This is a genomic window from Flavobacterium daemonense, assembly GCF_007341385.1.
GTDB lineage: Bacteria > Bacteroidota > Bacteroidia > Flavobacteriales > Flavobacteriaceae > Flavobacterium > Flavobacterium daemonense.
Genome location: NZ_VJYD01000019.1, coordinates 1 through 57,671 on the forward strand (window position 1 = coordinate 1; position 57,671 = coordinate 57,671).

Below are 57,671 nucleotides of genomic sequence, written 5' to 3' on the forward strand. Positions count from 1 at the left end.
ATAAACCTTTTAAACTAAAAAACACTAACTAAAAAATCACGCGAAGTCGCAGAGTCGCAAAGTTTTAAAAATCAAATGCTTTACAAAAAAAACTTAGAACCTTAGCAACTCAGAAACTTAGAACCTTTCCTTACATATTCTGCGTATAAAAGTTGTAGTCTTTTAAAACCACTCTAATAAAATCACTGTTGTTTCCAGATTGATTTTTGATTCCGGTTACACTTTCAATTTTTGCTGTTAATTTTCCGATGATTTCAAAATCATTTTTCTCGGCTGCTTTGATGAAAGTCTCTTTGATAATTCGCATATCATTATCTGATAATTTGATTACAAGCGGATAAGTAGGAACATAAGCAGTTCCAATATCTTCTAAAATAGTATGACTAATATTGATTTTGTTTTTCAGAGTAATCACCGCTGTTCCTGCTGCCATATCGCCAAAACGCTGTGCTTTTTTGCTAGATATTACGGTAATCAAAGCTACAAGTCCGTAAATTACAGGGATGAAAAAATCGATAATCCCAAAAAACCAGCGAATTAAATAATCGCCAAAACCGGCTTGGTAACCGTCAATTTTAACGACTTTTATTTTGACCAAAATTTTTCCGATCGATTGTCCTTCAAAAATACTTTCCAGTGTAAGCGAATAAAATATTAGCGGAATAGCAAAAAACAACATCAACGCTCTACTCGACCAATCGTCTAGACCATCCATTAAAACACCGATTTTGAGCCAATAAAAAAACACAAACCAGACGAATAACATATAAGCGATTTTTACTGAAGCATCAATAAAATAAGCCCCTAGTCGTTCGCCGACAGAAGCTGCTATAAAATTTATTTTAACATTTTGTGTTGTGTTAATAGATAATTCTGACATATTTTATATTTTAGCCTTCAATGAGAGAAGTTGCCTTCATAAAACAAAATAAAGAAAAATGGCTGGAATTTGAGCTAGCTATTTTTGGTAAAGCTAAAAAAAATCCTGACGAATTAGCTAATTTATACATTCAAATGATGAATGATTTGTCGTATGCGCAAACGTATTACCCTAAAAGTAAAACTGTTATTTACTTAAATCACCTCGCATCGCAGATTTATCAGAAGATTTATAAAACTAAAAGAACGGAGAAAAACAAAATAGCCGAATTTTTTATTACCGAAGTTCCTTTGCTGGTTTATCAGTACAGACGTTATTTGATTTATGCCTTTGTTTTATTTTTTGCGACGGTTGCTATTGGCGTCATTTCTGCAAAATACGATCCTAATTTTGTTCGTCTTATTCTTGGTGATAATTATGTCAACGAAACTTTGGAAAACATCAAAAAAGGGAACCCAATGGCGGTTTACGGCTCTGGAAGCAACTGGGGAAGTTTCATTTCTATCACAATGAATAATCTTTTTGTGGGTGCAAAATGTTATTTCTTCGGACTATTTGCCGGAATTGGAACTTTTTATATCTGCTTGAGCAACTGTATTATGCTTGGATCTTTTCAGTATTTCTTTTATGAGCAAGGCGTTTTCTGGAAAAGTGTTAGAGGAATTTGGATTCACGGCGCAATGGAAATTTTCGGAATTGTTATTGAAACTGCTGCAGGATTTATTTTGGGCGCTTCGATTTTATTTCCAAAGACTTTTTCGAGAATGAATTCTTTTAAAATTGGCTTCAAAAACAGTTTCAAAATCTATTTAAGCACATTTCCTTTTACAATTGCGGCGGGATTTCTAGAGGGTTTTATTACCAGATATTCTATTGATATGCCAAACTGGCTCAGCAGTTTTATAATTCTATTTACGTTAGGAATAATTTCATTTTATTATTTGGTTTATCCATTTATCGTCTTCAAAAAAACACAAAATTATCAGCCTAAATTGACTTAATCGGAAACCATAATGAATAAATTTTTCTTCATTTTACTTTTTGTTTTTGGCTGCAGTTTTTCAAATGCGCAGGATTCTCTTGCGACCGAAGAACCGCCAAAAATCGCTTCAATTAAATACACCGAAAAAGATATTAAAGTCGATTCGATTGCAATTCCTGTAAAGACTTTCAAAAAAGATTTCAAAGAAAATTACAAAGGCTCCGATTTTGTTTATGAAACAAAAGCACCAGAAAAAACATTTTGGGATATTTTCATGGAATGGCTGGCGGGAATTTTCAGAAGAATATTTACTTTCAAAAATCCTCAAGCGTCAATAAATTTTGTTGCTGTTCTTTTTAAAACATTGGCAATCATCATTATTATCGTCGTAATATTTTTGATTGTAAAAGCCTTGATCAATAAAGAAGGACAATGGATTTTTGGAAAAAATTCAAAAAAACGAACCATTTATTATTCAGATACAGAGAAAAATATTCACTTGTTGGATTTCGAAAAACTCATTAAAGAAAATATCGAATCGGGACAGAAAAGAAACGCAATTCGATACTATTATTTATGGTTGTTGAAAGTAATGGCGCAAAATCATTATATCGAATGGGATATCGAAAAAACAAACTCCGATTATTTATACGAGATTCAGAGTCCGGTTCTTAAAGAAGAATTCACTTATTTGTCTTATTTGTATAATTACATCTGGTATGGCGAATTTGACATTAATGCTGCCACATTCGCAAAAGCAGAAAACCGATTTAAAAATGCCATAAAAACCTTTAGCCATGAATAAATCCATCAAAATTTACATAGGCGTTTTGGTTTTTCTAATGGCCTTGATTTTATTGATTGACAAAGGTCAGCCAAAACCTGTTGACTGGCGCCCGACTTTTTCTGTGCATGACAAAATTCCGTATGGTTTATATGTTTTTGACCATGAAATTAAAGATCTTTTAAAAGATCAAAAAATAGAAAGAATCTCTACGGTAACGCCTTACGAATATTTAGATTCGAAATATAATCCAGATACATTAGTTGAGGATTACCGAATAAAAGGTACGTTTTTGAATATTGATTTAGCAGCTGATATTGACGAACAATCGGTAAAAGAGCTTTTTTATTTTGTATCGCGAGGAAATAATGCTTTTTTAAGCATGAGAACTTTTCCGAAAATCTTGCTTGACAGCTTGAAACTGGAAACTCAAACCAATTTGAAGCGCTACAGCAATACTTCAATTTGGGCGGCAAACCCAAAAATAAGTGACAAAAAATATAATTTTAAGCAGTCGGTTGAGGATTATTTTTCACAAATTGACACTGCTGAAACTACTGTTTTAGGATATCAAAATACTGAAAAAGACAAAAAGCATGTTAATTTTATAAAAGTTCGCTATAACGGAGGCTATTTTTATCTGCACACGCAACCTGCGGCTTTTACAAATTATCATTTATTAAAAGACAATCATTATCAATATGCTGAGGATGTGTTGTCCTATATTCCAAAAGGTGATGTTTTTTGGTATACAAAAGGACAAAATAATGAGTCGGTTTCAAGTTCGCCGTTGCGCTATATTTTCAGTCAGCCTGCTTTAAAATGGGCATATATGTTTAGTTTATTGGGACTTTTGATTTTCATTTTTTTCAATGCAAAAAGAAAACAACGAATTGTTCCAATTGTAAAACCACTCAGCAATTTGACTGTTGATTTTACAAAAACAATCGGAAATTTATATTATCAGGAAGGTGATCACACGAATATTATCGACAAGAAAATCATTTATTTCCTTGAAAAAATGCGAAACGAATACTTGATTGATACGACAAAACTGGATGATGATTTTATTAAAAAACTGCATCTGAAAGCAGGTAAAAATTTGGCCGATATTCAGGAGCTTGTTTTTTTAATCAATGAACACCGAAAAAGTTATCACGGAAGTCTTGAAGAAGATTTAATCCGAATCAATAATGCAATTGAAAAAGTTATACATTAGATAAATAGTTTTGCCACAGATTAAAGGATTACCACAGATTAATTATAAATAATAAAATCGATTTAAATCCTTTAATCTGTGGCAAAAAGAAAATAATAAGATCAAAGAAAACATACCAAAACATGGAAGAAAATAACGTAACCGAAAACGAAATCACAAACGAAAATGTGAATTTTGAAACCCGAATAAACCTGACACCGCTTTTAGAGCATGTGAATGCTATTAAAAAAGAAATTGAAACCGTTATTGTTGGACAGCATAAAATGATCGATCAACTTTTGGTTGCGATTTTGTCAAACGGTCACGTGTTATTAGAAGGTGTTCCGGGAGTTGCGAAAACAATTACAGCAAAATTGCTGGCAAAAGCTGTGAATATTGATTTTAGCCGAATCCAATTTACGCCTGATTTAATGCCTTCTGACATTTTAGGAACCTCTATTTTTAATTTGAAAAACTCTGAATTTGAGTTTAAAAGAGGACCTATTTTCTCTAATTTAATTTTGATTGACGAGATAAACCGTGCTCCGGCAAAAACGCAAGCGGCACTTTTTGAAGTTATGGAAGAACGCCAAATTACAATTGACGGTTCTGTTTATCAGCTTGACACTCCGTTTTTAGTAATTGCAACGCAAAACCCAATTGAGCAAGAAGGAACGTATCGTTTGCCTGAAGCGCAATTAGACCGTTTTTTATTCAAAATTGCGATTGATTATCCAAAATTGAATGAAGAAATCCTGATTATTCAGCGCGAACATTTATTGCAGAATCATGGCAAATTAGAAGCTATAAAAGCAGTGCTTTCTGCTTCAGAAATTAAAGGATATCAGGCTTTGGTAAAACAAATTAGAGTGGAACCAAATCTATTGGAATACATTGCCCGAATTGTTGTTAATACTAGAGAAAATGCATTTTTATATTTAGGAGCTTCGCCTCGTGCTTCGATTGCAATTTTGAATGCAGCAAAAGGTTTCGCTGCAATTCGAGGACGCGATTTTGTTACTCCTGAAGATATCAAAGACGCGGCGATTCCTGTATTGCAACACCGTGTGATTGTTTCCCCAGAAAGAGAAATGGAAGGAATTACAAGTTCTGAAATTATAAAACAGATTATTGAAACGGTTGAAATTCCGAGGTAATTATTAATTATTAATTGTTAATGATGAATGGTAAATTGAAAAACGAGCCTTCGATTCCGCTCAGGATGACAGCAATTTTTAATAAACCTTTTTATTTTTTGTCATGCTGAGCGTCCCGAGATTTTGGGAGAAGCAAACCTGAAACCTGAAACATAAAACCTGAAACAAACAAAAGTGAAATTCATAAAAAGTCTATATCTCAACAACTTCTTTTTCTATGTGCTTGCGGGCATTGTGGGATTGTTTATCTGTGCTTTTATTTTTCCGAATATTTATAATGCGGTTTGGTTTGGGGTTTTGATTTTGGTAACTTTCTTAGGTCTTGATATTTTGCTTTTATATTTGACAAGAACTGGATTTGAGGCCGAGAGAAGCACTCCAGAAAAGTTGTCAAACGGTGATTTAAACCCTGTAACTATCATTTTAAAAAACCATTATACTTTTACGGTTTCAGTCAAAATAATTGATGAGATTCCGTTTCAGTTTCAAGTTCGTGATTTTAAACTTATAAAAACCGTTAAAGCATCGGAACAAAAAGAAATCGGTTACGATTTGCGTCCAACGGAGCGTGGCGAATATTATTTTGGGAATCTCAACATTTACGTTTCTTCGCCTTTGCGATTGATTTCTAGAAGATTTACATTTAGTAATGACCAAATGGTGCCAACCTATCCGTCGTTTATTCAGCTTAGAAAATACGATTTATTGGCTTTTTCAAATAATTTATATCAATACGGAATCAAGAAAATTCGCCGAATTGGCCATACAATGGAATTTGAACAAATTAAAGAATATGTTCAAGGCGACGATTTGCGAACGATAAACTGGAAGGCAACAGCAAAGAAAAATGCGTTGATGGTCAACCAGTTTCAAGACGAAAAATCACAATCGGTTTATATGGCGATTGATAAAGGACGTGTAATGCAAATGCCTTTTGATGGCTTGAGTTTATTGGATTATGCGATAAATTCGACTTTGGTTTTATCCAATGTTATTCTGAAAAAACAAGATAAAGCGGGTCTTTTTTCTTTTTCCAAAAAAGTAGAAAACCGAGTTTATGCCGAAAAAAGAGGTTCGCAGATGCAGAAAATCCTTGAAACTTTATACAATATTAAAACTGATTTTTTTGAAAGCGATTACAGCCGATTATATGTTGATATTAAGAAAAACATTAACCAAAGAAGCTTGATAATTCTATACACCAATTTCGAAACCATGGACGGCTTAAACAGACAACTGCCTTATTTAAAAGGAATTGCAAAAAGTCATTTATTGGTTGTCGTTTTCTTTCAGAATACAGAATTAAATGCCATCATAAACAAAAAAACAGACACGATTCAGGAAGTTTATGACAAAGTGATCGCAGAAAAATTCATGTTTGAAAAACGCTTGATCGCAAATGAATTAAAGAAATACGGAATTCATTCGGTTTTGACGCAGCCTGAAAATCTTACTTTGGATGCCATTAATAAATATCTGGAAATTAAGGCACGCGGGATTTTGTAAAATATGTGAAATGTTTTTTGTGAGATGTAAAATGGTCTTTGGCGAAAAACAACTTCGCTTTTAGCTACTTTTATCTTCTATTAATTTATAGTTACATTACGTTATTCCGTAAAAATTGCTTACTTAAATTAATTAGTTTTGAAAAAATTTACAACTAATCAATGTAATTTCAAACTAATACAAAATGAAAAAAGCAATTCTATTTCTTTTCGTTTTATTAAGCTGGAGATCTTTCGCGCAAAAAACAGAAAACATCATAATCATTACTACTGACGGATTTAGATGGCAAGAAGTTTTTAAAGGTTTGGATCCGGCGATTGCCAATGATAAAAAATTCAATCAGGGTGATAGTGCTTACATTTATAAAAAATATGGAAGCGCTGATATTAAAGAAGCACGCAAAAAACTAATGCCTTTTTTCTGGTCTGAAATTGCTTCCAAAGGGCAAATTTACGGAAGCAGAGATTTAGGAAATAAAGTTGATGTTGCTAATCCGTACTGGTTCAGTTATCCAGGATACAGTGAAATTATGACCGGAAATGTTGATACTAAAGTCAATTCAAATCATTATAAAGCCAATCCGAATGTCAATGTTTTAGAGTTTTTAAATCAACAATCTAAACTTAAAGGAAAAGTTGCCGCTTTTGGAGCATGGGATGCTTTTGACCGAATCTTAAATGAAGAAAGAAGCGGTTTTCCTGTAGTTTCTGCATTCGATAAAGTAGGCGGAAACAAACCAACTGAAGCTCAAAAACTGCTAAATGAAATGCGTAACAACTCCTATAAGCCTTTTCATGAAGATGAATGTCTGGATGTTTTTACGCATTATGAGGCAATGGACGAACTTAAAACCAAGAAACCAAAAATCCTTTATATTGCTTATGGCGAAACAGATGAGTGGGCGCATCATGCGCAATATCGCTCGTATCTAGACGCTGCAAATCAAGTTGACAAATGGATTCAGGAAATCTGGAATTTTGTCCAGAGTGATCCTCAATACAAAAATAAAACCACACTATTTATAACCGTTGATCATGGCCGAGGCGACAAAGTAAAAGCACAATGGACAGATCATGGTGCCGATGTTGAAGGTGCATCGCAAATTTGGTTCGCAGTTATGGGACCAGAAATTGCTCCAAAAGGCGAAATCAAAACCGAATCTCAAATTTATCAAAAGCAATTTGCCCAGACGATTGCAAAAATTTTAGGTTATAATTTCACAGCCGAACATCCTGTTGAAAAAGAGATTTCAGAATTATTTCAAAACAAATAGAAACCAAATAAAAACCAAAATAATTAACCAATTCAATTAACCCCAAATGAAAAAAACAGTACTTTTTATTTTTTTATGGCTGATTTCCATTTCAAAAATCAATGCACAAGCAGATACACTTACTGCTTTTTATGACAAAATTGAAAAATCTTTTAATTACGAATCAGGAAAAATCAAGCTTTCTGAGGGCGATGGAACTCTAAATGTTCCAAAAGGATTTAAATTCTTAAACGGTGAGCAAACACAAAAAGTTTTGACCAAATTGTGGGGAAATCCAGAAGATAAAGCGATTCTTGGTTCACTTGTTCCAGATGGAAAAGGAGTTACACACGCCGACAGCTGGATGTTTGTGATTAGCTATCAAGGTGATGGTTACGTAAAAGATGACGACGCAGGCGAAATTGATTACGATGATCTTCTAAAGACAATGAAAGAAGATGTAGCAACTGCAAATGAGGAACGCAAAAAAGGCGGATATCCTGAAGTTCAATTGATTGGCTGGGCATCAAAACCGTATTATGACAATAATTTGAAAGTGCTGCATTGGGCAAAAGAATTGCAGTTTGGCCAAGATAAAAACCATACTTTGAATTATGATTTGAGAGTTTTGGGCCGTAAAGGAATGTATAATATTTCTGCCGTAGCAGGAATTAATCAGCTTGCGGAAGTAAAAAGAAGTATTCCGGAAATTATTCAAAGTGTTGAATTTAACGATGGACATAAATACTTAGATTTTGACGCCGATACAGATACAGTTGCTGCATGGACAATTGGCGGTTTAGTGGCCGGGAAAGTGTTGGCAAAAGTTGGATTCTTCGCTATTTTGGCAAAATTTGCAAAAGTAATTGTAGTGGGAATTGTAGCGGCTTTTGCTGCCGTAAAAAAATTCCTTTTTGGAAGCAAAGACCAAGTGGTTACCAAACCTGAAGAAGAAACTGCTCTTTTAGAAGAAACTACTTCTACTGAAGAATAGTTTTTTTTTGCCACGAATTCCACAAATTTTCACGAATTAATTTTTTACACTTTACAAATAAAAATTAGCGAAAATTAGTGTAATTCGTGGCAACCTTTTTTCATAAACCTACAAGGTTTTAAAAACCTTGCAGGAACTCATATACCTTTGTACCTTTGCTTCTTTGCAACTTTGAGCCTTAAAAAAATGAAACAAATCACTTCAGTACAAAATCCGTTTATAAAATCTTTGGTATTACTTCAGGAAAAATCCAAAGCCAGAAAACAAACTGGAACTTTTTTGATTGAAGGACAACGTGAAATTTCATTAGCCATAAAAGGCGGTTACGAAATTGAAACGGTTTTATTTTTACCCGAATTAGTTTCTGAAAACGAAATCAATAAACTGATTCGAAATTCAGTTCAATTAATCGAAATCAACAAAGACGTTTATCAAAAACTGGCTTATCGCGATACTACTGAAGGTATTTTGGCTGTAGCCAAAACCAAATCGCTAAAACTATCCGATTTAAAATTATCTGAAAATCCGTTGATTCTTGTAGTTGAATCTTTGGAAAAACCAGGAAATATTGGTGCTGTTTTACGTACTGCCGATGCTGCAAAATTGGATGCTGTTTTAATCGCTGATCCAAAAAGTGATTTATATAACCCGAACATTGTCCGTTCCAGCGTTGGTTGCCTCTTTACCAATCAAATCGCAGTTGGAACATCTACAGAAATCATTGCTTTTTTAAAAGAAAACAAAATCAATTTCTACAGCGCAACTTTACAAAATTCGACTTCTTATCATACTCAAAACTTTACTGAACCGACGGCTTTGGTTGTCGGAACAGAAGCAACAGGCTTGACCCAGCAATGGCGTGAAGCTGCAACGCAAAATATCATTATCCCAATGCAGGGCGAAATCGACAGCATGAACGTTTCGGTTGCTGCTGCAATTTTAATTTTCGAGGCCAAACGCCAAAGAGGATTCAATTAATTTTAAATTAAAAATCATGAATTTTAAACTATCACTTTTAGCATTACTTTTCGGTTTTTCTGTTTCGGCACAAATTACAAATCAGGAAGTTGATGAATTGGTAAACAGAACAATAAAAACATTTGATGTTCCTGGGATTGCAGTTGCGATTGTAAAAGACGGAAAAGTAGTTCTAGCCAAAGGTTATGGTGTAAAATCAATTAAAACACAAGAAAAAGTTGATGCCAATACCCTTTTCGGAATTGCATCAAACAGTAAAGCGTTTACCACTGCAGCACTTGCAATGCTTGTAGACGAAGGTAAAATCAAATGGGATGACAAAGTCATTAAATATCTTCCGGATTTTAAAATGTCTGATGATTATGTTACTCGTGAATTTACGATTCGTGATTTGCTGACACACAGAAGCGGACTTGGCCTTGGAGCCGGAGATTTGATGATCTGGCCTGACGGAAGCGATTTTAAAGCCCAGGATATCATTCATAATTTACGTTACTTAAAACCTGTTTCGAGCTTTAGAACAAAATACGATTATGACAATTTGATGTACATTATTGCAGGTGAAATTGTTCATGTTGTAAGCGGAAAAACTTGGGCAGATTTTGTCGAAGAACGCATCATGAAACCATTGGAAATGAACAACAGTGTGGCATCAATCAAACGCTTAAAAGATACTTCAAACGTCATTACGCCTCATGTTCCAATTGACGGAAAACTAAAAACAATAAAACGTTACGAAAACCAGCTTTTTGATGGCGCAGCCGGAATTTACTCAAGTGTAAACGATTTGAGCAAATGGGCGATTTTGCAGATCAATAACGGAAAATACAGCGATAACAAACAATTGTTTTCGGAAAAAGAACATGATGAAATGTGGCAATTGCAAACTATTATTCCGGCTAAAACCAGGCCTCCTTACAACACGCATTTTTCAGGCTATGGACTAGGATGGTTTTTAAGCGATGTGAAAGGATACAAACAAGCTTCGCATACAGGAGGTTTAGAAGGAAATGTTACGCAAACAACTTTGATTCCGGAAATTGGTTTAGGAATTATTGTTTTGACGAATCAACAATCTGGAGCAGCCTTTAACGCAATTACAAACACAATAAAAGACAGTTACTTAGGCATTAAATCTGATGATTATGTGACCGTTTACAGCAACAGAATGAAGGCCAACGAAGAAAAAGCCGATAAAGTTACTGACGAAGTTTGGGCCGTTGTTGCCAAAAACAAAAAAGACAAAATAAAAACTGATTTTTCTAAAATTACAGGTACTTACAAGGACAATTGGTTTGGCGAAGTTACAATAACTGAGAAAAAAGGAAAACTGTATTTTGCTTCAAAACGCTCACCACAATTAGTCGGAGAAGTATTTTTCTACAAAGATGGCAACTACGTGGTAAAATGGAACAATGCTTTTTTTCATGCTGATGCTCACCTACTTTTTAAATATGATGAAAGCGGAAAAGCTACTAATCTAAAAATGCTTCCAATCTCGGAACTAACAGATTTTAGTTATGATTTTCAGGATTTGGATTTTTCGAAAATACAATAAAAACATATTTAGTGATTTAATCTTTGTCAAAGTTTTAAACTTTGACAAAGATATCACATAGCTTGTCTAGTCCCTACGGGACATTATATATCATTCATGTGTTTTTTTCTACCAATATTTAACTCCTAAAAGAGCATTTCTTTATCAAACTCTTCAAAAAAAAATCTCGTAGAGATTTCATATTGGTAAACAAGCTTATATAGACTTTTTTTTGTCCCTTAAGGGCTATACAAATTCCAATAACCATTATGGATTTCTAAGATTTTTTTTTCTTCAAAAATCTAAAATCTAAAATCACAAATCAACAATCTAAAACCTTGCGTATATTCAAACTAATGCGTATTTTTAGTACTTGAATATGCCGTTATGATAGAAATAGATATTGAGAAAGAAAACAAAGCGATTGCGCAGGAATACAAGGAATTACTTCGAATAAGTTATCAAACATTAACCCCCGCCGATAAAAAACTGATTCGGAAAGCTTTTGATGTAGCTGTTGATGCTCACAAAGAACAAAGACGCAAATCTGGAGAGGCGTATATATTTCATCCTATTGCAGTTGCAAAAATTGTTGCCTCAGAAATTGGTCTGGGCGCGACCTCTATCGCTGCGGCTTTATTGCACGATGTTGTCGAAGATACTCCCATGACAGTTGAAGAAATTGAGCGCTTATTCAATCCAAAAGTAGCTCAATTAGTTGAAGGTCTGACTAAAATTTCATTGGTTCAAAAAGACTTAAATGCATCAATGCAGGCCGAGAATTTTAGAAAAATGATCTTGACATTGAACGATGATGTACGTGTTATTTTGATAAAACTCGCCGATCGTCTTCATAATATGCAGACCATGGATTCGATGGCAGAATATAAACAAACGAAAATTGCTTCGGAAACACTTTATATTTACGCTCCCCTTGCCCATCGTTTAGGACTTTATAATATCAAAACCAAATTAGAAGATTTAGGCTTAAAATATACTGAACCTACTGTTTACAATGATATTGTGAGCAAAATCAGGGAAACTAAAGAGGAACAAGACGCTTATATCAAGGATATTTCAGATGTTTTGAAAAAATCTCTTGATGCTGAAAACATCGATTATATCATAAAAGGGCGTCCGAAATCTATTTATTCGATTCGCCGAAAAATGCGTGCTCAAAATGTGACTTTCGACGAAGTGTACGACAAATTTGCGCTTAGAATTGTCTATAAGTCTGATCCCCACGATGAGAAATTTATCGCTTGGAAAATATATTCGATCGTAACAGATCATTACAGACCAAGCCCGAGCCGTTTGCGTGACTGGATTTCATCTCCAAAATCAACTGGTTATGAAGCACTTCACATTACCGTTATGGGACCAAAAGGCCGCTGGGTCGAAGTTCAGGTTCGAAGCGAGCGTATGGATGAAATCGCCGAAAAAGGTTACGCTGCACATTATAAATACAAAAATGGCGCAACTGAGGAAAGCGGTCTTGATACTTGGCTGAATCTGCTTCGCGAAGCATTAGAAAGTCCAGAAACAAATGCCGTTGATTTTGTTGAGGATTTCAAAATGAATTTGTATTCAAAAGAAATCTTTGTATTTACGCCAAAGGGAGAAATAAAATCACTGCCTAAAGGTGCGACTTCATTGGATTTTGCTTTTAGCATTCACTCTGAAATTGGGATCAAAACTAGAGGAACACGTGTAAATGGACGCCTTGTTCCGTTAAATCACGAATTAAAAAGCGGTGATCAAGTTGAAGTAATCACTTCTCCAAACCAAAAACCAACGGTAAACTGGTTGGAATATGTAACTACTTCACGTGCAAAGAACAAGATTAAAAACGTTTTAAACGAAAACACCAAAAAAATTGGCGAGGAAGGAAAAGAACTTCTTACCCGAAAACTAAAACATTTAAAAATTACGCTTAACGAACAAGTTACAAACGAGTTGGTTAACTTTTTTAAATTAAAAACGAGTTTAGATTTATTTTACAGAGTCGGAATTGGAGCGATTGAAAATCAGCAGTTAAAGGATTATGCGGCTCAAAAAAGCAATTCGTTTATCAATTTCTTCAAAAATAAAATCAAACGAAATAAAGATACAGCCGACGAGGATATTCATAAACCAGTTATCAGCAGCAATTACGACATGCTGGTTTTTGGAACCGAACATGACAAACTGGATTATAAACTTTCGCAATGCTGTAATCCAATTCCGGGCGACGATGTTTTTGGTTTCGTGACCATCAATGAAGGAATAAAAGTGCATAAAAAAGATTGCCCGAATGCCATTGGAATGCAGTCTAATTATGCATACCGAATTATGAGTGCCAAATGGATTGACTCATCGCAAGAAGAATTCAAAGCGATCATCAATATTACGGGAATGGATGTTTTAGGACTTACAAACCAATTGACAAGGGTAATTTCGAACAATATGAGCGTGAATATTCAAAGTATTTCGCTAAGCACAGATGCTGGAATTTTTCACGGACAAATTGCGGTTATTGTGAAAAATAACACCATTTTGAAAAAGATGATCAATGCAATCAAAAAGATTGATGGTGTTGATAAAGTGACTAGAGAATACCGAACATAAATAAGTCGAAAGTTTAAAGTAATTTAACACATAGAAACATAGATTTCTTTGTCGAAAAAGGCGTTTCACTTATATAAATAAACATAGACTATGTGTTAGAAACTAGTTTCTTTTTGCCTTCTTTTTTTTGAAATAAAAACTATGTTTCTATGTGTTTAAATAATTCTGCACAAAGAAAAAAATAGCTTAAATAATTATTTATGGAAAATGAAAACCTAGAAATTCCTGAAATCAATTTTGATGAAAATGGCGAACTTATCATTGTCGCTTCTGAATCTTCTTCAAAAGATGATTTTGATTTTTTTCAGGGAAAGTCTTTCATTCAAAATAAAAAATTAAAAGAACGTTTTGCAAATTGCACAGAATGGATTGAATTCCCATCGACTCAGGAAATGTATAAAATCCTGAAAGGAATTGGAAATATTGATAACTTTTTGTCCACTTTTGACGGAGAACCTTTTGAAGGAATGACGGTTAGATTATTTAATCCGAAAACGAGATTGTGGAGCATTTATTGGTCAGATTCGAATACTGGAGTTTTAGATAAACCCGTAGTTGGTTCATTCGAAAATAATATTGGGCATTTTTTCTCAAAAGATGTTTTTGAAAGTAAAAATGTCCTTCAAGTTTTTCGTTGGGATGCCAGAGATCAAGACAATCCAATTTGGAGTCAGGCAATGTCTGATGACAACGGAAAAACATGGGAATGGAATTGGTACATGTACATGACAAAAAGCAAATAGAAATTTGTTAATTTTATCGTAATTAAAAATATTTATGTTAATTAAGGTTTTTTAGATTCTCCAAAACATATCACCGCAAAAGCCCATAATTATTGAATTTGTGCTGCTCTAATATGATTTTGAACGTTAAACTTTAAAGCCGAAACTTTTATTGATTAAAAATAAAAAATTATCTTTGCCGGATATGACACTCATTTCAACTGACAACACTAAGAATCAAGAAATTGTAAAAAATGTTTTTACAATGTATCTTGAACAAAAAGGGCATCGCAAAACTCCTGAGCGATATGCTATACTTCAGGAAATTTACGATAGCGAAGAGCATTTTGATATTGAAAACTTATATATCAAAATGAAAAACAAAAACTACCGTGTGAGCAGAGCTACTTTGTACAACACGATCGAGTTATTGTTAGACTGCGCTTTGGTTAGAAAACATCAATTTGGACAAAATCAGGCTTATTACGAAAAATCATATTTTGACAAACAGCATGATCACATCATCATGACTGATTCGGGAGAAGTTATTGAATTTTGCGATCCAAGAATTCAGACCATCAAAAAAACAATCGAAGAAATATTTGATATCGAAATTACGAATCATTCACTTTATTTCTACGGAAACAAAAAGCAAAAACAATAATCCCAAAAAGGAATTATTAAAAAATAAAAAAAAAGAAAATTAACTACATTAATCAGTAGGGCAACTTAAATTGTCTCAACGCAAATTAAAACAGAATGACCGTAGATTTATTACTAGGATTACAATGGGGAGATGAAGGTAAAGGAAAAATTGTTGACGTTCTTACCTCAAATTATGATATTATTGCACGTTTTCAAGGAGGACCAAACGCAGGACATACATTAGAATTTGACGGAATTAAGCACGTACTTAGAACGATTCCTTCTGGAATTTTCCACAAAGATTCAGTAAATATCATTGGTAATGGTGTTGTAATCGATCCTGTAGTTTTTCAAAAAGAAATTGAAGGTTTGCAGAAATTCAACCTTGACATCAAAAAGAAATTAATCATTTCTAGAAAAGCACATTTAATTTTACCAACGCACCGTTTGCTTGACGCAGCTTCTGAAGCATCAAAAGGAAAAGCAAAAATTGGTTCTACTCTTAAAGGAATTGGACCAACTTATATGGACAAAACGGGTAGAAACGGTTTGCGTGTTGGAGATATTGAATTAGAAGATTTTAAAGATCGTTACAGAGCTTTAGCTGACAAACATGAAGCTATGATTGCTTTTTACGATGTAAACATTCAATACAACTTAGCTGAACTTGAAAAAGAATTCTTCGAAGCTATTGAAGAATTGAAAAAATTAGATTTCATTGACAGTGAAGAATACATGAACCAAGCGCAAAAAGCGGGTAAATCTATTCTTTGTGAAGGTGCTCAAGGATCTTTATTAGATGTTGATTTTGGAACGTATCCTTTTGTAACTTCATCAAACACTACTGCAGCAGGAGCTTGTACAGGTTTAGGAATCGCTCCTAACAAAATCAAAGAAGTTTACGGAATTTTCAAAGCTTACGTGACTCGTGTTGGTAGCGGACCTTTCCCAACAGAACTTTTTGACGAAGTTGGTGCTACAATGGCAAGAGTGGGTAACGAATTTGGATCTGTTACAGGAAGACAAAGACGTTGCGGATGGTTAGACTTAGTAGCTTTAAAATATGCTGTTCAAGTTAACGGAGTTACGCAGTTAATGATGATGAAAGGCGACGTTCTTTCTGGTTTTGAAACTTTGAAAGTTTGTACAGAATACAACTATAAAGGACAAAATATTTCTCATTTCCCATACAACATTGAACCAGAAAATGTTACTCCGGTTTACAAAGAATTTAAAGGCTGGAAAGCTGACTTGACTGGATTGACAACTTATGATGAATTGCCAATTGAGCTAAAAGAATACATTGAGTTTATTGAAAAAGAAATCGAAGTGCCAATCAAAATTGTATCGGTTGGACCAGACAGAAAGCAAACAATAACAAAATAATACACTTTAAACGCTCTGATTATCAGAGCGTTTTTTTATACAAATATTCACGCCATGAAAAACCCAGAAATTAAAGTTACAGAAACGAAGTTATTATCAGACAATTGGTATATCCTGAACAAGGTTACTTTCAGTTACCAGAAAGAAAATGAAAAAATTCAGACGCATGTTCGTGAAGTTTATGACCGAGGAAACGGAGCAGGAATTTTACTTTACAATAGCACTAAAAAAACAGTCATTTTAACGAAACAATTTCGTTTGCCAACTTTCCTTAACGGAAATAAAACCGGAATGATGATCGAAGTTTGTGCTGGACTTTTGGACAAAGACAATCCTGAAACCGCAATCATTCGCGAAACCGAAGAAGAAACTGGATATAGAATCAGCAAGGTTCAAAAAGTGACTGAAACTTATATGTCGCCAGGCGCTGTTACTGAGATTTTATATCTTTTTGTTGCCGAATATGATGAAAGCATGAAAGTAAGCGAAGGTGGTGGATTGGCTTCGGAACAAGAAAATATTGAAGTTTTAGAATACACTTTTAATGAAGCGTATGCGATGATTGAATCTGGCGAAATTGTTGACGCTAAGACTATTATCTTGTTGCAACATGCTAAAATAAAAGGACTTATATAATTATTTAGTACCTTTGGATCTATAAAAGTTTCATTTTCAGATTGTTAAACACAATCAAAACTAAAATAGATCAAGATGAAAAAAGCTATACTCTTATATTTAATCCCTATTTTATTTTTTCAAAGTGCAATATCACAAAACAGAAAGATAATTGATGTGCATTTCCATACTCGTTCTGCGGGAGATTACGGAAAGATTCCTCCTCCAAATCCAATAACGGGAAAAGCTCCAAAGGCAGACAATAATGATATGATCTTAAACAGCAACCTTGAATTGCTTAGAAAATATAATGTTGTAAAAGCAATTTGCTCCGGAACGCTAAAAAGAAATGCAGATTTTATTTCAAAAGATCCTTCAAGATTTATAAGTTCTTTAGAGTATCCGGATCATCAAAACAACGCTTTGCCGGATACTTTAGCCTTTAAAAAATTATGCGAAGAGCATAAAATCTCCGCCTTTGGAGAACTTGGCTTACAATATGAAGGAGAACTTTTGAATGATAAAAAATACGAACCTTATTTAGCAATTTGTGAGAAATTTGGAATTCCAGTTGCAATACATACCGGAATCGCAGGTCCAAATACACCATATACTTGTTGTCCTAATTTCAGAATTGAAGCTGGAAAACCATTACTTTTAGAACCAGTTCTTCTAAAACATCCGAAATTAAAAATTCAATTAATGCACATGGGGTTTCCTTTTTTAGAAGACACCAAAGCTTTAATGGTTGTATTTCCGCAAGTTTACGTCGATATATCTGCTGTTGATTGGCTAGTTCCGAAAGAGGAATTCTACAGCTACCTAAAAGCTCTAATTACTGCCGGATTCGAAGACAGAATTATGTATGGTTCTGACCAAATGATATGGGAAGATGGAATTCCTCTAAGCATTAAAAATGTAGAAGAAGCACCTTTTTTAAATGATGCTCAAAAGGATAAAATATTCTATAAAAATGCTTCTGGATTCTTTAATATTCAATAATGAATAGCCAAAGTCAAAACTATTATTGCACTACAATATCATAAAAGCAAAAGAATAAATTTAGATTTAAAACTTCGAATTTGCTTTTTATAAATGCAAAGTAGACCTGACAGGTTTTAAAAACCTGTCAAGTCTAATCATGGATATCAAAATGTAAATCCCGAAACCAATTCAAAAAATTGTGTAACGCCTTTGCCCTATCCTATTTATAACTTTACTTTCATAAAAATACGAGCTATGAAAAAGTTATATTACTCCGCAAATGCCCTATTGATAATGATGTTGGTTTTACTAGGTTCTTGCAAGAAAAGCGAAACCGTACATTTATCTGAAAATAAAAAAGAAAGAAAAGTTGTTGAATATAAAAAACCGGCTTCAGCCATTTCGTACCAAATTCAAAATACAAAAGAATGGTTGAAAATGAACGAAGCTGACAGCACCAAAATGAATATTGTCTATGCTGTAAACAGAACCGATAAAGCCAATTTTAAAAAACTGGATTCTGTTGTGATTCCGGCAGATTTTAGTGGTGATTTGGTTTATTATATGCCATTTCCGCTTCATGTTTCCGCTTTACAGGACGTTTCAAAAATTATCATTTTTTCGTATCCAACGCAGACTTTTGGTGCATACGAAAACGGCGAATTAGTACGTACAGGCCCAACAAACATGGGAAGAAAAAAAGATCCTAGTCCAACCGGATTATTTTTCACCAATTGGAAAGCCGAACAAACAACGAGTACATTTAATGACGAATGGGATTTAAAATGGAATTTCAATATTGAAAATAAACTTGGTGTCGGTTTTCATCAATACGAATTGCCAGGTTATCCAGCATCGCATTCGTGTTTAAGACTTCAAGAAAAAGATGCCAAATACCTTTACACTTTTGCTGACGAGTGGATTTTGAAAGACAAAGAAAATGTAAAAGTCAAAGGAACTCCGGTTGTAGTTTTTGGAAGTTATAATTTTGACGGACCAAAACCTTGGCTGCAATTAACCTCAGATCCAAAAGCTTTAAATATTTCAGAAAGCGAAATTGAAAGTCAGGTACAACCGTTTTTAAGCGAGATTTTAGAAAACCAAAAACTCAGAGAAGCCGAGCCAAGTTCAACTATGTAAAAAAAAAATAGTTTTATCATATAAATCAGCTAAACATTTAAAATAATGCTTAGCTGATTTTTTTTAAAAATTATCGAAAGCATGGAATATTTGGCTAAAGCCTTTCGCTCTATCCTCTTTAAACCTCCAGCTAAAGCTGGAGGCAATTCATACATTACATGATATTAAAATTACTATTTTCACTTAAAATCGTCGAATAGCACCAAACATCAACCAAACATCAACCAAACATCAACCAAACATCAACAATAAGCAAAGAACCACAAACAACAAACCACAAACAACAAACCACAAACAAAAACCAACAAACAAAAACCAACAAACAATAAACAACAAACAATAAACCTAAGAATCTCAGCATCTTAGAACCTTAGAAACTTTAAAAAAAATAAATAAGCGAACATTCACTTATTATTCATATCTTTGTACTCTAATTGAGAAAACAATGAGAACAAGGGATACAAATAAAGAAGAAATTGTAAAGCAAAAAGCCATTGAAATGCTGGTTTCGCAAGGTGTTGAAGGTTTCGGAATGAATCGACTGGCTAAAGAATGTGGTGTTTCTGTAGCGACACTATATATTTATTATTCGGATAAAGAAGATTTGATTAAGAAAATTGGACGCGAAATAGGTCAAAATTTCTTTGATGAAATGTTGGCGGATTTTTCCTCAGAAATGTCTTTTGTTGATGGATTACGAAAACAATGGGAAAACCGTTCGAGATTTGTCATTAACCATATGCTTGAAACTACTTGTTTTGAACTCTTAAAACATTCTACTTATGCAGAGGCCATTCTTTCAGAAATCACATCAGATTTTAGAAACGAAATGGAAAGATTCATTACAAAATCCATTGAAAAAAAAGAACTTCTACCTATGACTTTCGAAGTTTTTTGGAGCATTGCTTATGGTTCTCTTTATTCACTTTTAGAACTTCATAGAGAAGGCAAATCAATGTCGGGAGAACCTTTTGTTTTTACAGAACAAATTAGAAATGAAGCTTTTAATTTGGTTTTAAAAGCACTTATTCCCTAGTAAAAAAATATCAATTACAATATTAATTACAATATCAATTAAAATATAAAATACAATAGAATGAAAACTTCACTTATAGACAATAAAAAAATCGCCATTATTGGTGGCGGACCGGTCGGACTTACAACTGCTAGAATTTTACAAATTAATGGCGCTGATGTAACTGTTTATGAAAGAGATGCCAATGCTCAAGCCAGAACTTCGGGAGGAACTCTTGATATTCATTCTGATTCCGGTCAATATGCGATTCAGAAAGCTGGATTGATGGAAGAATTTTACAAACACGCGCGCCCAACTGGCGAGAAAATGGCTGATATGCATGGAAATATCAATGCTGATGAAATGCCAAACGAAACAAACGCATATTCAAGACCAGAAATTGACCGCAACGATCTTCGAAAAATTATGTTGGAAAATCTTCAAGAAAATACCGTTGTTTGGGACAGTCAATTAACAAATATTGAAAGAGAAGAAAATCAATATATTTTAGAATTCAAAAACGGAACAACAGCAAAAGCCGATTTTGTAATTGTAGCAAATGGCGGAAGATCAAATGCGCGAAAATTTGTAAGCGATCAAGAACCGCAACTTTCTGGAACTTATATTATTCAGGGAGAAATTGTAAATCCAGATCAGGATTATCCAGAATTCAAACCGAAATACGGAAATGGAAATGTCATGGCAATGGGCGAACAAAAAATGTTTTATACACATACCATGAGCGACGGTTCTTTGCATTTTGGAGTTTCTTTTAAAGCCAATGAAGAATGGGTTAAAAATCACGGAATCAATTTTGAAGATGACAAAACTGTAATTGCTTTTTTAAATGAAATGTTTAAAAACTGGAGTGATGATTACAAAAAATTCTTTGCCGTTTCAACTGAATTCTCTGGTTTGCCATTACGATTATTTTCATTGGAAAAACCTTGGAAAAAACATTCAAATATTACACTTGTTGGCGATGCCGCACACTTAATGCCTCCATTTGCAGGCGAAGGCGTAAATATGGGATTGTATGATGCGTTTCATCTAACCGAAAATCTGACGAACGGAAAATTTGAAACAATCGACGAAGCAATTGCTGATTATGAGAAAAAAATGTTTGGCTATGCTTTAGAGGCGCAACGCATGACAAAAAAAATGGAAGATTTGCTACATTCTGATATTTCTGCGGAAGATATTTTGAATAGCCGAATTGATATCTAACATCAAAAAATGAAATAAAAAAAGGCGTAAGAATTAAATCTTACGCCTTTTACTTTTATATAAAAGCTAAAAATTATCTAGAATAATTTGGAGCTTCTTTTGTAATAGTTACGTTGTGTGGATGACTTTCAGTGATTCCACTAGAAGTGATTCTAACAAAACGTCCCGTTTCTTGTAAAGTCGGAATGTCTTTTGAACCACAGTATCCCATTCCGGCACGTAGACCTCCAATAAACTGAAGCATACTTTCGTTTAATTCGCCTTTATAAGGAACACGTCCAACAATTCCTTCTGGAACTAATTTTTTGACATCATCTTCAACATCTTGAAAATAACGGTCTTTTGAACCTGTTTGCATAGCTTCAACAGAACCCATTCCGCGGTATGACTTGAATTTTCTTCCTTCGAAAATAATTGTTTCTCCTGGAGATTCTTTAGTTCCCGCTAATAATGAACCTAACATTACACAATCAGCACCTGCTGCGATTGCTTTCGGAATATCTCCTGTATAGCGAATTCCACCATCAGCAATTACAGGAACTCCAGTTCCTTTGATAGCCGCAGCAACTTCTAAAACTGCTGAAAATTGAGGAAAACCAACACCTGCAACGATACGAGTTGTACAGATAGAACCAGGTCCGATTCCAACTTTTACACCATCGGCACCATTTTCTACTAAATATTTAGCAGCTTCTGGCGTTGCGATGTTTCCAACAATTACATCTATTTGAGGGAATTTAGATTTTACTTCTTTCAATGTGTTTACCACACCTTCTGTATGTCCGTGAGCGGTATCGATAATGATTGCGTCAACACCTGCATTTACCAAAGCTTCAGCTCTTTGAACAGCATCGCCAGTAACTCCAATAGCGGCAGCAACTCTTAAACGTCCAAAAGAATCTTTATTTGCGATTGGTTTTTGAGTCAGTTTTGTAATATCTCTAAAAGTGATCAAACCAACTAATTCGTTTTTATCGTTTACAACAGGAAGTTTTTCAATTTTATGACCTTGCAATACAACTTCTGCTTGCTGTAATGAAGTTCCTTCAGAAACCGTAACTAAGTTTTGGCTTGTCATTACCTCAGCGATTGGTCTTGCTCCGTTTTTCTCGAAACGCAAGTCACGATTGGTTACAATTCCTTTAAGAATTTTGTTTTCATCAACGATTGGAATACCTCCAATACCGAATTCTTTCATTGCATTTTTTGCGTCTGCAATTGTCGAAGTCATTGGCAAAGTTACCGGATCGATAATCATTCCAGCCTCTGCACGTTTTACTTTTCTAACTTTCCCAGCTTGCTGCTCGATAGTCATATTTTTATGTAAAACACCTATTCCGCCTTCTTGCGCCATAGCAATAGCCATTGCACTTTCCGTTACTGTATCCATAGCTGCAGATACAATTGGAACATTTAATGTGATGTTTCTTGAGAATTTTGATTTGATACTCACTTCGCGAGGAAGCACATTCGAGTAGTTAGGTACTAATAATACATCGTCGTAAGTTAAACCTTCGCCGATAATCTTGGAGTTGTGTGCTATCATGGTGCAATTTCTAGTTGAATTGCGTGCAAATATAGTGAATAAATTGCTAACTTGAATACTAACTAATTCATAAAATTGTATTTACATGAATTGCCTTACAAAACCGAGCAAACTAGCCCAGATGGAAATGGAAAGCCACGAAAAGCTAAAAAGCATTTTTTTTCTGGTTTAAAAAAGCGACCAACGGAAGCTCTTTTTAAACCTTGAAAAAAAGTTTTTTAGATTGAGTGCTTGAAATGTAAAGCTGGATTTTGCTTCTAATAATTATTTTAAAAACTACTCTTCTTTGTCTTGAAAAACAAAATTTAAACCAATCTGAAACGCTGCACTGCTGGCTTTTGAGACATCTTTATATTCTAATACATTATTTGCCAATGCATAGATATTAAGTTTCCAGATGGTACCTGAAAGTCCGAGTCCGATGTTTTTGTTGGAAAATGAATCAACTGTATAAGTGGCTTTTACATCTAACTTTTCAAAAATATTTCGTTTGTAAAAAGCTGTTAATGCTACAAGTGGTTCTCTTGGCGCGGTCATTGCAAAAAACTGAATTCCGGCCGCATTTTTGTAGCGTTCTGTGACGTGTCCGTGACAATTACATTCTTCATCTGAGCGGGATTTTCCAAAGGAATATTCGACTGAAGTGTAAATTTTTGTTGGACGCCAAGTTGTATATTTATTATATAAAGTATCTCTCGGAATCGCTTTTTTAAATTCATCAAAAACATTTTCTGGATCGTTTTGATTCGTAAAATCCGGATTTGCACCTTTATATTGATAAGTTCCTTTGTAGGTCAAGGTTTCAATATCTTTTGACTGTCTCACAAAACCGAGATCAATTATACTTCCTGTCACCTGAAGATTTTCTTTTAAATAATATGTTACACCGGCATCCAGACCTAGACCTAAACTTCCGTTGAAAAAAGTATTATGGGCAATATCGCGTACAATATTTCCATCATATTCATCTTTTGTAAAAGAGGAAAGCCCTGAGGTTTTGAGTTCTAAATTTGAAGAAATAATTTGGTTGTACAGATTTGGAGTTCCCGGTTCTTGGCCTGTATAAATATAGCCCGAATTATGAACCGAAACGGCGTTTGCACCGCTTGAATAGATTTTGGCACGACCTCCAAGCACTAATTTGTCATTCATTTTTTTATGAAAACCTACGTGAAAAACCGAAAGCACCTCGGCCTTAACACTGAGATCATCTAGATGAAATGCTTTTCCGATATAATCTTTATTTCCGTCTAAAGCCAATATTGCCAAGTCTTTTGGCATGTACATAAAAAAGTCAAATTCCTGATAAACGCCAAACGAAACATACGAACGGCTTTCTGTCCCTCCTACTCTAAAGCCGCCCGAAAAAACTTCCAGTTGCTCGTTTGTAACCACTTTGTCGTTTCTTGAAGATTTATTGACAACGTCTCTCACTTTTTGATTAAAATCGACACCGTTTTTTGCAAATAAATCGTAAGCCGCAAAACTGCTTGATCCAGCATTTAACGAGACTCCAGACAATAAGGGAAAACCAAAATAAAATTTATAAGAAACATCGGCACCGGGATTTACCAGTGAAGCTTGCAGAATTGTAGTGAAATTGTACAGCACTTCTTTATTTTGAGAAAAACAAGAAAACTGCAAAAGAAGCCCCAAAACTAAATATTTTATCCTCATTGGATCGTAAAATAAGCTGTTGCACTTGATCTAAACTTTAAATTTCCTAAACTGCTTTGATCTAGCGGAGTTCCAGAAGCCATTAGGACAATAAAACCAATTTGCTCGGTTTGTTTTAAAAGTTCTAATCTTTGATTTTCAAAAACTTCAGTAGGATATTTAATAACATTTGAGGTTCCTGTATAGGCGGGAACACTAAATGTTTTGGTTATTAGGACTTGATTTTTAGAATTCAAGAACAGCATGTTTACTACAAAACTGCGCTGAATATTGTTTTCAATTTCGACATCAAATTCAGCTTTTGACAAATAATCACGAAAAAACTGTTTTTTGAAAATGTCAAAATCTCTGGAATCAAATATAATCTGATTGCCTCCGCTATTTGTCAATTTATTGGCAGGAACATCAAAATAGGCCAAATTTGCAACATAAGCAGGTTCCAGTTTCAAATCTTTTGCCTGATTAAAGTCTAAATCACTCGAGCAGGAAAACAGTAGAAAAACTAGTAAAAATAGACTTGAAATTTTATTTGAAAAGCTGTGTTTCATCACAAATTTTATATCAATAATAAATGCAAACTTTTATAGTCGCAACCATGATCTAAAGTAAGTAAAATATAATTACTTATTAATGAAACTTACCAAATAATTTTGAAGCCTCGTTATAAGCGCTTTCGAAACTTAAAGAATTGAGTCCCGTTATTTTTTTATTGGCTGTAAAATATGAAACCAGTTTTTCCGTCGGCATATTTCCCGTCAATTTATCTGTTGCCATCGGGCAGCCACCAAATCCTTGAATTGCACCGTCAAAACGGGTACAGCCTGCTTTTGCCGCCGCATCAATTTTTTCGAACCAGGTTTCTGGAGTGGTATGCAAATGCGCACCAAACTCAATATGAGGGTATTTCGGAATCAAATTAGAGAAAAGATAGGTTATGACTTCTGGCGTTGAACTTCCTACAGTATCTGAAAGCGATAGAATTTTAACGCCCATGCCGGCCAATTTTTCGGTCCACTCGCCTACTATTTCAATATTCCAAGGATCTCCGTAGGGATTTCCAAAACCCATTGAAAGATAGGTCACCACTTCTTTGTTTTTTTTATCGGCAATGTTTAGAATTTCTTCTAAAGTCACTAAAGATTCGGCGATGGTTTTATGCGTATTACGCATCTGAAAATTTTCGGATATCGAAAAAGGAAATCCTAAATATTGAATAGATTCAAATTCTGATGCCAAAGCCGCGCCTTGTGTATTGGCAATAATAGAAAGCAATTTGCTTGAAGTCTGAGAAAGATCAAGTTGTGCCAAAACTTCGGCGGTATCCTGCATTTGCGGAATTGCTTTTGGAGAAACAAAACTTCCAAAATCAATGGTATCAAAACCTACACGAAGCAATGCCTGAATATAAGTAACCTTGTTTTTTGTTGGAATAAAATCCTTGATGCCTTGCATAGCATCTCGCGGACATTCGATAATCTTGATTTCTTTATTCAAAACTTTTTCTTTTGTAAAGGCTAAGTTAGTTTCTTTTTTAAAGAAATAAAAATTATGTTTTTGAAACCATATAAGGAATGTAAGTTCATTTAAAACTAACTTGGCAATATTCGTTAGAAAACGCATTCTTTTTCCAATATAGTAGATTCTCTTTGTATAGACGCACTGCTGTGCGCCTCTACGATACGCTACATGAATGATTACGCAAAACTGCAATAATACAAATAATTACTTAAAAACGTAATAACTAAAAATATTACCTAAAAACGTAATAACTAAAAATATTACCTAAAAACGTAATAATAAATTTTATTCCGTATATTTGTAATAGAAAATTTATTATTTTTTAATTATATTTGGTTATGACTAGTGTAATTACAGGCGACATTATTGGCTCAAGACAGCAAAAATCGAAAGATTGGGTTGAAGGTTTGAAAAAAATCCTAGCTCCGTTTGGCGAAACGCCAAGTCAATGGGAAATTTATAGAGGCGATGAATTTCAAATCGAAATAAAGAATCCTGAAGAAGCTTTACTTGCCGCTATTTTGATCAAAGCACATTTGAAAGCTATAAAATTAGATGCCCGAATGAGTATTGGTTTTGGCGACAAAACACATAATGCCGAAAAAATATCCGAAAGTAACGGATCAGCTTTTATTAATTCAGGGGAGCTTTTTGAAACTTTAAAAAAGCAAAAACTGACTCTTGCTTTGCGAACTGGTAATCTTGATTTTGACGAAAAACTGAATTTAATAATTCGGTTGGCTCTGACTTTTATGGACAGCTGGCTGGTGCAATCGGCGGAATTTGTTGCCGTCGCCATCGAAAACCCAAAGTTGTCTCAGGAAGAAATAGGACAGAAATTAGGCATTAATCAAGCTGCCGTAAGCCGAAGACAAAAACGTGCTCAATTTGACTTAGTCACAAATTTAGACCGATATTTTAGAAAACAAATAAAACAAATTGCCCCATGATTTTATTCGTAAAACTGCTTTTAGCACATTTATTAGGTGATTTTATCTGGCAGCCAAACTCGTGGGTTGCTGATAAAGAAATTAAAAAACATAAAAGTATTTACTTATATGTTCACATAGCGCTTCACGGTGTTTTGTCCGCAGTCTTAGCGGGAGAAATCCGCTTTATCCCTTATGCTGTTTTTATTGCATTTTCGCATGGAATTATTGACTTGATCAAACTGAATTTTCAAAAAAAGAAAACCAAACGCACTTGGTTTGTCGTTGATCAAATTGCACATATTCTAGTTTTAATTGCCGTTGTGCTTGTTTATGAAAATAAAAATATCGTTTATTTTTGGGAGAATAATGAATTTTGGATTCTGTTTACGGGCTTTTTGTTCGTCACAAAACCGGTTTCTATTTTCATCAAAACCATTATTTCAATTTGGAGTCCAGAAAGCCAGAACAGCCAGCAGGATAATTCGCTTGCCAATGCAGGAAATTACATTGGCATATTAGAGCGTCTGCTTATTGTTTGCTTTATTTTGACCAATCACTTTGAAGCAATCGGATTTTTATTGGCTGCAAAATCTATTTTTAGATTTGGAGATCTAAAAGAAGCCAAAGACAGAAAACTTACTGAATATGTAATGATTGGAACTTTAATTAGTTTTGGAATCGCAATCGCAACCGGACTTATTATCCAGGCGCTTCTTTTACAATTGAGCTAAAACCTTTTTGTTGATTGCTTTTATCAAAGCTGGACCTTCATAAATAAAACCTGTGTACAATTGTACTAAACTTGCACCTGCATTTAGTTTTTCGATCGCATCATCGGCAGAATGAATTCCTCCTACTCCAATAATCGGGAAAGCTTTGTTGCTTTTTTCTGAAAGAAAACGAATCACTTCTGTAGAACGTTTCGTCAATGGTTTTCCAGACAAACCACCTATTTCAGATTGGTTTTGAGATTGTAATCCGTCTCTAGAAATCGTAGTATTTGTTGCAATTACGCCCGCAATTTGCGTTGTTTTTACAATATCAATAATATCTAATAATTGCTCGTCTGTCAAGTCTGGGGCAATTTTCAAAAGAATTGGTTTTACTTTTTGAGTGCTTGTTTTTTGCTTTTCAACATTTCTGTCCTGCAATGTCTGCAATAACGCGGTTAAAGGTTCTTTATCTTGAAGCGCTCTTAAATTTGGTGTATTTGGTGAACTTACATTCACTACAAAATAATCAACATGATCAAATAAGGCGTCAAAACAAATGATATAATCATCAACGGCATTTTCGTTTGGCGTCACTTTATTTTTTCCAATATTTCCACCAATCAAAACACCCGAATTCTTTTTCAAACGTTCTACGGCTTCAATCACACCGCCGTTGTTAAAACCCATTCGGTTAATAATCGCTTGATCTTCTTTCAAACGAAATAAACGTTTTTTAGGATTTCCTTCTTGACCAACTGGCGTTACCGTTCCAATTTCGATGAAACCAAAGCCAAAATCTCCAAGTTCTTTATATAGTTTAGCATCTTTATCAAATCCTGCCGCAAGCCCAACTGGATTTTTGAATTTAATTCCGAAAACTTCTCGCTCTAAACGAGCATCTTTTACTTCATAAATTGCTCTTATAATTGATGAAACTCCTGGGATTTTTGAGATGAATTTTACAAATGAAAAAGTAAAGTAATGCACTTCTTCTGGATCAAACCAAAAAAGTATCGGACGAATTATCAATTTATACATAAGAATTTTGTTGTGTTGTTTTTCGGATGCAAATTTAAATATTATAGTTTAAAAAGGTGCTTTTTACACCAAACAAATTACAAGAGTTTTTCTGATCAATTTTAATTTCTACAAAAGAGAAACGCATCTTATAACTAAAAAATTCTGTTTCAAAGTGCTCATTTTAACGTTGCAAATTATAAAATGAAACAACTTCAAGGCTTTTACTAAAACCGCTTCGGATTTTTATTACTTAATTTTGAGCTATTTAAGAAAATTTTTACGCTTAGTAAAGTTTTATCCAAAATTTCAAAAAGTAATATCATACAGAATTTTATAACTAACATTTTAAAATTATGAAAGCCGCCAACATTACATTACTTAAAAAAAGCTTTTTTTTATTGATTCTCTGCTTGTTCTCAAGTATGATTTCGAAATTAGCTGCCCAAGCAGATCCCCAACAGGTAACTAAGGAAACTTTTCATGGAAAAATAGCCTTAGATGTGCGTGATTCAAAAGAAGACTGGGCGCCTTACTCTCCAAAAAAAGCACCCGAAGGATCTCCAAATATTTTATTTATTTTATATGATGATACCGGGCTTGCCGCTTGGTCGCCTTATGGAGGAGCTATCAATATGCCAACCATGCAACGATTAGCCGATAACGGACTTACTTATACGCAATGGCATACGACAGCTTTGTGTTCTCCTACAAGATCAACATTATTGACAGGAAGAAATCACCACCTTAACGGAATGGCCGCCATTACGGAAGCTGCTGCTGGTTTTCCCGGCGGAAGCGGAAGACTGCCAAAACAAGCCGCAACTATTGGTCAAGTACTTCAAGACAATGGATGGAGCACTTTTTGGATAGGAAAAGATCACAACGTTCCTGAGCAAGATGTTGCCGCAGGAGGTGATCGAAGCACATGGCCTTTGCAAATGGGATTTGACCGCTACTACGGATTTCTTGGCGGAGAAACCAATCAGTGGTATCCTGATTTGACAGAAGACAACCATTTTGTTGAACCACCTGCAACGCCAGAAGAAGGTTATCACTTATCCAAAGATTTAGCAGACCATGCCTTAGAGTTTCTTAAAGATCAAAAAGCAACTAATCCATCTAAACCTTGGTACATGTGGTATTGTCCGGGTGCTAACCATGCTCCGCATCATGCTCCAGAAGAATATATTGCAAAATACAAAGGAAAATTTGATGGAGGTTATGATGCTTACCGCAAATGGGTATTGCCTCGTATGATTGCCAAAGGAATAATTCCAAAAGGCACTGAATATGCAAATTTCAATCCGCTTCCTCCGGGTGTTTCAAATCCGGGTGACGAAGTTTTAGATTGGAATAAATTAAGTCCAGACGAAAAGAAATTATTTTCTAGACTAGCAGAAGTTTATGCCGGTTTCTCTGAATATACTGATGCTCAAGTTGGTCGTATAATTGATTACTTACAACAAACTGGCCAATTAGAAAATACGGTTGTAATTTATGCCGCCGATAATGGAGCTTCAGGTGAAGGTTCGCCAACGGGATCTGTAAATGAAAACAAATTCTTTAACGGCTATCCTGATGAATTAAAAGAAAATTTAAAATACATCGATAAATTAGGAAGCCCTGATACTTATGAACATTATCCTACTGGCTGGGCTGCAGCATTTTCTACTCCGTTCAAAATGTTTAAAAGATACAGCGAATATGCCGGAGGAACTTGTGATCCTCTTGTAATTTCATGGCCAAAAGGAATAAAAGCCAAAGGCGAAGTTAGAGATCAGTTCCATCATTCTACTGATATTGTGCCAACAATTCTCGACATCTGCGGACTTGAAATGCCAAAAGTATATCGCGGCGTTCCTCAATATCCTTTATCTGGAGTTTCGATGCGTTATACTTTTGATGCTACTCCAAATACAAAAACACAAAAACACATTCAGTATTTTGCAATGTTAGGAAGCCGCGCTTTATGGAAAGACGGTTGGAAAGCAGTTGCGTTGCACGCGCCATTGACCGGAAAAGGAAATTTTGACAAAGATGAATGGGAACTTTACAATACTGATGTTGACCGTGCAGAAGTAAACAATTTAGCAAAAAAATATCCAGATAAATTAAAAGAACTTATTAAAGACTGGAATGATGAAGCTGCCAAAAACCTTGTACTGCCGTTAGATGACCGTACAGCAGTTGAACAATTAGGTATTGAAAGACCAACCTCTGAAGCGCCTCGTGATCTTTACAAATATTATCCTGGAACGGGAGCAGTACCAGAAGGAGTCGCGGTAAATGTTCGAGGACGCTCTTATAAAATTTTGGCCGATGTTGACATAAAAGATGCCAACGCTTCGGGAGTAATTTTTGCACATGGATCCCGTTTTGGAGGTCATACTTTATTTATTAAAGACAAAAAATTAAACTATGTCTATAATTTCTTAGGAATTTCGCCTGAGCAAAAATTCACTTCAAATGTGCCAATCACTGCCGGAAAACATGTTTTTGGTATGGAATTTACCAGAGAAAAAGCAGGTCCAAACGGCGAATCTCTTGGACAAATGAAACTTTATATTGACGGAAAAGAAGTGGCTTCTGGACCAATGAGAACACAATCTGGTAAATTTACTCTTGCAGGAGACGGACTTTGCGTTGGTTTTGATAGTGGCGATTCTGTTAGTAAAGAATACAAAACTCCAGGTACTTTCAAAGGCGGAGAAATTATTGGTGTCGGAGTCAGTGTTGGAAAAATTGAATATACGGACTTGAACAACGAAGCTAAAAGAGCTATGGGAAGAGATTAAAAATCAATTAATATAAAAAAGAGGTATTTAATGAACAGTAAAACGGACAGAAATACCTCTTTTTATTTGTAAAACAGTAGTATTCAAAAAATGTTAAGCAACACTTTTTATCATAAAAAAGACATTTTGCAAATAGCAGCGTTTTGTTTGATCTGCGTTTTTTCAAACAAAATCAGCGCTCAAGAAAACGAAGAAAAAGCTTTTCATCCGCATCATCAATTAGGTCTTTCCATAAATCACGTTCATGTTTTTGAAGGCAGAGATGATGAAGGAAATCGGGAAGCTTTAAGTCTTCCGGCTTGGGGTTTGGATTATACTTTTCAATTTCACGAAAAATGGGCAATTGGTCTTCATACTGATTTTATTGTCGAAAAATTCAAAGTCGAAAAAAATCTGGAAAGCGGCGGCGACAAAGAAACCGTTGAAAGAAGCTACCCAATTGCGCCCGCTGTAATGGGAATTTATAAACCAAATGAACACTGGAGCTTTCTACTAGGATTTGGTGGAGAATTTGCAAAAGAAGAAGATTATTTTTTAACCAGAGCCGGAGTCGAATACGGTTATGAAATGCCAAAAGGCTGGGAAGTTTTTGGAACTTTTAGCTATGATTTTAAATGGAACGCTTATGACAGCTGGGGAATTGGTTTAGGAATTGCAAAAAACTTTGGACGAAAATAAACACTTAAAAACCAATTATGTATTTATACAAGACAAATAAAACTGTTTCGATTTCAAAACTTCTTTTGACATCTTTATTGCTTTTAATTGGTTTTAATGGAATGGCGCAGCTCGAAGAAAAAGAAAAGCAAAAAGATACCACAAAACTGATCAATGTCAGCTACGGAAAAAAAGGAATCGAACTAAGAACAAGAGACAACAAATTTCTTTTTCAATTGCAAAGCCGTCTTCAATTTCGATTTTCAACACCAAACGATACAGATCCGCTAACGTATGACGATTACAGTCAGGATACAAAAACAACTTTTAAAATCAACCGAGCCAGATTAAAAGTGGGCGGACATGCTTTTCAACCTTGGTTAAAATATTATTGGGAATATGAACTCAGCCAATCTAATTTATTGGATTTTAGAATTATGGTTGAAAAATGGGAATGGCTTAGTTTTAAAGCCGGGCAATGGAAAGTAGAATATACCAGAGAACGTTTTATAAGCAGCGGCGAACAGCAAACTGTTGACCGTTCCTTAATTAACCGTCCTTTTACTGCCGACCGACAAATGGGGGTTGAAGTTTACGGACATCTAAAAGGCGCCGGAATTGCCGATTTTAATTATTGGGCTGCAGCACTTACAGGAACCGGACGAGGAAACTCGGCAAACGACGATGGAAACCTAATGTATTTTGGACGCGCTCAATGGAATTTTCTGGGAAGATTTCTCGATTTTGAAGGAAGTGATTTAGAATTTCACGAAAAACCAACACCAATTATTGCCTTTTCAGCATTAACGAATCGAAGCCCTTATACCCGATTTTCACAATCCGGTGGAGGCTCTTTAGAAGGTTATGAAAACGGATTGCCCGGACAATATCGTGTCAATCAATGGAATCTCGAAAGCGCTTTTATGTATCGCGGGTTTTCATGGCAAAGTGAATGGCACACAAAACAAATCATCGATAAATTAAACAATGATGATACCTCAACATTGAAAGGTTATTACGTTCAGGCTGGGTATTTTTTTCATAATGCTTTTACTTGGTGGCCAAAAGATCTTGAAATGGCCGCAAGACATGCCGCTTACCGTCCTGATAATTCGATTAGAGAAAACCTGCAGGATGAAACAACTATTGCTTTTAACTGGTTTTTTAACGGTCATAAAAACAAACTAACATCTGAAGTCAGTTATTTTAGTTTTCAGGATAAAACTTTGCCCTTAGAGCAAGGTTGGCGCTTTAGAATTCAATGGGACATTTCATTATAATAGAACTGAAAAATCGTTAAATTTTTATAATAAATCTTTTTTTTTAATAACTTTATAAAACTAAAACTCTGAAAATGAAAAATATATCCAAAACATTAAGAAAAACGATTTGTATACTTTTCGTGGGATCACTTTTTATGGTTTCTGTTGACGGTTTTGCGCAACGCGGCCGTGGTGGTTTTCATGGCGCTGGAGGTGGTGGAGCTCGTGGTGGCGGAGGTCTTCATGGCGGAGGCGGAGGCGGACAAATGAGACAATCTAGACCTGCTAGAGAAGCCAGACCAACAATTAATTCAAGACCTGCTGCCCAGTCAAGACCTGCTGTATCGCGTCCGGGAGCAAACAATGGCGGAACGAAAATCAATGGTGGAACTGCTTCAAATCTTCGAAACAACAACGGCAATGGCATAAATAAAAACAACGGAAACAGAATTAATAATTCTGGAAACAGAAATATCAGCGGCAATACCGTTAATAGAAACAGAAATAATGTCAATATTAACGTTAACAACAGCGTTCATGTCCGCAACAATCGAAACACAATCGTTAGACCAGGGGTTAGACCTTATGCTCGCCCTCCTTATCGATATGGCGGTTATAGATATAATTGCTACCATCCTTATTATCCTCGTCCTTACAGACCATTTTATTGGGGGCCAGTTTGGCATCCGTGGGGATTTTTTGTTGCAACCTTAGCAACGACTGCAATTATTGTTAGTGTCGAAAACCAGAAATATCATTATGATCAAGGAGTTTGGTACTCTTCAACAAGCGGAGGCTATACGGCTGTTCCTGCACCAGTTGGAGGTACAGTAAATAATATTCCAAGCGGCGCCGAAACTGTAAACACAGGAACCGTAAATAATTACTATTACGGTGGAACCTATTATGAAAAAGATGGCGGCAAATATACCGTGGTAGCACCAACAGCAGGAACAATCGTGGAAAATTTACCTGAAGGAGGCGAAGAAGTTACCATTGGTGATGTAAAATATGTGAAATTCGGCGAAACCTATTATCAGCCTGTACAAGTTGATGGAAAAGACAAATATGAAGTTGTTTCGGTTGAAAAAGATAGCTAAAATTAACTATCCTATAAATTCTATAAAATAAATAGACTTATGTGATGTTATTTTTATAATTTTATCACGCTATTCACAACCACTACATTTAAAACTATTATAATGAAAAATAAAACCTATTGGATATTTGCACTTCTGACGCTTTTAATTATTTCGATTGCTTCTTTTGGATACACTAAATTAGTGGTTCCAAAAAAAGAAAAACCAGTCGCAATGGATTGTGCCGAAACTCCAAATACATCAGAAGCATCTGCCTTTAAGCCCACTATCGAAAACAAAGACAAACCAGCCGGGAAAGCTCCAAAAGGCATGGTATGGATTCCGGGTGGCGAATTTTCGATGGGATCAAATGTTGAAGATGAAAGTTTGTGCAGCATAAAAGGTGTCACAAAAGATGCTGCTCCTATTCATCGTGTTTATGTTGATGGTTATTATATGGACCAAACCGAAGTTACCAACGAAGAATTTGAAAAATTTGTTAAAGCAACTGGCTACGTAACGGTTGCAGAACAAAAACCAACCAAAGAAGAGTTTCCAACAGCAAGCGAAGAAGATTTGGTTACAGGTTCTGTTGTCTTTACTCCTACGCCTTCGGCAGTTAATTTGAATAATTTCTTGCAATGGTGGCGTTATGAACCAGGCGCAGATTGGAGACATCCAGAAGGTCCGCAGAGTACTATTAAAGGAAAAGAAAAATATCCTGTTGTACATGTTGTTTATGAAGATGCTGCAGCTTACGCAAAATGGGCTGGAAAAAGACTTCCAACTGAAGCAGAATGGGAATTTGCTGCTCGTGGTGGCAAAACAGGCAATTTATACGCTTGGGGAAATTCATTAAAACCTAACGGTAAATTTCAGGCTAACATTTACCAAGGTCACTTTCCTATAAAAGATGGCGATACAGGCGAAGATGGCTTTAAAGGAATTGCTCCTACGGCTCAATTTGCGCCAAACGGTTATGGTTTATATGATATGGCGGGAAATGTTTGGGAATGGGTTAATGACTGGTACAGCGTTGATTATTATAAAACTTTGGCTGAAAGCGGTGAAGTAGCAAAAAATCCGCAGGGGCCAAGTGCGTATTATGACCCTAGTGATCCAAGCGAAGTAAAACGAGTTCACCGTGGCGGTTCGTTTTTATGTACAGACCAATATTGTACTCGTTACATGGTGGGAACAAGAGGGAAAGGCGAAATTAGATCTGCTGCTAACCATGTCGGTTTTAGATGTGTAAAAAGCAAATAACAAACTTAAAATAATCAGAAAGGGATTCGTAATGAATCCCTTTTTTTATTAATTCAGATATTGAAAGCTAAATTTTCTGGCAGAAAAAAATTTCTATATTTGCTAAAAAAACAAAAAAATGCAACATATTATAGATCGTTTTATCAGTTATGTAACTATTGATACTGAATCAGATCCAAATTCACAAACTACTCCAAGTACAGAAAAACAATGGAATCTTGCCAACAAACTAGTCGATGATTTAAAAGCTATTGGCTTGCAAGATGTTACCATAGACGATAAAGCATACATTATGGCAACTTTGCCAAGCAATGTTGATCATGAGGTGCCTACAATTGGATTTGTTTCTCATTTTGATACTTCTCCCGATTTCAGCGGAGCAAACGTAAAACCTCAGATTGTTGAAAATTACGACGGAAAAGATATTGTTCTAAATGCTGAAAAAAACATCATTCTATCTCCAGATTACTTTAAAGATCTACTTTTATACAAAGGTCAAACCATAATTACTACTGACGGAACAACTTTATTAGGTGCCGATGATAAGGCCGGAATTACCGAAATTGTTTCGGCAATGGAATACCTTGTGCAACACCCTGAAATCAAACACGGGAAAATCAGAGTTGGTTTTACTCCTGATGAAGAAATCGGACGCGGTGCACACCATTTTGATGTTGAAAAATTTGGCGCGCAATGGGCTTACACTATGGATGGAAGCCAGATTGGCGAATTAGAATATGAAAATTTCAATGCGGCTGGAGCTAAAATCACTTTCAAAGGAAAAAGCGTTCATCCGGGTTATGCCAAAGGAAAAATGATTAATTCGATGCTTTTGGCAAATGAATTCATCAACGAGCTTCCAAAAGGAGAAACACCACAAGAAACTAAAGGTTACGAAGGTTTTTTTCACGTTCATCATATTAAAGGAAATATTGAAGAAACGGTTTTAGAATTGATTATCCGCGATCACAACAAAAAGAAATTCGAAAAACGAAAAGAACTGATTCATAAAATCACTAAACAATTCAACAAAAAGTTTGCAAAGAAATTTGGTGAAGACATCGTAATTGCTGAAGTAAAAGACCAATATTACAATATGAAAGAAAAGGTTTTGCCTGTAAAATATATTGTTGATATTGCCGAAAAAGCAATGCGTGAATTAAATATAAAACCGATTATTAAACCTATTCGTGGCGGAACTGACGGTTCTCAATTATCATTTATGGGATTGCCTTGTCCGAACATTTTTGCTGGCGGACACAACTTCCACGGAAAATACGAATATGTTCCTGCAGAAAGCATCCAGAAAGCAACCGAAGTTATCGTGAAAATTGCTGAATTAACGGCTACTCCAGGAATTTTTGATACTACTGAAAAACCTAAAAGAAGATAAAGTGGAAACGAATTCTGATAAAAAACATGTTTGGGATAAAGTCAATCAATGGGAAGAAGAACTTCTTTTTCTGAAATCAATTATTGACAAAACAGAACTGGTCGAAACCATAAAATGGGGAGGTCCAATTTATGTTTATAACAACAAAAATGTTATCGGAATTGGCGGTTTTAAAAATTATTTTGCGATTTGGTTTCTAAATGGTGTATTTCTGAAAGATGAAAAAAAACGACTGATCAATGCGCAAGAAGACAAAACAAAATCGATGCGTCAATGGCGTTTTACCTCAAAAGAAGAAGTAAATGAAAAAGAAGTTCTTGAGTATATTTTAGAAGCAATTGAAAACGAAAAACAAGGAAAAGTCATCAAACCTTCGAAAAAAGAAGCGATTGTTTCTGAACTTCTTGAGAAAGAAATGACTCAAAATCCAGCTTTAAAAGAGGCATTCGAAAAATTTTCTCCTTACAAACAATATGAGTTTCTGGAATATATTGAAACTGCAAAACAGGAAAAAACAAAGCTTTCAAGAATCGAGAAAGTGATTCCGATGATTTTGGAGAATAAAGGATTGAATGATAAATACAGGTAATTAAATTTTCAATTTTTTAAATTCCAAACTCCAATAGAGAAGAGACCTTTGTCAAAGTTTAAAACTTTGACAAAGGTTTTTATTTACGCTTTAAAGTCATTGCGAGGAACGAATCAACCACAATAAAATAAGCACTCGTGATAAGCATCGTGAGATTGCTTCGTTCCTCGCAAAGACATACAATTCGTCGATTCGCAAACAAAAAAATCCCAAATTCCATTCGGAATTTGGGATTTTTAAATTGAAAATCTTAAAAAAATTAAGCTTTTTTATTCAAAGTAGCGCTCAATTCTAAAGAAATCGCAGAACGCTCTAATTTTAATTTTCCAGACATTGTTTCGATTACAACTGTAGTTTCTGCAAGCTCAACAATTTTACCGTGAAAACCACTTTTTGTAATTATTTTATCACCTACTTTTAGGTTGCTTTCAAATTCTTTTTCGTTTTTTGCTCTTTTTTGCTGTGGTCTGATCATGAAGAAATAGATTACCACAAACATTAAAAGAAACGGTGCAAATTGAGATAATTGTCCCATAATTTAAATTCTGTTTTTGATTTATATTAATATATTTTTTTATTGAATTTCTTCTAAAATTACATCAACCCTCTTCCTACTTTTACCATTTTTTTATTGGCTTCAAGTTCTTTTACAAGGTTATCTAAAATTCCGTTGATAAAAATACTACTTTTTGGTGTAGAATATTCTTTTGCGATTTCTAAATATTCGTTAAGCGTAACTTTTACTGGAATTGAAGGGAATTTCAAAAATTCGCAGATTGCCATTTTCAAGATAATCGTATCAATTTCTGCAATACGTTCGCTGTCCCAATTTGGCGTTTTATCGTCATATTCTTTTGCAAGAACAGCTTCATTCAAAACAGTACGTCTGAATAAGTCTTTTGCAAAATCCTTATCTTCAACATCTTTGTATAATTTCGGAACTCTAAAAGCATCTGGATCTTCTGTTTTGATTGCTTTCAATTGTTTGATGATATGTGTATTAACAACCGGAATATCATCAACCCAAGTTAGTTTATCATCTTCAAGATATTCGTATAATTTTTCATTCGGAACAATAACATTTTCAAACAAATCAATTATAAATTGTCTGTCTTCTTCAAATGTGTTCACATTGTTGCTCATGTATTTTTTGTAAATATCACTTGCTTTAATATCATTTAAAAGTAAAATGATATAATCGTCGTTTAAAGACCAGTTGTTGATTTTACGAGTTTCTAAAGCAATACTAAGAGAGTTGCTTTCGGCAAGAAGTTGAAAAATTTTGTTTTTAACAAACTTTTCGTTCGGGTTGCGTTCTGCTGCAGTTGCAAGGTGTTTTTTGCTCGAAAGATGCAAATAAACAGATTCTTTTTTGCAAATTTCAATCAATGAAGAAAGCATTATAAGATATAAGTCCTGAATATTATCTATGCTGTAAAAAAGAAATTTCTCTTCTTTTTCCATATTATCAGAACCGCTTTGATGCATTGCATAAATGGATTGCATTACTTTAACGCGTATGTGTCTTCTATTTACCACCTTGTAAGAACTTTTAAAAATTAGTCTGCAAAAATATAACTTTTAAGGCGTATTTTAAAATTAAATCGTAAAAAAGTCATGGTTTTAGTGGTCAGTTTTCAGTATTTAGTGGTCAGATTTTGTTTTTAGTGATCAGTTAATCAGTATTTAGTGATCAGTGACAATATGCCGATAAAAAAAGTCTCAGTTTACAGAACCAACTGCAAACTGAGACTATAAATTGACACTGAACACTTAAAAAAGTGAACACTGAACACTTAATTATTTCGCTGCGTTTTCAATTTTTCTCGCATCAATACGATTTTGAGCAATTGTAAGCGCCGCTTTATGTGTTGTCATTCCGTTCTTCACAGCATAATTGATAATTTCTAAAGTAGTGTTATAGATATTTTCGGTTTTGCTCATGATTTCGGCTTTACCGTAGTTTGCTAATTCAGCATAAACATTGATGATTCCACCAGCGTTGATCAAGAAATCAGGAGCATATAAAATTCCTCTTTCTTGCAATCTTGCACCGTGAACATTTTCATCTGCCAATTGGTTGTTTGCTGCACCAGCAATAACTTTAGCTTTAATTTTATCTACTGTATTATCATTGATGATTGCTCCCATCGCACATGGCGCATAAATATCAACATCAGCACTATACAAATCCTCGCCTGTATAAATTGTCGCGTTGTATTTTTTAGCAACTTCATATAATTTTTCTTCATTGATATCAGAAATTGTAACCTTAGCTCCTTCTTTTGTCAAATATTCAACTAAAGCTTCACCAACGTGACCAATTCCTTGAACCAAAACTTTCTTTCCGTCTAAAACATCAGAACCAAACTGACTTTTAGCAGCTGCTTTCATTCCTAAATAAACTCCGTAAGCAGTTACAGGAGAAGGATTTCCAGACCCGCCTCTTTCTTCAGAGATTCCTGTAACATAAGGCGTTACATCTCTTACCGTATCCATGTCTTTTGTCTCCATTCCAACATCTTCAGCAGTAATATATCTTCCGCTTAAAGAGTGAACAAATTCTCCAAACTTGCGCATCAACTCAGGCGTTTTCTGCGTTTTAGCATCACCAATAATAACAGCTTTTCCACCACCAATATTAAGTCCGGTAATAGCAGATTTATAAGTCATACCTCTAGAAAGACGCAAAACATCGTTTAGTGCCTCCCATTCGGTGTTGTAATTCCACATTCTAGTACCTCCTAAAGCTGGCCCCATAACCGAATTATGAATACCAATAATTGCTTTTAAACCTGTATCTTTGTCATTGCAAAATACAATTTGTTCGTGATCGTCAAAAGATAATTGACCAAAAACAGGATCCATTTTTTGAAGTTCCTTTCCAGTTGCGAAAGTTGCATCCATAGCGCTAGTATTAATTAGTTAAAATTATGAATTTGTCAAAAAGACTTCTCAAACATAATTAAAAAATACACATGTGCTAATTTTTTATCTTTAAAATAACAATTTTACAATATAATTGTTTTGATTAAAATGCATTTTATTATAATTTTAATTAATAATAATTCATAATTTTAAATCAATTCAATGTTACATTTCTTAAAAAAATGAAAGAGTTAAGCTATTTAAATAAATATTTTGTCAAATATAAATTCAGTTTTTCATTCGGAATTTTAATCACAATAATCGCACAAATTTTCTTTTTATTTACGCCAAAATTAGTCAGCCACTCTTTTGACGTTATCGAACGCTTTCTAAAACTCTCAAAAGCAGACCAAAACTCTTCGATAATTAGAGATTTCTACAAACAAGATTTAATTAATAATGTCTTTTTAATCATTGGAAGTGCAATTATTGCAGGTTTTTTAACCTTTTTAATGCGCCAGACTTTAATTGTAATGTCGCGTCATATTGAATTTGATTTAAAAAATGAAGTCTTCAAACAATATGAAACACTTTCGCAGAATTTCTACAAACAAAACCGTACTGGCGATTTAATGAACCGAATCAGCGAGGACGTTTCAAAAGTGCGTATGTATGTTGGCCCGGCGGTTATGTATACGATCAACACTTTTATTCGTTTTGCAATCGTTATTATATATATGTATAATGTTTCGCCGTTGCTGACGTTGTACACGATTCTCCCGTTGCCAATTCTTTCATACTGCATTTTTAAATTAAGTTCTGAAATCAACAAACGAAGCACCACGTTCCAGCAATATCTTTCAAAAGTTTCGAGTTTTACGCAGGAAATATTTTCTGGAATTCGCGTTATAAAAGCCTATTCTTTAGAAAATCAGCATCAAAATAACATGGTTGATCTTTCTGAAGAAAGCAAACGAAAAAGTTTGGATTTAGCAAAAGTGCAGTCTTTATTTGGTCCACTTATGATTGCGCTTATCGGAATAAGTAATTTGGTTGTGATTTATTTTGGAGGTGTTATGTACATCAACGGAACGATTCCGAATATTGGAACCATTGCCGAATTTATTTTGTACGTAAATATGCTGACTTGGCCGGTAGCATCTTTGGGCTGGGTTTCATCGATGGTTCAAGAAGCCGAAGCGTCTCAAAAACGTTTGAACGAATTTTTGAAAATACAGCCAGAAATCAAAAACAACAATCCAAATTCATCAGAAATTCTGGGTTCAATTGCTTTTGAAAATGTAAGCTACACTTATGAAGATACCAATATTGAGGCTTTAAAAAATGTGACATTTTCGGTTAAAAACGGAGAAACATTGGCTATTTTAGGTAAAACTGGTTCGGGGAAATCGACTATTTTATCTTTGATTTCGCGTTTGTATGATGTTACAGAAGGAAGAATCACAATTGACCAAAACGAAATCAGCACTTTGAATTTATATGATCTGAGAAATAACATCGGAATTGTACCTCAAGATGCCTTTTTATTTTCGGATACAATAAAAAACAACATCAAATTCGGTAACCAAAATGCAACTGATGAAGAAGTAATGGAAGCAGCAAAAAATGCTGTAGTTCACGATAATATTATTGCCTTTAATAAACAATATGACACTATTTTAGGAGAACGAGGCATCACACTTTCGGGAGGACAAAAGCAGCGTGTGTCAATTGCGCGTGCGATAATTAAAGATCCAGCTATTTTGCTTTTTGACGATTGTCTTTCTGCAGTTGACACCGAAACAGAAGAAACGATCTTAAATAACTTATTTGAAATTTGTAAGAATAAAACCACTATTATTGTAAGCCACCGAGTTTCGTCAGCAAAGAATGCGGATAAGATTATAATTTTAGAAGATGGCAAAATAATTCAACAAGGTTCTCATAATCAATTAATAAATCAGGAAGGCTATTATTCATCGTTATATTTAAAACAACTTTCGGAAAAAGAATTACTTTAAATGTTGTGTAATAGATAATTTTTTATGATTTTTGAGTACTATTAATTCCAAAAAATGATAGAACGTATTATGAGAGAAAATGACATGTTAGAAAAAGAAGAGATTTTTTCTAAAGTATTACGCGCAGGAAGAAGAACTTATTTCTTTGATGTGAGAGCTACTAAAGCTGACGATTATTACATCACGATTACCGAAAGTAAAAAATTTACTGAAGAAGATGGTTCTTTTCATTTTAAAAAACACAAAATTTACTTGTACAAAGAAGATTTTAGTGCTTTTGCCGAAATACTAGAAGAAATGACTTCATATGTCTTGAACCACAAAGGCGAAGAAGTAATTTCTGAAAGACACCAAAAAGATTTTAAAAAAGAATACGGTTCAGATAAAGCTGAAGGACAAAGATCTAGTTTTACTGATATTGATTTTGACGATATTTAATTCCATATAGCTTTTTAAAAAGTACGAGTCCAATTTGTTCAGCATTTTGGACTTTTTTTATATCTTGGCGTGAAATGTAAATTGATAAAATGTAAGATGCGAAATGTGATACTATGATTACACTCTTCGTTTATGCTTTTCACCTTTAACATTTAACTTCTAACAAACCAAAAATGAAAAAATTAATCCTCTTATTTGCTTTCCTATTCCTTTCTGCTTCTTCGTTTGGTCAAAAAACAGAATATGAAACCAAATCAAATATTCAATATTACAACGCAGCAGCAAACAAATCTGACAGTTATATTAACGAAAGATGCGTTTTAGATATTTATTATCCAAAAAACACTAAAAACTTTGCTACCATAATTTGGTTTCACGGCGGCGGATTGACTGGCGGAAGCAAGGAAATTCCGGAAGCTTTAAAAAATAAAGGTTTTGCTATTATTGGCGTTAATTACAGGCTTTCGCCGAAAGTAAAGGCAGAAAAAGCGATTGAAGATGCTGCAGCTGCAATTGCTTGGACTTTTAACAACATTTCCAATTATGGAGGCGACGCTTCGCAGATTTTTGTTTCTGGGCATTCGGCTGGCGGATATTTGGCGTTAATGACTGGGCTTGATAAAAAATGGCTGCAAAAAGAAGGAATTGATGCCAATAAAATTGCCGGACTTATTCCGTTTAGCGGGCAATGCATCACGCATTTTGAGATTAGAAGAGAAAATGGGATTCCAGAAAAACAACCAACTATAGATACCTATGCGCCTCTATATTACGTTCGTGCCGACGCACCGCCACTTTTATTGATCACTGGCGACAGAGAACTTGAAATGCTGGGACGTTATGAAGAAAACGCTTATATGGCACGCATGATGAAGCTCGTTGGTCATACACAAACCAAACTTTATGAATTAGACGGTTACGGTCACGGCATGACTGAACCGGGTTTTCCGCTTCTAGTCAACGAGGTAAACCGAATTTTAAAGGAGAAACAAACTAAAAAATAAAACAATTAAAATCCACGGCAATGGACACACAATTATTGATTTTACCCGGATTAGGAAATTCTGGAGAGAAACACTGGCAGACCTTTTGGCACGAAAAATTCAAAAATTCAATCCGTTTAGTTCAAGACAATTGGGACGAACCGCTTCGCGAAGACTGGATTTCTCGACTAAATGAAGAAGTTTCTAAATTAGAAGAACCAACGATTCTGGTTGCGCACAGTCTTGCGGTTTCCTTAGTCTTGCATTGGGCAGAAACCCATTCAAACAAAAATATTGTTGGCGCTTTATTAGTCGCACCAGCTGATGTAGATTCTCCTCAGCATACTCCAGACATTGTTCGAAATTTTGCACCAATGCCTATATACAAATTGCCATTTCCGTCAGTCGTTGTAGCAAGCGAAAATGATCCTTACGCTTCTTTCGAAAGAAAACAATATTTTTCGGAAAAATGGGGAAGTGATTTTGTAAACGTGGGTCAGCAAGGACACATCAACTCTGATTCTGATTTAAAATATTGGGAAGAAGGACAAGTGATATTACAACAGTTAATTGAAAAAATCAATTCTTAATTAAATATTTTAACACATAGAAACATAGGTTTAAATCCTAAAAAAGACAACAAAAAAGAAACTCGTTTCTTCACACATAGCTATGTGTATTTAAACAAATGAAATGCCTTTTTTCAAGTTTATTGAACTATGTTTCTATGTGTTTAATAAAAATTTACCCAATCCTAAGTCCATTCGGTATTTTAAAATCCGGCGCTAATAAAATAACATCGCCCTCCTCACCTACAGCACCGAGAACCAGACATTCGCTCATAAATTTTCCGATTTGTTTTTTCGGAAAATTCACAACCGCAACGATTTGCCTGTTTACCAAATCTTCTTTTATATAACGCTTCGTAATTTGCGCCGATGATTTTCTGATTCCTATTTCCGAACCAAAATCTATTGTCAATTGAAATGCTGGTTTTCTTGCTTCGGGAAAATCATTTACCTCAACAATGGTTCCTACTCGCATGTCTGTTCTTTCAAATTCGTTCCAAGTTAAATCCATTTTGTATGCTATCTAGTTTATTTACAAACCTATAATTTTGTAACGAATTGCACTAATTCTATAACTAGTTTTTCTGGCATCACATTTAATTTTACTAGACATTGAATGAACTAACAGTAAAAACATACAATATGGAAAATGGTGTAATAAGTCCGGGAATTTCTCTTCAAGATTTTGATTATGAAGTTAATAAATCAAATAGCGATAAATATATTGAAGTTGCAAAAAATGTAAAACTATATGTAAAAGATTACGGAAAAGGAAAACCAGTAATTTTGATTCATGGTTGGCCGCTTTCAAACGAAATGTGGGAATATCAAACCGAATTTTTGGTTCAAAATAATTACAGGGTAATCGCATACGACCGCCGTGGATTCGGGAAATCATCTCAGCCTTGGGAAGGTTACGATTACGATACTTTAACCGATGATTTAAGCGAAATTATTGAGCAGCTTCAACTGGAAAATGTAACACTTGTTGGTTTTTCTATGGGAGGCGGTGAAGTAGTACGCTATTTCAGCAGACATCATGGAAAAGGTGTTGAAAAAGCCGCTTTGATTTCCTCAATTATTCCATTTTTACTAAAAACAGAAGACAATCCTGATGGTCATCCGAGAGAAAAAAGCGAATCAACCGCAGCAGCAATTAAAGAAGACCGAATTGGTTTTTTAGATAATTTTGGGAAAACATTTTTTGGTGTAAACATCATCAACAAACCTTTAAGTACTGCTTTATTAGAATATTACAGAATGCTTTGTTCTTTTGCTTCTCCGCATGCAACCTTGAAATGCGCAGAATCTTTTTCTTATACTGATTTTAGAAGCGAACTTCAGTCTGTAAATGTTCCAACTTTGATTATTCATGGAAACGACGATAAAATTGTTCCTATCGATTTGACTTCTAAAAAAGCATCACAATCCATTGAAAACAATACTTATATTGTTTATGAAGGCGCTCCACATGGTTTATTTTACACCGACAGAGACAAATTAAACCAAGATTTACTTGAATTTTTAAATTCGTAAAATAACCTTTTGCCACAGATTTTACAGATTAAAAGGATTTAAACTTTGTACGTAAAAAAAATCTTTGGTTAAAAACTCTCGCAGATTTTGCAGATTAGCAGATTTTCTTTAGTTGCCAAAAGATTAATCTGCTAATCCGCAGAATCTGCGTGAACATTTTTTCCACTCACTTTTTAAATCATTTTAATCTCTGACTCGAGCGATAGCGAACAGGCGAAGCAAATCTGTGGCCAAATAAAAACCAAACATTCACTGCAATATCAAATGGAATTATCTTAAAAAAGTTTGTTATATTTGTAAAACAAGCAAAAAATTCCATTGTGAGTTCACTACTCTTATTTACAGTTTTAACACTAGTGTTTTCTTCTCCAAGAAAACCGCTTTCTGCTGTATTTATCTCACACAGCAAGGCCTTTATTAATTAGGCCTCCGTCTATTTCATTTCTTCTTTCAGGCGGAGGATTTACATCTCTTTAAAACATTATTTTATTTGACAAAATCAAATTTTAGTCAGATACTTTTTTGTTTTTCCACATTTAAGCAATTTGAAAATCAGGCTTTTTAAAAGTTCTGAGCGCTTGCTTTCTACATTTTAAAGAAGAAAAAAATCAAAAAAAATAATACAATTAAATTTACACAGATATGAAACCGATTCCCACATTCACCAAATCAGAGCATCAATTTTTAAGAGAATTGATTTTAAAAAGTAAAAACGCAACCAATACTCAAGAAGCAAATTTGCTATCGAAGGAATTAGATCGCGCGATTATCAGTAAAGAAAGTGATTTAGATCCGTCAATAATCCGAATTAATTCTTTTGTGACTATTGAAGACGTGAAAGCAAAAAAACAAATGACCATACAAATTGTTCTACCTTCGGCTGCTGATTTAAAAGAATCGAAAATTTCAATTCTTGCTCCTATCAGCGTTGCGATTATTGGCTTTAAAGAAAATGATCAAGTCGATTGGGAATTGCCTGCGGGAGTAAAAACTTTAAAAATAATTGCAGTGAACAACGAAGAAGTACATACTGCATAAATTTTATAAACACCTCATCTTACGTGAAGGTGTTTTTTTATATCTGTCTGAAAACAAAAAAACTATTCAATATAAGTACTGAATAGTTTTTTTATGTTTCTAAATGCAAATATTACAATTGCGAGTGAATATAATTTGTTATCGAAGCCATATTAGTATCATCTAATTTTGCTTTTTTCTGCATGCGAACCAAAATTGGCTGCCATTCTTCTTTTGAGAATTTCGTTGGTTCATATAACTTGTGACATTTTGCACAGCTATTTTCATATAAGCTTTTCCCTGCAGCAAGTTCAGGAGTTAATTCCTTTGCTTTTGCAGTTTCAGTTACTGCAGGCGCAGCTGGTGCAGCAGGCGCTTTTTTTGTACCGCAAGAAGCAAGTAATAATACTGCAGCGGTTAAAGTTAAAATTTTTGATCTCATTGCTTAGTCTTTGTTTTTAATTTAAGTAAATATAAAAAAATCCCACATGCCAAAACATATGGGATTACTATTTAAAACAATACTAAATTGTTCTAGAAATCTTATTTAACATCCATTAATTCAACGTCAAAAATCAAAGTTGCGTTTGGTGGAATAACTCCTCCTGCACCTGATGGTCCGTAAGCCAAATCAGATGGAATTACAAAACGAGCTTTGTCTCCAACTTGCAATAAAGCAATACCTTCGTCCCATCCTTCGATAACTTGTCCAATTCCTAATTTAAATTCGATTGGTTTTTTTCTTGGGTAAGAAGAATCAAAAACTTTTCCGTTTTCTAAAGAACCTTCGTAGTGAACAGAAACTGTTTTTCCTGCTTCAGCTCTTTTTCCTTCACCTTTTTGAATCATTTTATAACGCAAACCGCTTTCTGTTTTATCAAAACCAGCAGCTAATTGTTCCATTTTTGCTTCAGATTCCGCTTTTAAAGCCGCTTCTCTTTTTAGACGAGCACCTTTTAAACCAATGAAAGCCTCAATCGCATTAAATTTTTGAGCTTCATCACCAACTCTGATAATTTCAACTGACTCTAATGCATCACCTTGAGCAACAGAATCAACAACATCTTGTCCTTCAACAACATATCCAAAAACACTGTGTTTTCCATCTAACCAAGGAGTTGGAACGTGCGTAATGAAAAATTGAGAACCGTTGCTTCCAGGTCCTGAATTTGCCATAGATAAAACTCCCGGACGATCGTGTTTTAAAGTTGGGTGAAATTCATCGTCAAATTTATATCCAGGATCTCCAGTTCCAGTTCCTTTAGGACAACCACCCTGAATCATAAAATCAGCGATAACTCTATGAAAGTTTAATCCGTCATAGAATTTTTGTCCTTGAGGTTTTACTTTATTTTCCATATTTCCTTCTGCAAGAGCAACAAAGTTTCCTACAGTTCCTGGTGTCAAATCGTGTGTCAATTTTACTAAAATTGAACCTTTGCTAGTATTGAATTTAGCGTATATTCCGTTTTCCATTTTGTATTTTTTTTTATTCGAATGCAAATTTACAAATTAATTATTTATCAATTTGTCTTTCTATTTTTAGATTTATATGTGAGTCCATAAACAACAAATGACAATGCTGATAAGCCAACACAACCGATAGCAACTGCGTGCCATCCGCCCATTTTCCAAAGCATTAATCCATATGCAGATCCAGCTGCAGTTCCTAAAAAGCTAAACGACATAAATACTGTATTTAGTCGGTTTCTGGCTTCTGGCAATAATGAATAAACTCGGGTCTGATTTGAAATGTGAACGCCTTGAATCCCTATATCAATAAACACAATTCCAATTGCAATTCCGATTACACTTTCAATTGAAAAATAAAAAATCAGAAAACTAATCAAGATCAACAAACAGCCGTAACCAACTGCAATTCTGGAATTTCCTTTATCTCCAATTTTACCCACCAAAGGCGCCGCCAAAGCTCCAGAAGCACCAACAATTCCGAACAAACCGATTGTCGCGCTATTGAAATGAAAAGGCTCACCTGAAAGCAACAAAACCATTGTGGTCCAGAAAGCTCCAAATTGAGCAAAACTGAAAACATTTATTGCTGTAGCTTCACGCAAAATCGGCTGTGTTCTTATAAGAGTAAAAAGCGACTGAATCAATTGTCCATAAGTTCCCTGAAACTGAGGTTTATTGACTGGAAATTTGCTTTGAATTACAAAAAAGATCAGCAGACAAATTCCTGCCGCGATATAAAACATCGATCGCCAGCCCAAAACCTGACCAATAAGTCCGCTTAAAGTTCTCGAAAGCAAAATCCCGACTAATAAACCGCTCATAATTGTTCCAATAACTTTTCCGCGCTGTTCTGGCGTACTTAATGACGCCGCCAAAGGCAAAATAAGCTGTGGTACAATCGATGTGATTCCGATTAATAAGGAAGCGATTTGTAAAATCAGAAAACTTTTGGCCGTTGCTGCAATCAATAAAGCGATTACAGAAGCAAAAGTGGTGATCAAAATTTGTTTTTTACGTTCTAATTTGTCACCAAGAGGCACCATAAAAAACAGCCCAATTGCATAACCCGCCTGCGTCAGATACGTTATTGTTCCAGCGCTGGCTTCGGGAATTTTAAATTCGTTGGCAATTAAAACAATCAAAGGCTGGCAGTAATAAAGATTTGCAACTATAAGACCAGTGCAAACTGCCATAAACAAGACATTGGTTTTAGATAAATTCATGGTGCAAAAATACCATCAATATTTAACCTAGACTTATAATTAAAGTTATTTTTTTACTAAAATCTGTGTAAAACCGCGTCTTTGCGATGGCGAATCTGTCTCATCTGCCTCGATTTTAGAACGCGGATGAAACAGATTCGCCATCGCGAAAACACGGATATCACTGATTTAATTTATTTCAAAAAATCTTCGCGAACCGGACTAAAAACATCCGTAAGCATGCCGCTTTCAAGACATACAACGCCATGAACAGCGTGAGGCGGAATGTAAAAACTGTCTCCTTCTTTTAAGTTTTGTGTTACACCACTTATCGTTACATCAAATTTTCCGCTTGCGATATACGTCACCTGTGAGTGGTAATGATCGTGTAAAACGCCAATACCGCCTTTTTCAAAATGAACATTTACGAGCATAATTCTGTCATCATAGGCCAAAATTTTACGCTTAATTCCCTCTCCTACAACTTCCCATTCTATGTCGTCACCTTTTATAAATTCTTTACTAGTTGCCATTTTATTTATTTTTAATTTTTTCAAGATCTTTTTGCATCAACGCTAATCCTGCGTCAAGATTGTTTTCTTGAAAGTATTTTTCTAATTCTTTTAACCTTTTAACATTATCATATTTCAAACCTGAATTCAGCTTTCTTTGACAAAGCGAACATAATCTAATCAAATGACTGTCTGTTTCATACATGCTGTTTGTGCCGTTCATAACACAATTTGCTTCCGTACAATGATGAAGCCCAAACATATGTCCAATTTCATGCGAGCAAATTTTCAGTAATCGATCTAAAGCCAAAGTAAAATCGGCGTCTTTCTGCATTCTATAAATCGAACTTACCGCAATTCTATCTTGATAAGATGCTAATCCAAAAACATAATTCCATTCCGGTTTTGGGTACAAGTCCTTTTCTGTAATCGCCATTAATGCAATTCCGCCAGAAGGTTTTTCTTTTTTTAAAACATCATTTAAAATATAACCTGCTAAAAATTGTTCCTGTTCCATATCGCCAATTCTTCTGGCACGATCTGGAACAATATCATTTGAAACTTTTTCCAAAATCTTAGTCTCTAGTTGAAAAAATATTTTCAGATATTGACGAACTAATTCAATTTGTTTTTGCTGTTCCAAATTAAATTCACCTATAGGCTGTAAATAAATGATATTTTCCTTTTCGGTTGGAACAACATGTTTTGTCCTCAAGAATTGCTCAAAAGTTTGTTTTCTTTCATTGTGCGAATATAGCCATTCGCCAAAAACAGGATCCGCAAGCTTGACATCATTGGCTTTAATATCAATAAAATAAGGTTGTGGCGGTGACTCAAGCAATGCAATTGTCGTTGCATCGAGAGTAGTTTTCTCTTTTTTATTTGATTGACAAGAACAAAAAATCACTAAAAGCACCAACACAAGCTTATTCATAAATTATAATGAATTAAATTAATTCTTTCGCAATAAAATCACAGCTTGTTTTAATAGATTCAAAAGCATTTCCGGCAAAATTATTTTCCTGTTCAACAAAAAAATGAAGTATTCCAGATTGTTTGGCCGCTGCAAAAAATGGCTTAAAATCAATTAACCCCGAACCAATTTCAGTATTCAGCGCCTGATTTGTTTTGTCCATATCTTTTACATGCCACATTTTAAATCTTCCCGGATTTTCTTTAAACAATTTTAAAGAGTCATTTCCAGAACGGGCAACCCAATATAAATCTAATTCAAAATAAACTAAGTCTTTGTCGGTTTCCGTCAGCAAAATTTCATAGCCTGTAACGCCGTCATGTTTTTGAAATTCAAAATCATGATTGTGATACGCTAATTTCAACCCTGCTTTTTTACACATTTTTGCAGCTTCATTTAAGCGCAAAGCTATCTTTTTGTAATCTTGAATGCTCTTTCTATACGGTTCATCAACCCATGGAACAGTAAGAAATTCGTTTTTCAGGATTTTTGCCGCTTCAATTGCCGCAATAAGTTCAGCGATATTTCCATCGTATAAATAACTTCCCAAATTATAATGTCCGCTCAGCGCTTTTAGATTATTATCGTCTAGAATCTTTCTTAATTCTTTTGGCGATAATCCCCAAAACTGATCTTTTATGGAAAAACCGTATGTTTCAACAGTTGTAAAACCAGCTTTTGCAACATTTTCCAAAGTTGATTTTACGTCTTTTGGCAGCTCGTCGCGCAATGTATATAACTGTAAACCTATTTCTTTTTTGTTCATTGTAAAAGCTAATGATGGCAAGGCTAAAACTGCAGCGGCAGCCAAGCTTGTATTAATAATAAAGTTTCGTCTTGTTGTCATTTTAATTTCAAAAAAATCCAAAAGTAAAGCTACTCTTTTTATCGAAACTGTTTACAAATCACTCAAAAAATTGATTTTCAAAATCATTAATAAAATCGGCAAGTGCTTTTACGGTTTCAGAATTCGTGATTTTTCCCTCACTGTCCATTTTTCCGCGAATGCCTTGGATTAATAATGTTGAAGAATTATCAAATTTGGCCTCAAGCGTTTTCATGACAAGCAAAAGTTGCTCATGTCCCATTTCACCTGAAGCGGAAGCAGTGACAAGTCCAGTCTTTTTTCCTGAAAAAACAGTGGTCGAAACACACCATTCTAAAGCATTTTTTAAAGTTCCCGGCAAACTGAAAACATATTCCGGCGTGCAAATTAAAACGCCATCGGCTTGAGCTATTTTGTTTCTGAATTCCGTTACGCTTTTTGGTACATTTTCATTATCAAGATCGGGATTGAAGTGGGGCAATTGATCTAATTTCTCGAAAATTTCGATCTCGAATTCCGATTTAATATTTTCTTAAATGTGTTTTAGAATTTTGAAATTGCTGGCGTTTTTGCGAGTGCTGCCGTTTATCGCGAAGATTTTAATTTTTTGTAGAGAAATCATCCCATAAAATATCTTTAAATTAATTCTTTAAAGATAAACTTTTCATCAAAATCAATTTCAAATTTATTAAGAAAGTCAATATATTCCTCTCTGAATGTTTTATTTTTATGATGCAGTTCTTGATTATGAATATAATTTATAACAGCACTCAAATGCGATTTACTATATGAAAATGCCCCATATCCTTCTTGCCATTCAAAATGAGCATTTACAAATTTGTTTTCATTTATCCATTTTGATGAGTTTTGTTTTATACTTTTCATTAATTCAGAGATAGACTGTACTGGTCTTATTCCAATTAAAATATGAATATGATCTGAAACGCCATTTATGGCCAACAGCTTATGGTTATTATTTTTAATAACTCCTGAAATATATTTGTATAATTCATCTTTCCATGTATTGTGAATGATTGCATTTCTGTACTTTACGGCGAATACAAAATGAATATGTATTTGTGTATATGTGTTGGGCATTTCTTAGATATAGTCCCTACGGGACATTAATTCTTAACTATTTTTTCTTTCTACCAATATTTTATTCCTAACGGAATAGATTTAAGTAATCAAAAATACAAAAAAGAAAGAAAATTCTTAAAAATTTATGAGAAGAATATTTTTCGAAGAATAAATTATATTAAGCGACACAAGATTTTGTCTCGCCGAGGCTATATTATTGGGTAGAATAAAAATCCTTTAGTTCCGTTAGGAACTGAATATTGGTAGAAAAATATTAAACGACGTGAAAATTTGTCCCGTAGGGACGATATACATTTGGCGATATAAAAATTCCTCAGTTCCGTTAGGAACAAAATATTGGTAGAAAAAATATTACGCGATGCAAAATTTGTCCCATAGGGACTATACATTGGGCGAGATAAAATACTGTAGTTCCGTTAGGAACAAAATATTGGTAGAAAAAATATCAAGCACCACAAAATTTGTCCCGTAGGGACTATATACATTGGGCGATATAAAAAATATTCTAATGAATTCTGCATGAAGCTATTTCTACTTCGCAGTCAACAAATTCATGCCTGCTAATTTGTTAGAATCAATAGATTGTGGTCCATAGTTTTGTTTTTCGTTTCTATACGAAACTACTTTGCCTGCTTTGTCTACATAAACATAAACATAATTCCAATAAGCAGTACCAGCAATCCTAGAATCATGATCTTTTTGTTTTTCATAGATCTGATCTGCATAAACCAGAATCTCGCCATTTGTACTGTTATCAAAAGTCCTTATAGGTGTCCCCCAACTTTTTATAAGATTTTGTTTTGATTTTCCGACCCATTTGTCCCCGGTATTGTTAGAACTTGCGCACGATGCCAATACTACTAGGACACATAAAAGTATGATATTTCTCATTAGATGAAGATTTAGATTTAAGGCAATATTTTACAAACTTAAGAAGTTGTAATGTTACTTAAAATTAATTCAAATAAGTTTACATAAAAGTCCTGAAATGTTATATAATTATTATTTATTTACTTGACATACAATAAAATAACTGAAAGAAAAATCTCTCTTATTTAAGTACCAAAAACTAAAAAACAATCCACTATTTTTTAAAATCTAGTTTTAATTTTCTCCATATTTACTTTGTATCTTTGCACCCAAAACTTTTGAGAGCGAAATGCGAATTGACATTATTACACTTTTACCGGAATTATTAAGAAGCCCTTTTGAGGCCTCAATTATGAAACGTGCCATTGACAAAGGTTTAGTCGAAGTACATTTTCACAATCTGCGTGATTACAGTACTAACAGGCAAAAAAGTGTCGACGATTATCCATTTGGAGGAGGCGCCGGAATGGTAATGACGATTCAGCCTATTGACGACTGCATAACACATTTAAAAAGCCAGCGTGAATATGACGAAATCATTTATATGTCGCCTGACGGAGAAACTCTCAATCAAAAAATGGCAAACACCATGTCAATGTATGAAAACATAATTATTTTATGTGGCCATTATAAAGGTGTTGATCAGCGAGTACGAGATCATTTTATTACCAAAGAAATCTCTATTGGTGATTACGTTTTGTCTGGCGGAGAATTAGGTGCTATTGTTCTATCAGATGCCTTGATTCGATTAATCCCCGGAGTATTGAGTGATGAAACCTCTGCCCTGACTGATAGTTTTCAAGACAATTTACTTTCTGGACCTATATATACCAGACCAGCAGATTATAAAGGATGGAAAGTTCCAGAAGTTTTAACCAGCGGTCATGCAGCCAAAATCGATAAATGGCGTGAAGATATGGCCTACGAACACACAAAAAACAGACGCCCAGATTTATTAGAAGAACATTAAAATTTAGTTTCAAGTTTAAGGTTGTTTTTGTTTCAAGTTAAAACTCTCGATAGCAACAACTTGAAACCTAAAACTTGAAACAAAATAAACTAAAAATAATTCACAATTTATGATTCATAATTTATAATTATTTTTTACATTTGCACCCGAATTTGACCAACCTCTGGCGAGATCCGTGAATGTTGCTCTAATATAAAACCATAATTTAAAATTATCATGGCAGATTTATTAAAATTCGTTCAAAACGAATTCGTTGCTAAAAAAGATTTCCCTGAGTTTGGAGCTGGAGATACTATCACAGTTTTCTACGAAATTAAAGAGGGTGAAAAAACAAGAACTCAGTTTTTTAAAGGAGTTGTTATTCAAAGAAGAGGTTCTGGTAACACAGAAACTTTCACGATCCGTAAAATGTCTGGAGCTATTGGAGTTGAGCGTATCTTCCCAGTAAACTTACCAGCTTTACAAAAAATCGAAATCAACAAGAAAGGTGCAGTTCGTAGAGCTAGAATTTTCTACTTCAGAGAACTTACTGGTAAAAAAGCTAAGATTAAAGATAAAAGAAGATAATCATTTGTCTAATTGTTATAAAAAACTCGTTTCATATCATTTGAAACGAGTTTTTTTTATGCCTTCTTTTTAACGAATATCAAAACCGTAATTTTTTAATATCAAAACAATCGATTTGACAATTTAAAGAGCATGAAATAACAATCTGATAATTCCTCTATTTCTGAGTAAAACTACACCGATTTCGGAGTGTTTTTATTATATTTGCTCCGCTCGTTTTGAGCCGACTATACTTTTCATATCGTCACTTTCAGACGACACGATTATAAAAAAAAAAAAAAAAATGACACAGAATTCAAAAATTTTTTACACCTTAACTGATGAGGCGCCTTTATTAGCGACTTATTCTTTGTTACCAATTGTGCAGGCGTTTACTTCAACAGCAGGTATCGCTATTGAAACCAGAGACATCTCTTTAGCAGGAAGAATTTTATCAAACTTTCCTGAATCATTGACAGATGCTCAAAAAACAGGAGATGCTCTTGCAGAACTTGGTCAATTAGCAACTAAGCCAGAAGCTAACATCATCAAATTACCAAACATTTCAGCATCTGTACCTCAATTAAAAGCAGCTATTGCTGAATTACAATCTCACGGATATAATGTTCCTAATTTCCCAGAAGATCCTCAAACGGATGCTGAAAAAGAAATTAAAGCAAAATATGCAAAAGTTTTAGGTTCTGCCGTAAACCCAGTTTTACGCGAAGGAAACTCTGATCGTAGAGCTCCAAGAGCTGTTAAAAACTTTGCAAAAGCAAATCCACACTCAATGGGTGCTTGGTCTGCTGACTCAAAAACTAAAGTGGCTTCTATGTCAGGTGGTGATTTTTACGGAAGTGAAAAATCACTTACTGTTGCTGAAGCTAATGATGTAAAAATCGAATTTGTTGCTAAAGATGGTTCAACAACTGTTCTTAAAGCAAGCACTCCATTAAAAGCTGGTGAAATTATTGATAGTTCTGTTTTAAGCGTAAGCAAATTGAAAGCTTTTGCTGCTGATGTAATTGCTGAAGCTAAAGCTGCAGGAGTTCTACTTTCTGTACACTTAAAAGCTACAATGATGAAAGTTTCTGATCCAATTATCTTTGGCGCTATCGTTGAAGTATATTTTGCAGATGTTTTCAAAAAATACGCTTCTTTATTCGCTGAATTAAACGTTGATACAAGAAACGGTTTAGGTGATATCTATGCTAAAATTGCTGGAAGACCTGAGCAAGCAGAAGTTGAGGCAGCTATTGATCAAGCTATCGCAAACGGACCAGCCTTGGCAATGGTTAATTCTGATAAAGGAATTACAAACTTACACGTTCCATCTGACGTAATTGTTGATGCTTCAATGCCAGCAATGATCCGTACATCTGGACAAATGTGGAACAAAGAAGGAAAAGCACAAGATACATTTGCTGTTATTCCAGACCGTTCTTATGCAGGAGTTTACACTGCAACAATCGACTTCTGTAAAAAACATGGTGCTTTTGATCCTAAAACAATGGGAAGTGTTCCAAACGTTGGATTAATGGCTCAAAAAGCTGAAGAATACGGATCTCACGACAAAACTTTCCAAATGAAAGCTGACGGAGTTGTACGTGTTGTTGATGCAAACGGAAATGTTTTAATGGAGCAAAACGTTGAAGCAAATGATATTTTCAGAATGTGTCAAGCAAAAGATGCGCCTATTCAAGACTGGGT

55 protein-coding genes (1 of these 55 running past the window's edge) are annotated in these 57,671 nt (G+C 34.5%); 36 read left to right on the forward strand and 19 right to left on the reverse strand.

Features of this window, described 5'->3' with window-relative positions; translation table 11 throughout:
* Positions 1–130: 130 nt before the first annotated feature.
* A complete protein-coding gene (locus tag FND99_RS18425; protein WP_144339405.1) occupies positions 131–880 on the reverse strand; it encodes an RDD family protein in 750 nt (249 codons plus the stop codon).
* 20 nt (positions 881–900) lie between these two features.
* Between FND99_RS18425 and FND99_RS18430 the strand changes: the two genes are divergently transcribed.
* The 18 genes from FND99_RS18430 (at position 901) to FND99_RS18515 (ending at position 21,609) form a co-directional block, all read left to right on the forward strand.
* On the forward strand, positions 901–1,881 hold the full coding sequence (locus FND99_RS18430) for a stage II sporulation protein M (protein WP_144339406.1): 981 nt from the start codon (positions 901–903) through the stop codon (positions 1,879–1,881).
* A 12-nt stretch (positions 1,882–1,893) separates the two neighbouring features.
* A complete protein-coding gene (locus tag FND99_RS18435) occupies positions 1,894–2,667 on the forward strand; it encodes a DUF4129 domain-containing protein (protein ID WP_144339407.1) in 774 nt (257 codons plus the stop codon).
* Positions 2,660–3,865: a DUF4350 domain-containing protein gene (locus tag FND99_RS18440; protein ID WP_144339408.1), complete on the forward strand. Its 1,206-nt coding sequence runs from the start codon at positions 2,660–2,662 to the stop codon at positions 3,863–3,865. Before FND99_RS18435 ends, FND99_RS18440 begins: the two co-directional genes overlap by 8 nt.
* Before the next feature lie 122 nt (positions 3,866–3,987).
* Positions 3,988–5,001: an AAA family ATPase gene (locus FND99_RS18445; protein WP_144339409.1), complete on the forward strand. Its 1,014-nt coding sequence runs from the start codon at positions 3,988–3,990 to the stop codon at positions 4,999–5,001.
* Positions 5,002–5,175: 174 nt separating this feature from the next.
* Positions 5,176–6,507 carry a DUF58 domain-containing protein gene (locus FND99_RS18450; RefSeq protein ID WP_144339410.1) on the forward strand — a complete coding sequence of 444 codons (1,332 nt, stop codon included), beginning with the start codon at positions 5,176–5,178 and terminating at the stop codon, positions 6,505–6,507.
* Positions 6,508–6,691: 184 nt separating this feature from the next.
* Positions 6,692–7,780 (forward strand): alkaline phosphatase family protein, encoded by a 1,089-nt coding sequence (locus FND99_RS18455; RefSeq protein ID WP_144339411.1) that lies wholly within the window; start codon positions 6,692–6,694, stop codon positions 7,778–7,780.
* Between the two features lie 46 nt (positions 7,781–7,826).
* Positions 7,827–8,753 carry a DUF2167 domain-containing protein gene (locus FND99_RS18460; RefSeq protein ID WP_144339412.1) on the forward strand — a complete coding sequence of 309 codons (927 nt, stop codon included), beginning with the start codon at positions 7,827–7,829 and terminating at the stop codon, positions 8,751–8,753.
* Positions 8,754–8,939: 186 nt separating this feature from the next.
* Positions 8,940–9,731, forward strand: a complete 792-nt coding sequence (locus FND99_RS18465) for a TrmH family RNA methyltransferase (RefSeq protein WP_144339413.1) — start codon at positions 8,940–8,942, stop codon at positions 9,729–9,731.
* 16 nt (positions 9,732–9,747) lie between these two features.
* The gene (locus tag FND99_RS18470; protein ID WP_144339414.1) at positions 9,748–11,289 is read left to right on the forward strand and encodes a serine hydrolase; all 1,542 of its coding nucleotides are present in this window, start codon (positions 9,748–9,750) and stop codon (positions 11,287–11,289) included.
* 366 nt (positions 11,290–11,655) lie between these two features.
* A complete protein-coding gene (locus tag FND99_RS18475; protein WP_144339415.1) occupies positions 11,656–13,875 on the forward strand; it encodes a RelA/SpoT family protein in 2,220 nt (739 codons plus the stop codon).
* Between the two features lie 200 nt (positions 13,876–14,075).
* Entirely contained in the window at positions 14,076–14,618 is a 543-nt protein-coding gene (locus FND99_RS18480; RefSeq protein ID WP_144339416.1) for a hypothetical protein, read from the forward strand.
* A 184-nt stretch (positions 14,619–14,802) separates the two neighbouring features.
* A complete protein-coding gene (locus tag FND99_RS18485; protein WP_026981862.1) occupies positions 14,803–15,261 on the forward strand; it encodes a Fur family transcriptional regulator in 459 nt (152 codons plus the stop codon).
* 95 nt (positions 15,262–15,356) lie between these two features.
* On the forward strand, positions 15,357–16,628 hold the full coding sequence (locus FND99_RS18490) for an adenylosuccinate synthase (RefSeq protein WP_144339417.1): 1,272 nt from the start codon (positions 15,357–15,359) through the stop codon (positions 16,626–16,628).
* 54 nt (positions 16,629–16,682) lie between these two features.
* Positions 16,683–17,264, forward strand: a complete 582-nt coding sequence (locus FND99_RS18495; RefSeq protein ID WP_144339418.1) for an NUDIX domain-containing protein — start codon at positions 16,683–16,685, stop codon at positions 17,262–17,264.
* 75 nt (positions 17,265–17,339) lie between these two features.
* Entirely contained in the window at positions 17,340–18,245 is a 906-nt protein-coding gene (locus FND99_RS18500; RefSeq protein WP_144339419.1) for an amidohydrolase family protein, read from the forward strand.
* Between the two features lie 237 nt (positions 18,246–18,482).
* Positions 18,483–19,367, forward strand: a complete 885-nt coding sequence (locus FND99_RS18505) for a L,D-transpeptidase (RefSeq protein WP_144339420.1) — start codon at positions 18,483–18,485, stop codon at positions 19,365–19,367.
* A gap of 445 nt (positions 19,368–19,812) precedes the next feature.
* On the forward strand, positions 19,813–20,403 hold the full coding sequence (locus FND99_RS18510; protein WP_144339421.1) for a TetR/AcrR family transcriptional regulator: 591 nt from the start codon (positions 19,813–19,815) through the stop codon (positions 20,401–20,403).
* 60 nt (positions 20,404–20,463) lie between these two features.
* Positions 20,464–21,609, forward strand: a complete 1,146-nt coding sequence (locus tag FND99_RS18515; RefSeq protein ID WP_144339422.1) for an FAD-dependent oxidoreductase — start codon at positions 20,464–20,466, stop codon at positions 21,607–21,609.
* 73 nt (positions 21,610–21,682) lie between these two features.
* On the opposite strand, the gene guaB is transcribed toward FND99_RS18515, so the two are convergent.
* From guaB to FND99_RS18535, 4 genes are all read right to left on the reverse strand, one after another.
* Entirely contained in the window at positions 21,683–23,155 is a 1,473-nt protein-coding gene (guaB, locus tag FND99_RS18520) for an IMP dehydrogenase (protein WP_144339423.1), read from the reverse strand.
* A 276-nt stretch (positions 23,156–23,431) separates the two neighbouring features.
* Complete coding sequence (locus FND99_RS18525) at positions 23,432–24,832, reverse strand: DUF5723 family protein (RefSeq protein ID WP_144339424.1); 1,401 nt, start codon at positions 24,830–24,832, stop codon at positions 23,432–23,434.
* Entirely contained in the window at positions 24,829–25,281 is a 453-nt protein-coding gene (locus FND99_RS18530; protein ID WP_246074245.1) for a hypothetical protein, read from the reverse strand. Before FND99_RS18530 ends, FND99_RS18525 begins: the two co-directional genes overlap by 4 nt.
* A 178-nt stretch (positions 25,282–25,459) precedes the next feature.
* Entirely contained in the window at positions 25,460–26,326 is an 867-nt protein-coding gene (locus FND99_RS18535) for a hydroxymethylglutaryl-CoA lyase (protein WP_144339426.1), read from the reverse strand.
* 362 nt (positions 26,327–26,688) lie between these two features.
* On the opposite strand from FND99_RS18535, the gene FND99_RS18540 reads away from it, so the two are divergent.
* Positions 26,689–27,300, forward strand: coding sequence for an RNA polymerase sigma factor sigma-70 region 4 domain-containing protein (locus tag FND99_RS18540; protein WP_144339427.1), 612 nt, complete (start codon positions 26,689–26,691; stop codon positions 27,298–27,300).
* Positions 27,297–28,013, forward strand: coding sequence for a DUF3307 domain-containing protein (locus FND99_RS18545; RefSeq protein ID WP_144339428.1), 717 nt, complete (start codon positions 27,297–27,299; stop codon positions 28,011–28,013). The genes FND99_RS18540 and FND99_RS18545 overlap by 4 nt, the downstream gene beginning before the upstream one ends.
* Here the strand turns inward: FND99_RS18545 and FND99_RS18550 are convergent.
* The gene (locus FND99_RS18550; RefSeq protein WP_144339429.1) at positions 27,999–29,033 is read right to left on the reverse strand and encodes a quinone-dependent dihydroorotate dehydrogenase; all 1,035 of its coding nucleotides are present in this window, start codon (positions 29,031–29,033) and stop codon (positions 27,999–28,001) included. The two genes, FND99_RS18545 and FND99_RS18550, sit on opposite strands and share 15 nt — an antisense overlap.
* 335 nt (positions 29,034–29,368) lie before the next feature.
* On the opposite strand from FND99_RS18550, the gene FND99_RS18555 reads away from it, so the two are divergent.
* From FND99_RS18555 to FND99_RS18585, 7 genes are all read left to right on the forward strand, one after another.
* Positions 29,369–31,810: an arylsulfatase gene (locus FND99_RS18555; protein WP_211356644.1), complete on the forward strand. Its 2,442-nt coding sequence runs from the start codon at positions 29,369–29,371 to the stop codon at positions 31,808–31,810.
* Positions 31,811–31,900: 90 nt separating this feature from the next.
* Positions 31,901–32,488: a hypothetical protein gene (locus FND99_RS18560; RefSeq protein WP_144339430.1), complete on the forward strand. Its 588-nt coding sequence runs from the start codon at positions 31,901–31,903 to the stop codon at positions 32,486–32,488.
* 17 nt (positions 32,489–32,505) lie between these two features.
* Positions 32,506–33,747: an OprO/OprP family phosphate-selective porin gene (locus FND99_RS18565; protein ID WP_144339431.1), complete on the forward strand. Its 1,242-nt coding sequence runs from the start codon at positions 32,506–32,508 to the stop codon at positions 33,745–33,747.
* Positions 33,748–33,821: 74 nt separating this feature from the next.
* Positions 33,822–34,829, forward strand: coding sequence for a DUF6515 family protein (locus FND99_RS18570; protein WP_144339432.1), 1,008 nt, complete (start codon positions 33,822–33,824; stop codon positions 34,827–34,829).
* Positions 34,830–34,931: 102 nt separating this feature from the next.
* On the forward strand, positions 34,932–36,074 hold the full coding sequence (locus FND99_RS18575; RefSeq protein ID WP_144339433.1) for a formylglycine-generating enzyme family protein: 1,143 nt from the start codon (positions 34,932–34,934) through the stop codon (positions 36,072–36,074).
* A gap of 118 nt (positions 36,075–36,192) precedes the next feature.
* Positions 36,193–37,467: a peptidase T gene (gene pepT / locus FND99_RS18580; protein ID WP_144339434.1), complete on the forward strand. Its 1,275-nt coding sequence runs from the start codon at positions 36,193–36,195 to the stop codon at positions 37,465–37,467.
* A gap of 1 nt (position 37,468) precedes the next feature.
* A complete protein-coding gene (locus FND99_RS18585) occupies positions 37,469–38,056 on the forward strand; it encodes a YdeI/OmpD-associated family protein (protein WP_144339435.1) in 588 nt (195 codons plus the stop codon).
* A 259-nt stretch (positions 38,057–38,315) separates the two neighbouring features.
* Here the strand turns inward: FND99_RS18585 and yajC are convergent, their stop codons facing one another.
* The 3 genes from yajC to FND99_RS18600 all read right to left on the reverse strand — a co-directional run bounded on the left by yajC (position 38,316) and on the right by FND99_RS18600 (position 40,963).
* Positions 38,316–38,591: a preprotein translocase subunit YajC gene (yajC, locus tag FND99_RS18590; protein ID WP_144339436.1), complete on the reverse strand. Its 276-nt coding sequence runs from the start codon at positions 38,589–38,591 to the stop codon at positions 38,316–38,318.
* A gap of 59 nt (positions 38,592–38,650) precedes the next feature.
* Positions 38,651–39,562, reverse strand: coding sequence for a transcription antitermination factor NusB (nusB, locus tag FND99_RS18595; protein ID WP_144339474.1), 912 nt, complete (start codon positions 39,560–39,562; stop codon positions 38,651–38,653).
* Between the two features lie 294 nt (positions 39,563–39,856).
* Positions 39,857–40,963, reverse strand: a complete 1,107-nt coding sequence (locus tag FND99_RS18600; protein WP_144339437.1) for a Glu/Leu/Phe/Val family dehydrogenase — start codon at positions 40,961–40,963, stop codon at positions 39,857–39,859.
* Positions 40,964–41,166: 203 nt separating this feature from the next.
* On the opposite strand from FND99_RS18600, the gene FND99_RS18605 reads away from it, so the two are divergent.
* From FND99_RS18605 to FND99_RS18620, 4 genes are all read left to right on the forward strand, one after another.
* Positions 41,167–42,945, forward strand: coding sequence for an ABC transporter ATP-binding protein (locus tag FND99_RS18605; protein ID WP_144339438.1), 1,779 nt, complete (start codon positions 41,167–41,169; stop codon positions 42,943–42,945).
* A gap of 69 nt (positions 42,946–43,014) precedes the next feature.
* Positions 43,015–43,383 carry a PUR family DNA/RNA-binding protein gene (locus tag FND99_RS18610; protein ID WP_144339475.1) on the forward strand — a complete coding sequence of 123 codons (369 nt, stop codon included), beginning with the start codon at positions 43,015–43,017 and terminating at the stop codon, positions 43,381–43,383.
* A gap of 173 nt (positions 43,384–43,556) precedes the next feature.
* Positions 43,557–44,387, forward strand: coding sequence for an alpha/beta hydrolase (locus tag FND99_RS18615; protein ID WP_144339439.1), 831 nt, complete (start codon positions 43,557–43,559; stop codon positions 44,385–44,387).
* Between the two features lie 20 nt (positions 44,388–44,407).
* Positions 44,408–44,956, forward strand: coding sequence for an RBBP9/YdeN family alpha/beta hydrolase (locus tag FND99_RS18620; protein WP_144339440.1), 549 nt, complete (start codon positions 44,408–44,410; stop codon positions 44,954–44,956).
* A 154-nt stretch (positions 44,957–45,110) separates the two neighbouring features.
* Here the strand turns inward: FND99_RS18620 and FND99_RS18625 are convergent, their stop codons facing one another.
* Positions 45,111–45,446, reverse strand: a complete 336-nt coding sequence (locus FND99_RS18625) for a tRNA-binding protein (RefSeq protein WP_144339441.1) — start codon at positions 45,444–45,446, stop codon at positions 45,111–45,113.
* Between the two features lie 131 nt (positions 45,447–45,577).
* On the opposite strand from FND99_RS18625, the gene FND99_RS18630 reads away from it, so the two are divergent.
* Both FND99_RS18630 and FND99_RS18635 read left to right on the forward strand, forming a co-directional pair.
* The gene (locus tag FND99_RS18630; RefSeq protein WP_144339442.1) at positions 45,578–46,471 is read left to right on the forward strand and encodes an alpha/beta fold hydrolase; all 894 of its coding nucleotides are present in this window, start codon (positions 45,578–45,580) and stop codon (positions 46,469–46,471) included.
* Positions 46,472–47,113: 642 nt separating this feature from the next.
* The gene (locus tag FND99_RS18635; protein WP_144339443.1) at positions 47,114–47,509 is read left to right on the forward strand and encodes a GreA/GreB family elongation factor; all 396 of its coding nucleotides are present in this window, start codon (positions 47,114–47,116) and stop codon (positions 47,507–47,509) included.
* A 112-nt stretch (positions 47,510–47,621) separates the two neighbouring features.
* Here the strand turns inward: FND99_RS18635 and FND99_RS18640 are convergent, their stop codons facing one another.
* The 9 genes from FND99_RS18640 to FND99_RS18680 all read right to left on the reverse strand — a co-directional run bounded on the left by FND99_RS18640 (position 47,622) and on the right by FND99_RS18680 (position 54,466).
* On the reverse strand, positions 47,622–47,930 hold the full coding sequence (locus FND99_RS18640; protein ID WP_144339444.1) for a c-type cytochrome: 309 nt from the start codon (positions 47,928–47,930) through the stop codon (positions 47,622–47,624).
* Positions 47,931–48,031: 101 nt separating this feature from the next.
* A complete protein-coding gene (locus FND99_RS18645; RefSeq protein WP_144339445.1) occupies positions 48,032–48,964 on the reverse strand; it encodes a peptidylprolyl isomerase in 933 nt (310 codons plus the stop codon).
* A gap of 47 nt (positions 48,965–49,011) precedes the next feature.
* Complete coding sequence (locus FND99_RS18650; protein WP_246074246.1) at positions 49,012–50,154, reverse strand: MFS transporter; 1,143 nt, start codon at positions 50,152–50,154, stop codon at positions 49,012–49,014.
* 203 nt (positions 50,155–50,357) lie between these two features.
* Positions 50,358–50,696, reverse strand: a complete 339-nt coding sequence (locus FND99_RS18655) for a cupin domain-containing protein (protein WP_144339447.1) — start codon at positions 50,694–50,696, stop codon at positions 50,358–50,360.
* 1 nt (position 50,697) lies between these two features.
* Positions 50,698–51,609 carry a reprolysin-like metallopeptidase gene (locus FND99_RS18660; RefSeq protein WP_144339448.1) on the reverse strand — a complete coding sequence of 304 codons (912 nt, stop codon included), beginning with the start codon at positions 51,607–51,609 and terminating at the stop codon, positions 50,698–50,700.
* 13 nt (positions 51,610–51,622) lie between these two features.
* Positions 51,623–52,495 carry a sugar phosphate isomerase/epimerase family protein gene (locus tag FND99_RS18665; RefSeq protein WP_144339449.1) on the reverse strand — a complete coding sequence of 291 codons (873 nt, stop codon included), beginning with the start codon at positions 52,493–52,495 and terminating at the stop codon, positions 51,623–51,625.
* 58 nt (positions 52,496–52,553) lie between these two features.
* The gene (locus FND99_RS18670; RefSeq protein ID WP_342777802.1) at positions 52,554–53,000 is read right to left on the reverse strand and encodes an NADPH-dependent FMN reductase; all 447 of its coding nucleotides are present in this window, start codon (positions 52,998–53,000) and stop codon (positions 52,554–52,556) included.
* 110 nt (positions 53,001–53,110) lie between these two features.
* The gene (gene tnpA / locus FND99_RS18675; protein WP_144339450.1) at positions 53,111–53,572 is read right to left on the reverse strand and encodes an IS200/IS605 family transposase; all 462 of its coding nucleotides are present in this window, start codon (positions 53,570–53,572) and stop codon (positions 53,111–53,113) included.
* A gap of 534 nt (positions 53,573–54,106) precedes the next feature.
* Complete coding sequence (locus tag FND99_RS18680) at positions 54,107–54,466, reverse strand: hypothetical protein (protein WP_144339451.1); 360 nt, start codon at positions 54,464–54,466, stop codon at positions 54,107–54,109.
* A 268-nt stretch (positions 54,467–54,734) separates the two neighbouring features.
* On the opposite strand from FND99_RS18680, the gene trmD reads away from it, so the two are divergent.
* From trmD to FND99_RS18695, 3 genes are all read left to right on the forward strand, one after another.
* On the forward strand, positions 54,735–55,415 hold the full coding sequence (gene trmD, locus FND99_RS18685) for a tRNA (guanosine(37)-N1)-methyltransferase TrmD (RefSeq protein WP_144339452.1): 681 nt from the start codon (positions 54,735–54,737) through the stop codon (positions 55,413–55,415).
* A gap of 216 nt (positions 55,416–55,631) precedes the next feature.
* A complete protein-coding gene (gene rplS / locus FND99_RS18690) occupies positions 55,632–55,982 on the forward strand; it encodes a 50S ribosomal protein L19 (protein ID WP_073487327.1) in 351 nt (116 codons plus the stop codon).
* Positions 55,983–56,265: 283 nt separating this feature from the next.
* Positions 56,266–57,671, forward strand: the 5' portion of a protein-coding gene (locus FND99_RS18695; protein WP_144339453.1) for an NADP-dependent isocitrate dehydrogenase. Its footprint extends 817 nt past the window's final position; the window shows 1,406 of its 2,223 coding nt (coding positions 1–1,406); it begins with the start codon at positions 56,266–56,268; its stop codon lies off the right edge, out of view.

Excerpts from the sequence above, each read along its gene's own strand:
- FND99_RS18425 (WP_144339405.1), bottom strand. The coding sequence starts at position 880 with ATGTCAGAATTATCTATTAACACAACACAAAATGTTAAAATAAATTTT.
- FND99_RS18430 (WP_144339406.1), top strand. The coding sequence starts at position 901 with ATGAGAGAAGTTGCCTTCATAAAACAAAATAAAGAAAAATGGCTGGAA.
- FND99_RS18435 (WP_144339407.1), top strand. The coding sequence starts at position 1,894 with ATGAATAAATTTTTCTTCATTTTACTTTTTGTTTTTGGCTGCAGTTTT.
- FND99_RS18440 (WP_144339408.1), top strand. The coding sequence starts at position 2,660 with ATGAATAAATCCATCAAAATTTACATAGGCGTTTTGGTTTTTCTAATG.
- FND99_RS18445 (WP_144339409.1), top strand. The coding sequence starts at position 3,988 with ATGGAAGAAAATAACGTAACCGAAAACGAAATCACAAACGAAAATGTG.
- FND99_RS18455 (WP_144339411.1), top strand. The coding sequence starts at position 6,692 with ATGAAAAAAGCAATTCTATTTCTTTTCGTTTTATTAAGCTGGAGATCT.
- FND99_RS18460 (WP_144339412.1), top strand. The coding sequence starts at position 7,827 with ATGAAAAAAACAGTACTTTTTATTTTTTTATGGCTGATTTCCATTTCA.
- FND99_RS18465 (WP_144339413.1), top strand. The coding sequence starts at position 8,940 with ATGAAACAAATCACTTCAGTACAAAATCCGTTTATAAAATCTTTGGTA.
- FND99_RS18470 (WP_144339414.1), top strand. The coding sequence starts at position 9,748 with ATGAATTTTAAACTATCACTTTTAGCATTACTTTTCGGTTTTTCTGTT.
- FND99_RS18475 (WP_144339415.1), top strand. The coding sequence starts at position 11,656 with ATGATAGAAATAGATATTGAGAAAGAAAACAAAGCGATTGCGCAGGAA.
- FND99_RS18480 (WP_144339416.1), top strand. The coding sequence starts at position 14,076 with ATGGAAAATGAAAACCTAGAAATTCCTGAAATCAATTTTGATGAAAAT.
- FND99_RS18485 (WP_026981862.1), top strand. The coding sequence starts at position 14,803 with ATGACACTCATTTCAACTGACAACACTAAGAATCAAGAAATTGTAAAA.
- FND99_RS18490 (WP_144339417.1), top strand. The coding sequence starts at position 15,357 with ATGACCGTAGATTTATTACTAGGATTACAATGGGGAGATGAAGGTAAA.
- FND99_RS18495 (WP_144339418.1), top strand. The coding sequence starts at position 16,683 with ATGAAAAACCCAGAAATTAAAGTTACAGAAACGAAGTTATTATCAGAC.
- FND99_RS18500 (WP_144339419.1), top strand. The coding sequence starts at position 17,340 with ATGAAAAAAGCTATACTCTTATATTTAATCCCTATTTTATTTTTTCAA.
- FND99_RS18505 (WP_144339420.1), top strand. The coding sequence starts at position 18,483 with ATGAAAAAGTTATATTACTCCGCAAATGCCCTATTGATAATGATGTTG.
- FND99_RS18510 (WP_144339421.1), top strand. The coding sequence starts at position 19,813 with ATGAGAACAAGGGATACAAATAAAGAAGAAATTGTAAAGCAAAAAGCC.
- FND99_RS18515 (WP_144339422.1), top strand. The coding sequence starts at position 20,464 with ATGAAAACTTCACTTATAGACAATAAAAAAATCGCCATTATTGGTGGC.
- guaB (WP_144339423.1), bottom strand. The coding sequence starts at position 23,155 with ATGATAGCACACAACTCCAAGATTATCGGCGAAGGTTTAACTTACGAC.
- FND99_RS18525 (WP_144339424.1), bottom strand. The coding sequence starts at position 24,832 with ATGAGGATAAAATATTTAGTTTTGGGGCTTCTTTTGCAGTTTTCTTGT.
- FND99_RS18540 (WP_144339427.1), top strand. The coding sequence starts at position 26,689 with ATGACTAGTGTAATTACAGGCGACATTATTGGCTCAAGACAGCAAAAA.
- FND99_RS18545 (WP_144339428.1), top strand. The coding sequence starts at position 27,297 with ATGATTTTATTCGTAAAACTGCTTTTAGCACATTTATTAGGTGATTTT.
- FND99_RS18550 (WP_144339429.1), bottom strand. The coding sequence starts at position 29,033 with ATGTATAAATTGATAATTCGTCCGATACTTTTTTGGTTTGATCCAGAA.
- FND99_RS18555 (WP_211356644.1), top strand. The coding sequence starts at position 29,369 with ATGAAAGCCGCCAACATTACATTACTTAAAAAAAGCTTTTTTTTATTG.
- FND99_RS18560 (WP_144339430.1), top strand. The coding sequence starts at position 31,901 with ATGTTAAGCAACACTTTTTATCATAAAAAAGACATTTTGCAAATAGCA.
- FND99_RS18565 (WP_144339431.1), top strand. The coding sequence starts at position 32,506 with ATGTATTTATACAAGACAAATAAAACTGTTTCGATTTCAAAACTTCTT.
- FND99_RS18570 (WP_144339432.1), top strand. The coding sequence starts at position 33,822 with ATGAAAAATATATCCAAAACATTAAGAAAAACGATTTGTATACTTTTC.
- FND99_RS18575 (WP_144339433.1), top strand. The coding sequence starts at position 34,932 with ATGAAAAATAAAACCTATTGGATATTTGCACTTCTGACGCTTTTAATT.
- pepT (WP_144339434.1), top strand. The coding sequence starts at position 36,193 with ATGCAACATATTATAGATCGTTTTATCAGTTATGTAACTATTGATACT.
- yajC (WP_144339436.1), bottom strand. The coding sequence starts at position 38,591 with ATGGGACAATTATCTCAATTTGCACCGTTTCTTTTAATGTTTGTGGTA.
- nusB (WP_144339474.1), bottom strand. The coding sequence starts at position 39,562 with ATGCAATCCATTTATGCAATGCATCAAAGCGGTTCTGATAATATGGAA.
- FND99_RS18600 (WP_144339437.1), bottom strand. The coding sequence starts at position 40,963 with ATGGATGCAACTTTCGCAACTGGAAAGGAACTTCAAAAAATGGATCCT.
- FND99_RS18605 (WP_144339438.1), top strand. The coding sequence starts at position 41,167 with ATGAAAGAGTTAAGCTATTTAAATAAATATTTTGTCAAATATAAATTC.
- FND99_RS18610 (WP_144339475.1), top strand. The coding sequence starts at position 43,015 with ATGAGAGAAAATGACATGTTAGAAAAAGAAGAGATTTTTTCTAAAGTA.
- FND99_RS18615 (WP_144339439.1), top strand. The coding sequence starts at position 43,557 with ATGAAAAAATTAATCCTCTTATTTGCTTTCCTATTCCTTTCTGCTTCT.
- FND99_RS18620 (WP_144339440.1), top strand. The coding sequence starts at position 44,408 with ATGGACACACAATTATTGATTTTACCCGGATTAGGAAATTCTGGAGAG.
- FND99_RS18625 (WP_144339441.1), bottom strand. The coding sequence starts at position 45,446 with ATGGATTTAACTTGGAACGAATTTGAAAGAACAGACATGCGAGTAGGA.
- FND99_RS18630 (WP_144339442.1), top strand. The coding sequence starts at position 45,578 with ATGGAAAATGGTGTAATAAGTCCGGGAATTTCTCTTCAAGATTTTGAT.
- FND99_RS18635 (WP_144339443.1), top strand. The coding sequence starts at position 47,114 with ATGAAACCGATTCCCACATTCACCAAATCAGAGCATCAATTTTTAAGA.
- FND99_RS18640 (WP_144339444.1), bottom strand. The coding sequence starts at position 47,930 with ATGAGATCAAAAATTTTAACTTTAACCGCTGCAGTATTATTACTTGCT.
- FND99_RS18645 (WP_144339445.1), bottom strand. The coding sequence starts at position 48,964 with ATGGAAAACGGAATATACGCTAAATTCAATACTAGCAAAGGTTCAATT.
- FND99_RS18650 (WP_246074246.1), bottom strand. The coding sequence starts at position 50,154 with ATGGCAGTTTGCACTGGTCTTATAGTTGCAAATCTTTATTACTGCCAG.
- FND99_RS18655 (WP_144339447.1), bottom strand. The coding sequence starts at position 50,696 with ATGGCAACTAGTAAAGAATTTATAAAAGGTGACGACATAGAATGGGAA.
- FND99_RS18660 (WP_144339448.1), bottom strand. The coding sequence starts at position 51,609 with ATGAATAAGCTTGTGTTGGTGCTTTTAGTGATTTTTTGTTCTTGTCAA.
- FND99_RS18665 (WP_144339449.1), bottom strand. The coding sequence starts at position 52,495 with ATGACAACAAGACGAAACTTTATTATTAATACAAGCTTGGCTGCCGCT.
- tnpA (WP_144339450.1), bottom strand. The coding sequence starts at position 53,572 with ATGCCCAACACATATACACAAATACATATTCATTTTGTATTCGCCGTA.
- FND99_RS18680 (WP_144339451.1), bottom strand. The coding sequence starts at position 54,466 with ATGAGAAATATCATACTTTTATGTGTCCTAGTAGTATTGGCATCGTGC.
- trmD (WP_144339452.1), top strand. The coding sequence starts at position 54,735 with ATGCGAATTGACATTATTACACTTTTACCGGAATTATTAAGAAGCCCT.
- rplS (WP_073487327.1), top strand. The coding sequence starts at position 55,632 with ATGGCAGATTTATTAAAATTCGTTCAAAACGAATTCGTTGCTAAAAAA.